This is a genomic window from Flavobacterium sp. UGB4466, assembly GCF_903469665.1.
GTDB lineage: Bacteria > Bacteroidota > Bacteroidia > Flavobacteriales > Flavobacteriaceae > Flavobacterium > Flavobacterium lipolyticum.
Map to the genome: position 1 here is coordinate 9,092 of NZ_CAGKLC010000015.1, position 57,671 is coordinate 66,762.

A 57,671-nucleotide genomic window follows, 5' to 3' on the forward strand; every position below is an offset into this window, starting at 1 on the left:
CATTGCTATAAATATGTCGTTCCTTCGGAACTCTTGAACGTGTTGTATGATTTTTTCAACGGATCGAAATCCGTTGCTATAAATATGTCGTTCCTTCGGAACTCTTGAACGTGTTGTATGATTTTTTCAACGGATCGAAATCCATTGCTGTAAATAGGTCGTTCCTTCGGAACTCTTAAACACAACTCGCAACTCATAACCCATAATTCATAACTCATAACTTCCTACTTATTATCCGTCTTTCAAAAGTAAATTCTGCTCCTTTCTTAACCTTTCAACTAATGAATTAAGATAGGTTTTTGTTTTTAGAGGAAGTAAATTCCAGGTTGAATCTTTTTTAAAACTTCTGCAATAATCCAGATCGCATTCTACGGCACGAATTGCATATTTTTTGTTTTGGTAGATCGTAATAATTTTAACGCGCCTTATCTCGTTGTATTCCGTTCTCGTACCGTAAACAATCACCGGATCGATAAGCCCATCTCCGTCAAGATCGGTGGTGCTGCAGTATTTTGTCCAAAAAGAGATAGTAGTTTCTTTAGGATCACTGTCTTCTAGTAAATCATTAATCCTCCATTTTTCAAGAAAACCGCCATGATCATTCAGCGTATAAATGGCCTGTATCTTCGTGTTTAAGGTGTCTTTTTTTGAAATCGTTTTTTGATTTTCGCAGAGAAGTAATTCATACACACCGCTTTTATCAGAACACTCGACTGCTTTGTAGATTGGAAATTCCGAAACACCGACAAGTTCTCTTTGAGCGATTTCTTTTTGGGTGAGTTTATGACTTTCTGTTTTTTGCGCAAAACCAAATGTGGTATAAAAAAAGATGCAGAATAAAATAGAGCTTTTCATAAATAGTGTGATGTTTTATAGAACCAAAGATATTTAAAAGCTTTTGAGATCAGATCAATTTATATTTTTTAAAAAGCATATTTTGTTGTATTTTTCGAATCTGAAAGTATTGGTAAATCGATTTAGTAGAGTGCCAAATGCTGTTTTTAAGTAAAAAGTAATGATTAAAAGAAAACTAATGAATAGAATAAATTGTAAAAATTTTGTTTTTGGATTATCCTTTTTAATATTCGGTTATACCGCTAATGCTCAGAAAAAAACAATTGAGAAACGAGATTTGATTCAGTATGTTGATCCTATGATTGGTACCGCCAAAATGGGCCATACCTATCCGGGAGCAACAGTTCCGTTTGGAAGTGTACAGTTAAGTCCTGAAACCGATACAATTGCCTACAGTACAAATGGAAAATACAATGGAGAGGTTTACAAGTATTGTGCCGGATATCAATACGAAGATAAAACGATCGTAGGTTTTAGTCATACGCATTTTAGCGGAACTGGACATTCTGATTTGGGCGACTTTTTAATTATGCCTACAACCGGAAAGCTACAGCTAAATCCCGGTGTTGCTTCAAAACCATTGTCCGGTTATCGATCGGCATTTTCTCATACTACCGAAAAAGCAGAGCCCGCTTACTACAGTGTACTTTTGGAAGATCATAAGATCAAAGCCGAACTTACGGCGACAACCCGCGTAGGAATGCATCAATATACCTTTCCAAAATCCGAGGATGCACATATCATTTTAGATTTGACTTCGGGAATTTACAATTACGATAAAAAGAATGTATGGACTTTTGTTCGGGTAGAAAACGATACTTTGATTACCGGATATCGTCAGACCAACGGCTGGGCACGAACCAGAACCGTATATTTTGCGATGAGTTTTAGTAAACCTATTAAAAATTACGGACAGGCTCCAGTGGAGAAAAGTGTGTACAGAGGCTTTTGGGGAAGATTTGATCAAACCAAAAACTTTCCTGAAATGGCGGGTCAGAATTTAAAATTGTTCTTTGATTTTGACACGGAAGAAGGAGAGAAAATTAAAATCAAAATGGCTCTGTCTCCTGTGAGTTCTGCCGGGGCAGTTGAGAACATGAAAAAAGAAGTTCCGGGTTGGGATTTCGAAAAAGTAAAAAAACAAAGCCAGGAAGTCTGGAATAACGAGTTGAACAAAATTCAGGTAGAAACCCTTCAGAAAGAAGATTTAGTGAATTTTTATACTGCCATGTACCATGCCTTTTTAGGTCCTACAGAATACATCGATTTAGACGGGAACTACAAAGGTTTGGATATGAACGTACATAAAGCCGAAAACTTTAAAAATTATACCAGTTACTCCTTATGGGATACTTATCGCGCTTTGCATCCATTATTCAATATAGTACAGCCTTCCCGAAATTCGGATATGATCAGTTCTATGTTGGCGCACTCCGATCAAAGTGTGCACAAGATGCTGCCAATTTGGTCGCATTATGCCAATGAAAACTGGTGCATGATCGGGTATCATTCCGTTTCTGTAATTGCCGATGCCATTGTAAAAGGCAATATCAATTTCGATCCTGAAAAAGCACTTGAAGCTTGTGTGAAAACCGCAAAAGTGCCTTATTATGACGGATTGGAATATTATATGACAAAAGGTTATGTTCCGGAAGATAAAAATGGTGCTTCGGTTTCAAAAACACTCGAATATGCTTATGATGACTGGGCGATTGCACAGGCTGCAAAGAAATTAGGTAAAACGGAAATCTATAATGAATTTATCTCAAGATCTAAAAATTATAAAAACGTTTACGATGCGCAAACGGGGTTCATGCGTCCGAAGTTAAATGACGGAACTTTCAAGAAAGAATTTGATCCGTTAGATACACATGGTCAGGGGTTCATTGAAGGAAATTCGTGGAATTACAGTTTGTATGTTCCGCAGGATCCTGCTGATATGATTCAAATGATGGGAGGAAATGAAAAATTTAAAGTTCGATTGGATTCCTTATTCAACATGCATTTGCCGGATAAATATTTTGAAAACACGGAAGACATCACCAGAGATGGAATCATTGGGAATTATGTTCATGGAAACGAACCTTCGCACCATGTCGTTTATTTATACAACTGGACCAATTCACCGTGGAAAGCTCAGGACAAAATTAGAATGATCCTTAAAAAAATGTACCGAAACGGAGCTGACGGTTTAGGAGGAAATGATGATTTTGGACAAATGAGTGCCTGGTATATTTTTAGCAGTTTAGGTTTTTACCCTGTAGCACCGGGTTCTGACGAATATGCATTAGGAAGCCCGTTAGTGAAAAAGGCTACTTTTAATTTGGAAAGCGGAAAGAAATTCGAAGTAGAAACCATCAATCAATCCGATAAAAATGTGTTTGTGAGCAAGGTAATTTTGAATGGAAAACAATTAGATAAGCCTTTTCTGAAACATGCTGATGTGGTAAACGGAGGCAAGATCACATTTTATATGAGCGCTAAACCGAATAAGAGTTATTAGTTATGAGTTATGAGTTGTATTGATTAACATTGTCTGGCTGAGCGAAGTCGAAGCCTGACTTACCAAAAAAAAGAACTTGAAAAAGTGTAAGGTTTAAATTTGAGAAAATTTGTGTAATTAATAGCGAAACAACAAAAAACTTCCCGAAATTTGCACTTTAAATAAAAGTAAACATGAAGATAAATCTAAAATCAGGAATTGAAAAATTGCTTTTCGGAATGAAGCAGAACGATGTTACAGCTGCTTTAGGAAAGCCTGATAAAAATTATAAAGATGAAGATGACAATGTGATTTTTGTATACAATGCACAAAAGATCAGATTGACGTTTTATCAGGAAGAAGACTTGAAATTAGGTTATTTAGTAGCTTCAAGCAGCGATTTGGAAGTTTTTGGATTCAAATTAATCGGAAGAAAAATTGCTGATGTAAAGAAAGATTTAGCAACAAAAGGAATTACAAAATACAATCAGGAAACTTTTGATACTTTCGAGAATTACTTTAATGAAGACAACTGGTTCATCCTTCAAACAGAATTTGACGAAGTAGTGAAGTTTGAAGTCGGTGCGATCATTAACGATAAAGATGAATTTGACTGGAAATTTCCAGTAAAGAAGAAGTAGTTAAAAAGATTTATAACCTAAAGGGTAAACAGGTGTCACACTGAGCGATGTTACCGTTTTAGTCTGTTAGATCAAATAATAATTATAAAAAAAACCGACAATCTCTTGTCGGTTTTTTTTGTGTTTGAGTCGAAAAGAACTATCCTTTCAACCATGCATTTTTTAGTTTTTCTTTGGAAGCGTCTGTTGCTTTAAAAGTCTCTTTTTCTTCAAACGGAATTTTTACAGTTCCTTTGATCGTTTGCTCAACACCGGCACGTTTTATTTTAATCGTAATTGGATCATTTTCCTTCCAGTTATCACTTTCACCAATCAAATCATAAATGTTGTCGAAATTGTATGCTTTATCGTTTACGGCAAGAATGATATCGCCTCCTTTAAGATTTAAATTAGTAAAAAACACATTCAAGTCGATATTAGAACGAATATTTATGGCTTTTGTAGCTTTGTCAACTCCAATATAAGGTGCTTGACCTTTAATGAAAACTGGTGCCGGAGCTTTTTCAGAAGCTTTGGCCACGCCAACTTTTGCTAAATAAAAGTCATATGGAATAGGAGTGGTTCCTGCCACATATTTGTTTAAGAATTCACCAACCTCAGGATAAGTCAATTCAGTTACTTTAGCAAAAAGTTCGTTATCGTTAAATGGTTTTTCAATACCATATTCATTCGATAATTTGTGCATTAAATCCAGAATTCCTCTTTCTCCATTGCTTTTTTCTCTGATGATGATGTCAATACACATTCCAATTAAAGCTCCTTTTTGATATACATTTAAGTATTGATCTTTATATGGCTGATCCAGTACATTTTTACTCATTACGGTAAATGACATGGTATCGTTTAAGCCTTTTGCGTGTTCGATTTTATCAGCAATACGGGTGTAAAATTCAGATTCGTTAATTAGGCCCTGATTGATTTGAAACAGGTTAGCAAAATATTCTGTTACTCCTTCGTACATCCATAAATGCTCCGACATTTTTGGGGCATTGTAATCAAAAAACTGAATTTCTTTAGAGTGAATGGTTAACGGAGTTACGATGTGAAAAAATTCATGCGAAACTACATCTTTCATTGATTCTACCAGTTTTTCTTTAGGCATAGATTCCGGTAAAACAACTGTTGTAGCGGTTGGATGTTCCAATGCTCCAAAACCGTGGGCATCATCCTTAGCCATACTTGACAGATACAAAAGAACAGTATACTTTTTGTTAGCATTTACTTTGCCTAAAAAGTTTTTCTGCGCTGTCATCATCGTCTTCATTTCAGGAGTGATGCTTTCGGCTGTAAACTTTCCGGTTGGAGAATAAACGGCGATTAAAATATCCATTCCATTTACGTTGAAAGTCGTATAATCAGGTTTAGAGTACATGATCGGATTTTCGACTAAAACAGCATAGCGGGAAGTGGTAAAAACGTCACTTGTTTTGCTTGCATCTTCGTCTGTCATTGAAGTGGCTCCCCAAAGTGTTTCAGGATGTGTTACTGTAACTTTATACGGAATTTCTAGTTTATCCTGAAAGTAACCTACAAAACCGTGTGTGTTAACTAAGAAATTAACGCCCGCATTGATATTTGTTCCGGCAGGAGAAAATACGTCATCATTTCCAAATCCCGTTCCTTTTTCAGTATCAAAAGTATCTCCTACCCAATAGGTTACTTTTTTTAATTTTTTTGCATCTGAAATAGACCAGGAGTTGTCATCAATTCTTTTTACCGTTAATTCATTTCCTTTGGCATCAAAGGCTTTAAAATCACCTGAAAATTTACCGTAATTATCTGTAGAATAAGTTCCCGGAACCGTTTTTGGGATGCTGTAAATTACTTCGTCAGTTTTTATTTGCGGAGGGGTTACCGTTACCAGAACTTTGTCGTCTTTTACATCAACAAGATTAATGTTTACGTCTACAACATTGTTTTTTGCGGTACTGGAGGAACTCCCGGTTTTACAGCTCCAAAGTGTAACTGCCAGAGCTAGGGTGTAAAGTATTTTTTTCATTTCTTCATATTTGGTTATTGCTATTTGACTCGCAAAAGGTAAAAAAGTTACATTTCGGTTAAAAATAAAAAAAAACTCCTGGATTTCAGGAGTTCTATCTTAATCTAGTTTGTTTTTTATATAATATTTGCCATCCAAATCTTCGTCAAAATCATCTATTTTAACTGGCTTTGGTTTTGGTTTATTTGCAATGGCCTTTTTTTTCCACATCTCAAATTTCTCAAGGGGCATTTTCTTCTTCATGATTTCCAGAATTTCTTTTTCTGCCAATCCAAATTCCTTTTTTATGATTTCAAATGGATTTTTTTCTTCTAAGGCTAACGAAACAATTTTTTCAGTTTGTTCCCAATTCAATTCTTTGCGGTTACTCTTTTTCATCACGTGAAAATTAATTCAAAATAGAGGTTAATGATTAATAGATTGATTTTCAATTTAAGTATCAATATTAATAAAAAAAATAATTAGTTGGTTCGATGAATGCTGTTTTTTTTAATGATTTTAACTGTTTTTTGCTGATCTCGATTTTTGAAACGGTATTTTTAATAGATTTTTCAAATTGTTGTTTTCTTCAACAGCCATGTGGGTATCTACGCCATAGATTATTTTGTCTTTGGGTAAAGTGGTGAAAGTACCAAACAGACGATCCCAAACCGAAAAAATGTTGCCATAATTACTGTCTGTATACGGCAGAACGTAATGATGATGTACTTTGTGCATATTGGGAGAAACGATAAAATAACTCAGTAAAGTGTCTAGTTTTTGAGGCAATGATATATTGGCATGAGTAAACTGCGTAGAAATAACAGACAAGGTTTGGTATAGAAAAACCATCCACATTGGGCTTCCGATGATTAAAACCCCAAGGGTTGTAAAGATAAATCGGATGATGCTTTCGCCGGGGTGATGCCGATTTGCAGATGTAGTGTCAATCCAGGTATCGGTGTGATGTACAAGATGAAAACGCCATAAAAATTTGAACCTGTGCTGTACATAATGAGGAGTATACGCACCAATTAAATCCAACAAGAGCAAACCGATGATGGTGTAAAGCCAAAGTGGTAAAGCAGGTAACCATTGCAGCAGTCCAAAGTGGTTTTCAACGGTCCAGTTTACAGTTTTAATTAAAATAAAAGCCAAAACAAAATTGACAATTATGGTAGTGAAAGTCAGGAAAAAATTGATTCCGGCATGCTGCCATTTTCGATAGTGCATCTGGAAAAGAGGAAAGGTATTTTCGATCATCCAAAAAAAGGTAATTCCTCCAACCAGAATTAAGCTTCTGTGTGAAGACGGAATTGTACTGAAATAGGCAATAATATCATTCATAAGGTTGTATTAGAGTGATACAAAATAAGGGGGATTCAGATTGTTGAAGCATACGAATAAATGTAAGTTCTTCCGAAAAAAGAAAAGAGAAAACCGAATAGAAGTATATTTGATTTTCTCTTTTATGATAGTTATAAGCAAAGATTTATGCTTTCTTGATTAAGCTGATAATGAACAGTAAAACCCAGGCTCCTCCAACAGCAATTATAATTTGCCAAAGAAGTCCGCCACCACCGATACCTAATTTACCGGCAATCCAGCCACCAATAATACCGCCAACAATTCCTACGACGATATTACCCAATAATCCAAAACCTGCACCTTTCCAGATCTGACCTGCAAGCCATCCTGATATGGCACCAATAAGTAAAAAATATAAAAATTCCATATGATAATTTTTTGAGGTTAAAGAGAGTTGATTAAGCTTCGGCGTGATTTTGCAGTAAGGTTTTATAAATGAAACCTGCTACAATAGCACCCAGAATCGGAGCTGCCCAAAACAGCCAGACTTGAGAAAGCGGCTCTCCACCAACAAAAATGGCCTGAGATAATGATCTTGCAGGATTTACAGAAGTATTGGTAATTGGAATACTGATTAGGTGTATTAAGGTTAGAGCAAAACCAATTGCAACACCCGCAAATCTTCCGTTGGCAAATTTATCTGTAGCTCCTAAAATTACTAATAAGAAAAACAATGTTAGTACAAACTCAGCGATAAAAGCAGATTGCAAGGAATATCCGTCAGGGGAGAAGGCTCCAAAACCATTAGAAGCAAAAGCTCCCGCTTTGGTATTATCAATGGCAAAACCTGCTTTTCCTGATGCAATGGTGAATAAAGTTCCTGCGGCTGCAAGAGCACCAACGCATTGTGCAACTATGTAAGGAATTAAGTCTTTTGCAGGAAATCTGCCGCCTGCCCATAAACCAAATGAAACAGCCGGATTAAAGTGGCCTCCTGAAATATGTCCTACGGCATAAGCCATTGTAAGTACGGTTAAACCAAAAGCCAGTGCAACACCTGCAAATCCGATTCCTAAGTCAGGAATTCCGGCTGCGAAAATTGCGCTTCCGCAACCTCCAAAAACCAGCCAAAAAGTTCCAAAAAACTCTGCAAATAATTTTTTCATAATAAATAGTTTTAATTAATAGTTGATTGTTAAAAAGTATATTGGTATGCCCAAAAAATCAAGACAATCTGAATGGGCAAGCGTAGAAACAAAATCCACTTGGGTAAACCAAAACTTGCTTTTTTATTCTGATACATATAAAGATTGGAAGGGAATACAGCAATTAAAGTAGCTATAATTCCCCATGCACCAAAATGAGAGGTAACAGGAATCAGGAGGAGTATGCCGAAGATAACTTCGGCAACACCACTTAAAATATTTATTAATTTAGGATTTGAAAAAAATGAAGGAATGATCTTTAAGTACATTCCCGGTTTTCTGAAATGATTTAATCCGGCAATAATATAGAGCGAAGCCATTAAATACAAATGCCAGGGTAAATTCATGATAAATAGGATTGTTTATCACGAATTTATAAAAAAATTAACAATTATTGCACTACAAGAGGCTTTTTTTTAGAGTGTTTCTAAATTAACTGTTCTTGCGTTTGAAATTTACATTCATAATAACAATGGCTAAAATGATTAGAATAATTCCAATCCATTGTGAAAGAATTACTTCTTCATTTAATAAAACGTAGGCCATGGTTACCGAAACTGGCAGTTCAAGGGCAGAAACAATACTTCCAAGACCAATTCCTGTTAATGGAAATCCAAGATTCATTAACATCGGAGGAATAATAGTTCCGAATAAAGCCAATACAATTCCCCATTTTGCAAAAATAGCAAGATTAAAAGGAGTAACCTGTGTCGCCAAGGCAAATGAAAATACGATAATGGCACCTCCAAACAGCATGTACAAACTACGTTGTGCCGACGAGATTTCTGTCGCAACGCGATTAGCGGTAAACATAGTAGTGGTAAAAGAAGCAGCGGCTAACATTCCCCAAACAAGTCCTCTCCAGTCCAGTTCGATTTCGTTGTGTAAAATATTAGTGGCTAAAACAGTACCTATAAGAACGATAAATACCGAAAAGACCTTTTGCTTGGAAGGTAATTTCTTTTCTAAGATCATTTCGAGTAAAACTCCTATCCAGACTGTTTGCATTAGTAAAACGATACCAATTGAAACAGGGATATATTTTACAGCCAAATAATAAAACAAACTCGTCATTCCTAATGAAGTACCGGCAAGCATTAAGCTGAATATGTTTTTTGGAGTTGCTTTCACAACATTGTTTTTATGTTTTAGTTTTTGGAACGTATTGATTAGTAAAATACCAATGATTCCTAATACAAATTGAGAGGTAGTTACTTCGGCAGTAGTATATCCTTCTGTGTAGGCCATTTTTACGAAAGTGGCTAACATTCCATAAGTTGTAGCTCCTAAGGCTACTAAAAATACTCCTTTTAATACATTGTTTTGTGACATCTTAATCTGTTTATTTTAAAAAATTTAAGCCGGCAAAGGTAAGCTATTTTGTTTAGGATTTAATAGAAAATATTCAGAAACGTTGTGATTGTGTTTATTTCGTTCTTTTCGTGAGGTTTAAAATTGAAGATTTGACAGGATGGTATAAAATAAAAAACCACCACAAAATATATCGTGGTGGTTGATTTTAAGTCCGGTAAGGTACTTTGAATTACTTTACTGGCTGCTCTTTATAAGTTTCGATTTCAAAGATTAAAGTGGCGTTTGGCGGAATTACACCTCCGGCACCTTTTTCTCCGTAAGCTAGATTAGAAGGAAGGAAGAATATAGCTTTTTCTCCATCTGTCATCATGTCTAAAGCTTCAATAAAACCAGGAATCATTCCGTCTTTTTTGCCTACAACAAAAGGGAATGCTTTGTATCCTTTTTGGGCATCACGGTTGGCATCGTATTTACCATAAGCTTTCGCTACGGTAGAGATACTACTGTCAAAAAGATTTCCATCTTCAAAATATCCTGCATAGTGAAAGTAAATGTTAGATCCGTCAGCTCCTTTAACGCCTGTTCCTTTTTGTGTAACGACATATTTTAAACCGGAAGCTGTTGCAGTAGCTTTCGCTTTTGTAGCGGCAAAATAAGCTGCTTTTTCAGTAATCACTTTTTGAGATTCTGCTTTTTTTACATCTTGTTTTTTTGCATCTTCCGCAAGTACTTTTACAGCATCAAATTTTTTGGCTGCAGCACCTTTGCGTGTAATGGTAATTTTAGTCATAATATCGTCCTGAACAATTTTATTAACATTGTCCATTCCCGAAACTACATGCCCAAAAATAGTATGTTTACCGTTTAACCACGGTGTATCTTTATGTGTGATGAAAAACTGACTTCCGTTTGTAGCAGGACCTGAATTCGCCATTGCTAAAACTCCGCCCTTTTCAAATTTCAATTCTGGTACAAATTCGTCTTTAAATGCATATCCGGGACCTCCTGTACCATTTCCGTCAGGATCTCCACCCTGAATCATGAAATCATTGATTACTCGGTGAAATTTCAATCCGTCGTAAAAGGGTTTACCTTTAAGTTTTTCCACTTTAACGTTTGGGTTCGTGCCTTCTGCCAACGAGATAAAGTTAGCCACAGTTACCGGTGTTTTTACATATTCTAAAGAAACTACAATATCTCCTTTTGTGGTGGCTATTGTAGCAAAAATGCCTTCGCCAGGATTGGTTTTAGGGGCTATTTTTGCTGCTGTAGCTGCTGTTTTTGGCTTTGGTTTGGCTACTGGTTTTTTGGTAGCCTGAGCCTGAATATTTACAACTGCCAGGCAAAATAAAAATAGAAATTTAAACTTCATGATGTTCCGAATTTAAGTCTATAATGTTTTTTAAAAATGAATTATTGAGGTTTTTCTAATAATTGAATTTCGAAAATAATATTAGCATTTGGAGGAATTACTCCGCCGGCACCGGTTGCTCCGTAAGCCAGATGTGCAGGAATAAAAAGTACTGCTTTGTCTCCAAAAGAAAGTTGCTCAATTCCTTCAATAAAACCGGGAATCATTCCGTCTTTACGGCCTGCCTGGAAAGGAATTGGCTGGTATCCGTGTGCTTCGGCTCTTGCAGCATCAAATTTTCCGAAAGCTTTATTAACTTCTTCTACGCTTGAATCAAATAAAGTACCGTCTTCTAAAAAGCCCGAATAATTGATGTACAACTGAGCTCCTGTAGCTGGTTTTTTACCTGTTCCTTTTTCAGTGATTACAAATTCTAGCCCTGAATTGGTTTTAGTCGCTTTAGGTTTAATAGAGGCTAAATACGCTACTTTTTCTTTTTGTACACCAGCGTATTTCCCTTTTTCCTTAGCAATTTCAGAGAAATAATCGTGAAATACTTTTATGGCATCAAACTTTTTGGCAGCTTCACCGTTTCGGATAATTTTTACCGAAACAATTTTGTCGTCTTGTTTGATCTGATTTACCACTTCCTGTCCTTTTTCAACCACATGACCAAAAATAGTGTGTTTTCCGTCTAACCATGGAGTCTCAACATGTGTGATGAAGAACTGACTGCTGTTTGTAGCCGGACCATTGTTTGCCATTGCTAAAACACCAGCTTTGTCAAATTTTAAATCGGTGATCTCATCTTTAAATCGGTATCCTGCATCACCAGAACCAGTTCCTTCAGGATCTCCGGTCTGAATCATAAAATTTTCAATAACTCTGTGAAATTTCAATCCGTCGTAAAAAGGTTTTCCTTTTAGGTAATCTTTAGTAACAAACTCGCTTTTACCTTCGGCTAAAGTTACAAAATTAGCTACTGTAACAGGTGCTTTTTTATAATCCAATTCAACAATAATGTGTCCTTTATTGGTTTCAATATCCGCATATAAACCATCAGGCAGGTTGCTGTGTTCGTCTTTACAAGAGAATAATGAACTAACGGCAAGTAATACTAGTAGAATACTTTTTTTCATTTTTAAAAGGTTGTTTTTATGGGTTTAAGGTATCTTTTTTAGCTTGGGTTACAGTTTTAGGAGCTGTTGTTTTAGGGGTTTGTGTAGCTGTAGTTGTTGGATTAGCAGCTGGATCCGGTACAAAGTTACGAAGTGTAACAGTACACATTAAGGATTGATTGGGGCCTATTTTTTTATTGTCTCCATGATATCCGTAGGCGATATGCGAAGGGAATAAGAAAGTCACGGTTTCGTTTTTATGCATCATTTTTATACCGTCACGCAATCCCATCATAATGTCTTGCTTGTCTACATAATAGGTTTGCGGACCCAGATCGGCTTCAGAATAGATTATTTTGCCATTGATATCTTTTATTTCCAGATTAAAATAAGCGATATCTCCTTTTTTAGGAGTCTGAAGATCAGTTTCATTTCGTTCGTCATAATACAGCCAGTATCCTTTTCGGGTGGCATAGTATTTTGTTTTCGGATTGCTTTTGATTATTTTTTTGATAACATCCTCTTCATTGGCTACTAATTTTTTATTTCGATCGGCTGATTTTTTCATAAAAGTACCGGAGGCCTGAGAAATAGGTCTTCTGGCATCTTCATGTTGTTTACAGCTAACCAATAAAACAGCAAAAAGTAGGGCGCAACTGCTTCGTTTTAAGTAGTTCATATTTGGGTTATATTTCTAGTTTGTTTACTAAATCTTCAAATTTTTTCAAAGTTTCTTCCATTGAGGTCTCTGATTTTCCTCCCGCTGCATTACTGTGTCCGCCGCCATTAAAATGATCTCTTGCAAACTGGTTTACATCAAATCCTCCTTGTGAACGGAAAGAGATTTTAATGATTTTTTCGTCTTTATTTTCGATAAAAATAGCAGTAAAAACAATACCTTTTATACTTAATCCGTAATTAACAATACCTTCTGTGTCGCCTTTTACATAATGGAATGCGTCCAGTTCGTCCTGAGTAAGCGAAGTATAAGAGGTTTTGTGTTCTTCCAGAACTTTCATGTTTTGTAACGCACGTCCTAACAATTGCAAACGGCTGTAAGAACTGTTGTCAAACAACAAAACGGGTATCTGAGTATTTTCGACACCTAAATCGATTAGTTCAGCAATGATACGGTGTGTATTTCCTGTTGTTCCCGGAAAGCGGAACGAGCCGGAATCCGTTAATATTCCTGTGTAGATACAAGTGGCGATGGTTTTGTCTAAATCTTCTTTTTTGCCTAAGAAAGAAATAAAATTATAGACCATTTCACAGGTAGATCCAAACGAAGTGTCAGAGTACGTATAAAGTGCATAATCATCCGGTTTCTGATGATGGTCAATCATAATAAACGGAGCGGTTAGCTTCACAAGAGTATGTTCCATCTCACCTGTACGATGAAAAGCATTAAAATCCAGTGTAAAAATAAGCTCAGCTTCTTCTAATATTTTGGTACAGTTTTCAGTATCTTTTTCAAATATTTTAACCGTTTCAGAACCTGGAAGCCAGGCTAAAAAGTTAGGAAAATCATTAGGAGCAATTACTGTTGGCTGATGATTGTTTTTTAACAAAAAATGGTATAACCCTAAGGTTGAACCCATAGCATCACCGTCAGGTCCTCTATGAGGAATGATGGCAATTTTCTTTGGGGTTGCGAGTAATAACTGTATCGCTTGAATGTCTTGTATTTTCATAGTGTGCGAATTTACATTTTTTTAATGTAATGCTGAAATCATTTTTTATAAGTTAATTGTGCTGAGTTCAAAGTCCAAAGTCCAAAGTCGAAAGCCTAAAGCTTATAGCTTATAGCGTACTAGAGGTTTTCCAGTTCTTTTCGCTGTAGTCTCTGATACAACTTATACTTAGCTCCTTTTATAATTTGTGATTTGTAAATTCCAACAGAACCGGAGGAGAAATAAGCTATAAGGCAGGCAATAGCGATGAATAATCCGGGTTGAACTCCAAAAAGTTCCATTCCCATGATGGTACAGGCAATAGGAGTGTGTGTGGCTCCTGAAAACACTGCTACAAATCCTAAACCCGCTAAAAAAGCAATGGGTAATGGAATCACCAGAGACAAAGCACTCCCTAAAGTAGCCCCTACAAAGAACAATGGAGTTACTTCGCCACCTTTAAATCCTGCTCCGAGAGTAAATCCGGTGAATAGAATTTTAAGCAGGAAATCGTACCACGGATTAGCATTTGTAAAAGAATCGACAATTACCGGAACTCCCAGTCCGGAGAATTTTGTGAGTCCGAAACCTGCAAGGACAATAGACAAAACAATTCCGCCAATAAAAGGACGTAAGGGGGGATATTTGATGTTTTTGGAGAAAAGCGAACCCCAGAAATGGGTGCTTCTCGAGAAAAGCAGAGCCGCAAAACCGGATAAGAGACCAATTAAAATTACATAACATAAAGTGGTTAGGCTAATTTCAGGAACAACCGGAATGTTGTAATGGGTATGTTTTACCTGCCAGAATTCAACGGTGAAATAAGCAGCATAGGCAACCAAAAAAGAGAGAAGGATGCTTTTGATATTAATTTGACTGAAATACAAAACCTCCAAGGCAAAAATGGCACCTGCAAGCGGAGTCCCAAAAACAGAAGCGAAACCGGCACTGATGCCGAGGATAATGAGGACTCTGCGTTCGGTATTATCTAAATTGAAAAGTTTAGTAAATTGATCGGCGATAGCACCGCCCATTTGTACTGCTGTGCCTTCACGTCCTGCAGAACCTCCAAATAAATGCGTCAGTAAGGTTCCTAAAAGCACGAGAGGAGCCATTTTAAAAGGAATGACTTTTTTTGGGGTTTCGTATTCTTCGAGTAATAAATTATTGCCTTTTACAACAGATTCTCCCCAATAATGATAACTAAATCCAACAAGTAATCCGCCAAGAGGTAAAAGCCAGATTAGCCAGTCGTGCTGAATTCTAAATTGCGTAACCCATTCCAGTGAAAGTAAGAAAAATGCAGAAGCAGATCCGGACAAAACACCTATTAGAACACAAATGAGAATCCATTTGAAAATAGTAAGCAGTGTTTTTTTTAGGTTTTGAAAAGCCATTAATAAACTAAGTTTTTTAGCCACGAATTCAAGAATAAAACGAATTTTAATTGAGACAAAAATAATCTTTTTTAATCCTTAATCTGTGGCTAAATAAAAATCGTGAATTCGGGACTAAAAAATTATTGTACAACAGCTGTAAATTCAATTTCAACTAGATATTCAGGAGCAACCAGTTTACTGATTTCATAGAACCCTGTTGTTGGTTTTACATCTTTAAAAAAGGAGGAATGCGCTCTTGCTACCTCTTCGAAAGTCGAAATATCAGTAGTAAAAATTCGCGTTCTGATCACATCTTTCATTCCAACATTTAAATCTTCTAAAACTTTTTCAACACGTTCCAGGATGTTGTAAGTTTGTGCATAAGCATCATTAGCTTTTATTTTTTCACCATCAACAATAGCTACAGTTCCTGAAACTTCAATGATGTTGCCAATTCTTACAGCACGGCAATATCCCATTTTGTCTTCCCAAGGAGATCCTGTTAAGATGTTTTCTCTTTTCATTTCTTTTGGTTTATTGAATTTACTTCTTTGTTTTTAAGGTAAATTCGGATTGGTTAATAGAGTCGCAATTTATAAAATATGCAATGAAAAAGAGTACGATTGAATTGAAATCATTTCGGAATTCCTTCTTTTTTGTGATATTTTAAAGCGTCAAATTGTTTTTTACTCGATTTGATGCTGTTCGTAAAGACGAAGTTTATTTTGGGTAGCAGTAAGGTTTTGCTGAAGCTCTTCTATTTTGCCTAATAGATTTGCAATGACATCCAAGCCTTCGAGATTAATTTTCAAATCATAATGTAGGCGTATCATTTTTTCAACAGTTGGCAATTGTTCCGGTTGGAAATATTCGTCCTCTTCAAGTAGTATAATTTTGACTAAACCGTAATTATGCAACTCCGTTATAAAGGTGTTCTCAATTTCGTGATACACACAAAATTGTTTGATATGGATTAAGTTTTTATTGCTCATGATTTCTTAGTTTAGCTAGTTCTTCAAATAATTCTTTTTCTTTGGCAGACAGTTGGGTTGGAATTTTTATAGTGTAGGTAATGTATAAATCACCAAACTGATTCTCTTTTTTGTATACCGGAAAGCCTTTGCCTTTTAATTTTACTTTAGTTCCGGGCTGAGTTTCGGCTGGGACTTTTATTTTTACTTTTCCGTCAAAAGTCTTTACAAAAATTTCTCCTCCTAAAATAGCGGTGTATAAATCCAGTTCAACATCGGCATATAAATTATGGCCTTCCCGCTTAAAATCGGAATCATTATCAATTAAGAAAGTGATGTATAAATCGCCATTTGGACCACCATTTGCACCGGGTGCACCATGATTTGGAATTTTGATAATCTGTCCGTTTTCGACTCCGGCCGGAATGGTGATTCGGATATTTTTTCCGTTAACACTTAGATTCTGTTTGTGAGTCGTGTAAGCGGATGCTAAATCTAACTGTAATTCGGCATTAAAATCCTGACCTCTGTATTTTGCCTGACCTCTGGAGCTTCTTCCTGAAGAACCGTACATAGAATTGAAGAAATCAGAGAAATCACTTTCGGAAAAGTTTTCGCCACCAAAATCAGTGTAGCCTTGATTGCCTTGTTGTTGTCGGGAATATTGCTGTTGGTTAGGATCGTAACCTGCTTTTTCAAATTCATCGGCATGTTTCCAGTCTTTCCCGTATTTGTCGTATTTTTTACGATTCTCGGGATTGCTTAAGACTTCGTTGGCCTCATTTATTTCTTTGAATTTTCTTTCCGCTTCCTTGTCATTGGGGTTTAAATCAGGATGGTATTTTCGTGCCAGTTTTCGATATGCCTTTTTGATTTCAGCTTCAGTTGCAGACTTTGTGATTTCTAATACTTTGTAATAATCAATATAATCCATGGATTGAAAATTTAATAAATTAGCTATTTTATCAGGTATTTATAAAGAGATAAGAGTATGTTTTATAAGTGTCATTGTTTTTAACACATAGAGACATAGATTTTCTTTCTGAAAAAAAGACGTTCCATTTTAAATAAAACGCAGAGCCCCATGGGAAAGAAATAGATTTCTCTCAGACATTTTTTCCTGCGCATAAAAAATTATGTTTTCATGTGTTGATTTTTTTTGCAGAAGGTGATCTTTAGTGCTGCTTTTAAAAAGATTGAAGTTAGGAATAAGTTGCTAATTATCAAAACGATGTTTTTCGAATATTAAAAAAATAACATTTACATAGTTTCAGAAGCCCTCGATTGATTTGGAATTTGAAGTTTTAAAATTGAAATTAATCTCATCAGATTTGCAGTTTTTGGCAGGTTTTTTGATTCCAAAAAAAGGCATAATATAGTGTTATAAAAGTCTTAAAGTTGTAGTGCTTAACTATATTATGCTATTTTTGTGATTCCAGATCCTGATTTTAAAGCAAATATAAAAGCCGATTCGATAATACTTTTTCAATGAAACACATTTTATTCTTCATATTATTTTTTACTGCTGTTACCGTATCGGCACAAAAGGAATTTGGAACTAAATTCAAGCCTATTGCGGCACCTAAATTTGGAGCAAAACCCAAAAAGACTCCAATTCCGGAAATAAAAGATCCTCAGGGTGAAAATCTGGATATGCCAGGAATTAAAACGCCTAATGTTTTTGATAATACCAGTATTACTCCAAAATCTCAATTTCAGATTGGGGCAGAGAAAAGTAAGTTCACCATGTCTACCGAAACTGATTTTGCCAATCCGGGAGATCGTTACGTGCCTAAAATGGAGAAAGATTTAGACAAAGCTTTAAGAGATGCGGGTTTGAAAGAAGGACGCGGAACGTTGATAAAAAGAAATATCTCTTTGGGAGATTTTAGAACAAAATCGCAATATTTCATCATAAAATTAAGAGACTTTGGAGCCATTGATGGCGATTTGGTCAAAGTTTCATCAAATGATGCCGTAATCGCCAGTCAGATACTACTGGGGCCCAATTTTAAAGAAGTAAAAATAAACCTCGCAGCAGGGTTTAATAAATTAGATTTTGAAGCTTTAAATATTGGTACATTGGGCGGAAACACTGCAGAAATCCAAGTCTATGATGATAAAGGACAATTAGTAACCAATGATTACTGGGATAACCTTGCCGCTGGATTTAAGGCTTCGATTGTTGTGACAAAAGAATAGCTTTTTAAGGTGCTAAGAGGCTGAGATGCTAAGGTTCTAAGTTTTTCAAAAAATGATAATTAGTGATCATTGGGATAACCTTGCAATAGTTTTTTTTAAGATACTAAGGGGCTGAGATGCTAAGGTTCTAAGTTTTTTAATATATGATAATTACATGAATATTGGGGTAACCTTACTACAGTTTTTTAAGATACTAAGGGGCTGAGATGCTAAGGTTCTAAGTTTTTTAATATATGATGACTACGTGATCATTGGGATAACCTTGCCGCTGGATTTAAGGCTTCGATTGTTGTGACGAAAGAGTGATTTTTTTAAGATACTAAGGGGCTGAGATGTTAAGGTTCTAAGTTTCCTAAAAAGTGGTAACTGCTTGATTATTGGGTGAGCATGTGATAGTTTTTTTGAGGTGTTAGGAGATCAAAAAAACAAAGGCTCTAAGTCTTTCGAAAAAAAACTTAGAACCTTAGTGTCTCATTATCTCACTTATCTCATTATCTCAGTATCTCAGTATCTCAGTATCTCAGAACCTTTCCTAGAACGGATCCGCAGTCACTCTAAACTTCATTTCTGCTTTTACGGTTACATCTTTAGTAAGTGTTTCTTTCAAAGTAACTTTTGTTCTGATTTTGTATTTATCTGCTTTAATGTACTGGTCCAGTCTTGCATCGGTACAAATCAAATCGATGCTGTTGGCAGAGGAATTGATGTTATCCTGATACGCAAGTTCGATTTCATCAGAATCTGTCGTAGAGATATACAAATGAACCGATTTTAAAAACGTAAAGGTTTTATCGGTTGGATTTGTGATCATTAGTTTAAGGGATTTCAGTTTAACATCTTTTACTAAACTGGCTTTGGTTTTGTTGTTCTCAAACTCGGCAGAAGAATTTGTAGTGACATCGGGAGTGATAATTTCCGAAGGCAGATTGATAGGAGAAGTACTCTTTATCTGAATAGAAGTTTCGTTTGAAATCGTAAAAGTCAATAAATTATCGACAGCATCACAAGAGCTTAAAAACAAAGACAAAAAGAGAGAAAGGGCAATTAATTTTGATTTCATAGTTAAATTTTAATTTGGGTTTTTCGTTACATACGAAATAAATTGGTTTTTGGATTTTTTGTGCTGAGATTCTAAGATACTAAGGTTCTGAGGTACTAAGTTGTAAAGATGTTGAGTTTTTATTTTTATGGTAAAAATGAGCCTTAGAATCTTAGTAACTCAGCACCTTAGAACCTTTAAAGAAAAAAAAATCAAAATTCCATTTTTCAAATTCGAATATAAAAAGTACTTTTGCGCATGCAACACAACGTACTTATTTTAGATTTCGGATCGCAATATACTCAGCTTATTGCGCGTAGAGTTCGCGAATTAAATATATTCTGCGAAATTTTTCCTTACAATCACTTTCCTAGTGATTTATCACCTTATAAAGCCGTAATTTTAGGAGGAAGTCCTTTTTCTGTTCGTGCAGAAGATGCTCCACATCCTGATTTATCTCAAATTCGAGGCAAGCTTCCAATGTTAGCAGTTTGTTACGGAGCACAATACTTAGCTCATTTTAGTGGAGGTGAAGTAGCAGCTTCGAACACCAGAGAATATGGAAGAGCTAATTTGTCTTATATTAAAGAGAATGAAGTTTTCTTCAACGGAGTTTCTGAAAACAGCCAGGTTTGGATGAGCCATAGTGATAGTATCAAAGCTTTACCAACTAATGCTGTAAAATTAGCAAGCACACATGATGTAGAATTTGCTGCTTATAAAATTGAAGGTGAAACTACTTATGCTATTCAGTACCATCCTGAAGTTTTTCATTCTACTGAAGGATCAAAAATGCTGAAAAACTTTTTAGTAGATATTGCTGATGTTCCTCAAAACTTTACACCAGGAGCTTTCGTAGAAGAAATGGTAGCGGAGTTAAAAGAGAAATTAGGAAATGATAAAGTGGTTTTAGGATTGTCAGGAGGAGTAGATTCTACTGTTGCGGCAGTGCTATTAAACAAAGCAATTGGACAAAATTTATATTGCGTTTTTGTTAATAATGGACTTTTGCGTAAAAACGAATTCGAAAATGTATTGGATCAATACAAAGGAATGGGATTGAACGTAAAAGGAGTAGATGCAGGCGATCGTTTTCTGTCAGAATTAGCAGGAATCAGTGATCCTGAAACCAAACGTAAAACAATTGGACGTGTATTTATCGAAGTTTTTGATGATGAATCACACCTAATCGAAGATGTAAAATGGCTGGCACAGGGAACTATTTATCCTGATGTAATTGAGTCAGTTTCGGTAAAAGGACCATCGGCAACGATCAAGTCGCACCATAACGTAGGTGGATTGCCGGATTATATGAAATTACAGATTGTAGAGCCGCTTCGAATGCTGTTCAAAGACGAAGTTCGAAGAGTAGGAGCTACTTTAGGAATAGATCCTGAGTTATTAGGAAGACACCCTTTCCCGGGACCAGGATTATCAATTAGAATTTTAGGAGACATTACTCCGGAAAAAGTTCAGATTTTACAAGATGTGGATGCCGTTTTTATTGACGGATTAAAATCTTGGGGATTGTATGATAAAGTTTGGCAGGCAGGAGCAATCTTGCTTCCGGTAAACAGTGTTGGTGTAATGGGCGATGAGCGTACTTACGAAAAAGTAGTAGCGCTTAGAGCTGTAGAATCAACAGATGGTATGACGGCAGACTGGGTTCATTTACCGTATGATTTCTTAATGAAAGTGTCTAACGATATTATCAATAAAGTAAAAGGCGTGAATCGTGTGGTTTACGATATCAGCTCAAAACCACCAGCAACAATTGAGTGGGAATAGTACTATTTTTTAAAATTAAGGCGTTACATTTGTAACGCCTTAATTTTTTAAACCTACTATTTATGAGAGAATTTTTAACGATTTCTCTTGTGTTTGTTTTGTCTTTTAACAAAATAACTGCGCAAGATTCAATTATTGAGCATCGGATTCAAAAGGGGGAAACTGCTTACTTTATTGCCCAAAAGTACAAGGTTTCGGTAGAAGAAATTTACAAACTCAACCCCGAATCACAAAACGGAATCAAGGACGATCAGCTGATCAAGATTCCTGTCCGTTCCTCTGAAAAACCAAATTCCAGTCAGCAGATTACTCATACTGTTGGCGCAAAAGAAACTCTTTTTGGTTTAGCAAAACAGTATAACATTTCGGTGGAAGTTCTTCAGAATGCCAATCAGGCGATTCTTTCCAACGGACTTCAGATTGGTCAGCAACTAATTATTCCGCAAGGTTCCGGAGACCTTTCTCAAAATGAAAGTACAATTTCTTCAAAAGTCAGCCATCAGGTTGTGGCAAAAGAATCCTTGTTTAGTATTGCGAGACAGTATAATGTTTCGGTTTTGGATTTGGAAAACGGGAATAAAAATATTCTTCAAAATGGATTACAAGTTGGACAGACTATTGCGATTCCGAATAAACGAAAAACTTTAGACGGACGAGTTCGTGTCATCAATCAGGAAACTGTTTTTCATGTGGTCGAGCCTAAAGAAACGAAGTTTTCGATCGCTAAAAAATATGGAATTTCGATTGATCAGCTGGAATCGCAGAATCCTGAAATCGTAAACGGACTGATTGTTGGAAATAAGCTGGCCATTAATACAAAAGGTGTAAAGCCAACAAATGAAAGCGAAGAACTGATGATTGCTCTGGCCGAAAAACAGGTAGTGGTGGAAAAAACAAAAGCCAAAACAGTGGAATTGGAAGATTTGAAAGACCGTTTGGTTGTTCAGAAAGAAATGAATCAGAAAATTATAAAAATTAATGATTTGAAAATCAATCTGAATGATATGAATGGCTCAAAAGAAAATTCAGTTGAAAAATTGCGATTGGTACTGGAAGCGAATAAAAATGTGCAGGATGTTTTAATGGCGAAACTGGATTCGCTGGTTCGTACTATGAATGATGATCTGGTCGATTTGAAAAGATTAGATATTTTAAATGTTGACGAATCAAAAAGACTGGAAAAACAGTCTTACGAAAGTATTGGAAAAACGAATGAATTATCGTCTCAGTTAAAAAAAGAGTTGGCAGAAAACCGAAAAGTATATGCCGGTTTAATGCATAAAGTCGAAAAAATCGCTGTAGCCGAAAACCAGGAGTACAAGAAAAAAATCCGCGAAAGCGAAAAAAATAATAATCCGGTTTCCTTACAGCAACGTCTTTCACTTGAAGAAATAAAGCAGTACAAAATAGAGCAGGAGCAGGGTGATGCAAAGAATCAGCTCTTGATTGCCAAAATTGACTCACTGGATAATCAGAAGAAGATCGAAGTGAAGAGACATATTAGTAAAGCATCTTACTATAGCATGGAAGCCCGAAATTTTGATGATAAAGTGGCCTTGCTGAAATTGAAAAAGTATCAGGATCAGGCGATTAAAAATCAGAAAAAAAACGGATTCATTGGCGATTCAAAAATGATCTCATCGGAAGAAATGAAACAGGAGTTAAAGGAAAATCCGCTTAAAAGGGACAAAACGATAAAGGTGGAAGTTTTTGATAATCTTCGCGGAGTTTCAAACGGCTATTACTTAGTTTTAGGTATATTTACAGACGCAACGCTAAGGGATAAGCTTATTATGAAACTCATTGATTCCGGCGATTTTAACGCCAGTTTCTTTTTTAATATTAATAGTCTTTCGTACTATGTGTACTCCGATAAGTACCAAAACATGGAAGAAGCACTATATCAATGCAAGAAAAAAGAGGAAGATGAGTTATATAAAGAGGTGAGTATTGCTAAGGTCGAGATTGATCTTAGAGAATAAGCAATGCAGAAAAACAAGTGGCAGGGATTTTGTTTTACAGAGAATTTTGTAACTTGTTTTTGAATTAGGAATTAAATTGTTTTAAGCTTTATTATGAAATATTATTCAACATTATTGTCTCTGATTTTTTTTGCAACCAGTTCCGCATTTTCACAAGAAAAGGTGGTGAAGTACACGGTTTCAAGCGGAGAAACTATTAACCAGATTGCTGTTAAATTTAAGGTTACGCCTTATGATATTTATTCTCTGAATCCGGATGCCAGAAATGGAGTTAAACCCAATACCGTTTTATTAATTCCGACAAGCGGTGCTAAAACAGCAGTTAAAAATGATGTTGCTCCGGTGAAAAGTTCAAATTCAGGAAAAACAATTACGCATGAAGTACAGCCAAAAGAAACTTTGTTTGGCATTGAGAAAAAATATAATGTTACGGATGAAGCTTTAAAAGCAGCTAATCCTTTTTTGGTGAAAGACGGTTTGCAGATTGGACAAACTCTTGAAATCCCGTCAAAAGGAAGTGCGGTGAAAACAACTGTTGCAACTTCAGCGAAACCGAAGTCGGCAGCACCGGAAAAGTATGTTTACCATGATGTGGTGGCAAAAGAAACTAAGTTTTCAATTGCAAAACAATATGGAATGACTGTTGACGAATTAGAAAAACGAAATCCTCCAATTGTTTCGAACTTACCGGTAGGGTATCGTCTGACAATAAAAGGAACTGCCCCTAAAGCAGAAACTTCTGCTCCGCCTGTGACTGCTGTTGTAAAACCGGCTGAAGCAAAAAAAGCAGTGGAAACTTCGAAAAAAGCAACTTCTTATATGGAGTATCAGGTGAAACCAAAAGAAACTTTTTATAGTTTAACGCATACTTTCCATATTACTCAGGAAGAATTAACGGCCTTAAATCCGGCACTTTCTGAAGGTGTAAAAGAGGGAATGGTTTTAAAAGTTCCGGCAGGATATGTGGCACCAACACCAATTATCGTACACCAACAGCCTGCTGAAAAAGAAGTTGAAAAAACGATTGAAAAGACCATTGAAAAGCCAATTGAAAAGCCAATTGAAAATACAGGAGGAATTAAAGTGGTAGATAAAGTGAAATCCGAAACTGTTTCCGCGAATCCGGAAGTGGTGGAACTGACTAAAAAAAGAGGGGAGAACGATCGTAAAAAACTGGTTTTATTATTGCCATTCAATTTAGCGAAAATGCAGGGGGATACGATCAGTGCTGCCAGTCGAATTAAGAGTGATAAATTTTTGAATATGACGCTTGATTTTTATTCGGGAGCTTTGATGGCAATCGATTCGGCAAGAACTTTAAAACTGCCAATTGATGTTGCCATTTATGATTCTCAGGAAACGAAAAATAGTTCCAATGTTTCAGGTTTAATGGCTCAAAATAAATTACAGGATGCCAATGCCGTAGTGGGACCTTTCTATCAAAGTAATGCCGAATCTACGGCCAATACATTGCGTTTGTATAATATTCCTGTGATTTCTCCATTATCAAAAGACAAAGCTAACCCAATTGATAATTTGTATCAAACGATCCCATCAAACGACGTGGTGCGAAATGCCGTTTTTGATTATATGAGAGGGAAGAATGGAAACATCGTTGCGGTGGTAGACAAAAAGAAAGAATCAGTGATCAGTTACATCAAACAAAACCAAAAAGGAATTGTGTTTGCTAATCTGACTGAAACCGGAGCTCTGGATGTGGCCAATTTAAAAAGTTTGTTATTGCCTAACAGAATGAACTATGTAGTTATGGAATCGGCCAATACAGCAATGGTTAGAACGACTATAAAAGCTTTGACAGATGCTCAAAAAACCTGTCAGATACAGTTGGTAGTTTTAGAGCCAAACAATACACTGGATTCGGATGAGATTAGTTTTGATAGTTTAATTAAGTTGAAATTGATGTATCCGTCGGTTACCCGTGATAGTGACGAAGCTTCTGTTTTGATTTTCGAAAAAGAGTACCGATTGAAAAATAAAGTAAATCCAAATACCTATGCTACAAGAGGATTTGATGTTACTTTTGATACTATGATGCGTTTGGTTCAGGGAAAAACCTATCAGGAAACAGCCGACTTAATGACAACAGAACAGGTTGATAATAAATTTCAATTTTACAAAAAAGAAGATGGAGGACACGCAAACAAAGGTGTTTACATCTTATATTACGATAATGATCTAACTTTAAAAGTAGCAAATTAATGACATCAAAAGTAACCTATTTAGGCGATTTAAGAACAAAATCAATCCATGTGCAATCCGGAAGTGAAATCATTTCGGATGCCCCGGTAGACAATAACGGAAAAGGAGAAGCTTTTTCTCCCACAGATACGGTTGCCAATGCTTTAGCAAGTTGTATGATGACGATTATGGGGATAAAAGCCCGTGATCTTAATGTAAATTTAGTTGATTCAACTGCCGAAGTAACGAAGATTATGAACGCAGAACCGAGACGTATAGGAGCGATTGAAATCGCTTTTGAAATGAAAGGGGATGCCGATGAGAAAAGCAAAACCATTCTGGAACGCGCTGCAATGACCTGTCCGGTTTTTTTAAGTCTGAACCCTGAAATTGAAAAGAAAATTACTTTTAACTGGAAGTAATCTGAAATTTAAAAGACCATTAATTACATTGCCCCCAAAAAAGTGAAACACTATTTGGGGGCATTTTTATGGTGTGAAAAGTAAAATAATCCCCCCTTTTTTATTGACTTAAATATAAATACCCGACTTGTTTCGTTGTAAAATTATCTTTAGCGACAGATAGAATATAAAAATAAGTTCCGTCAGGCAGTCTTTCATTTTTTAAGAAAACATTTTGGACATTAGCAAATCCATTAAAAACGTTTTCATTGGAGCCATATTCTCTTGTTCGGAATACTTTAATTCCTCTGTTATCGTATATTTCAAGTTCATTTTCAGTCCCGTCTAACCCCTCAATTCTTAGATAATCATTCAGTCCATCTTTATTTGGAGAAACGGCATTATACACTACAAAAGAATCTGTTTTTTTTACTTTAGCAGTAGTAAATATAACATTACCGGATACACTAACAGGAGAAGAGATTGTTTTGTCGTCTTTGTTTACTACCCCGCCTTCGTCAAGCCAGCTATTTTTAGCACTATCCCAACGCACAATACGGATCTCAGAAGGCGATTCAATAATACTTGCCGGAGTTACCGCTTCATCCCAGCTTAAAGTGAGGATAAGATCTGTAGTACTTCCCATTTTTTTAACGGTCCAGTATTCCTTATCATTTACAACCAGAATATTGCTTGTTTTATTCTTAAAAGGATACAAAATACCAGCATCTTTCTGAGAGTATTTTCCACTGAAAGCATCAGTATTCATTTTAAGAGCAGAAATCCCAACAGAATGGTATTTTAATTCATCTCCAACCGGAAAGTTAAAGTCATTATTTCCATTTTTCATTACTTCACCATTTACAAAACTTTTGTCACTAACATTTACGCAGCCTGAGCCATTTTCAAAAATAACCAAACCTCCAAAAGAATCATCGTCGATAATTCCTTCTTTGAAGTCGGCCATTCCGGAAATGCTTAAATAGTTAGAAACCTGAAAAGTTGCAGCATTACCATTACTATTGTTGTTAAATTCTACATCATAGAGTTCGATAGGGATATTTCCGGATATATTCTGATGCCCTGAGACTCCTCTCAATCGTGTTATACCTTTGGAATTACCAGAACTAAAACTGATCAAACCGTCATTGTTTATATGACTGTATAAAAATAATTCACCATCATTAATTAAAACAGCTTTAGATTTATTATCGAAGGCGTTTACAAAACTTACGGGAGTATTGGATGCCACAAAAAGCTCTCCTGTATTGATTATTTGCGAAGTGGCAAAACATGGAATCAATAAAAGGACCAGTCTGCTTTTTAAATTTAATATTCTCATCTTAAAAAAATTCGATTTTATTTTACTACTGCTCTATTTCTTTTTTTTAAATAAATTTCAAAGCTTATTCACTTGTATCTTTTTTACCCCTGATTTCTGGTCGGGTAGCACTAGCCGATGTCAGGATGTTACCAATTTCGTGCAATTTTTAATAAAGAGATGCCGTTCGAATTCCTAAACCTGTGTTTAATTCAAAATAGGATAAAAACATTATTGAAGGAATAGATTTTCGCTCATTACTAAACAACTATGGTAAAATTACAAGCAATATTACCTCATATTTTTAGCTTATATAAATGATAAGTAACTGATGGAGTATTTAGGGGTATTTTTGGATGCTAAAAGTAATAAGTGGAAAAACTCGTAAGATTTCCACCGGTTCAATTTATTCCCAAACTTAATTCATTCTTTGGGGGTAATTTGTTTTTACGTATATATAGGTTTTGTATTCCTAAAAAAAAGGCATTTCGCCTATTGGTTTTATTATAAACTCTCTCAAACTTTGGAGTACTATTTAAATCAATCTTTTTGTTCACAACATTTTGCATCCATTCTTATTGGTAGTATTCTAACGAAAGCTGTTGTGTTTGTTCTTACCTATCCGGGTACATCTCCGGTACAATCCATCTCCATTTTTTTGAGCTGACCCACTTATAACACTTCATAATGTTATATGGAGAGTATTAAATCATTTGTAAGCTGATATATTCCAGATATAACAGCAGATATACCATTTGTTTCTTCTTATTAAGTTTATGGTTTTCTTAGGATTAATATTGCAAAATAAATGAACGATTTTGTGGAACTGAAACATAAAAAAGAATAGAATGAGCTACAGATTACTATTTATTTCGATTTTACTCATGTTATATGGTGCCTCGTATAGTCAGGTAGGGATAGGGAATTCTAAACCGGATAATTCCGCGATGCTTGATATCGTTTCAACTAACAAAGGGGTTGTTATTCCCAGAATTGCATTAACAGGAAGTAATGACTTAACGACGATTTCAAATGGTAATGTTGAAAGTTTATTGATTTACAACACCGCCACCGTTTCAGATATCACACCCGGATATTATTATTGGTCAAAGAATAAATGGAATAAAATAGCGACCACGGATGACACTCTATCCCTAACAGCAGGTAACGGTCTGACATTTTCTAACGGTAAACTGCAATTGGGAGGTGCATTAGAAACACCCACTACCCTAACCACAACAGCGATAAATACATTGGCCATAAACGGATTGGAAGCGGGAGATCTCAAAACCGATGAAATTGTAGTCGTAGATAAAACGAATGGAACCCTGAAAAAAGTCCCAAAAGATTCATTTCTGCAGCAAAAACAGGAGTTGTATATCGCCAAAGAAGGTCAGGAAGAATTTACAACAGTATCTCCGATTAATGATCCGCAAAAAGTAAATGTATATAGAAACGGTATCAGAGTGGATTTTTCCATAGTAAAACCTGGTACTATAAAATTAGAGTCCGGTGCTATTTGTTACCAAAACGATGAAATACGGATCGTATTGGTTTACTAATACAAAAAACTTAAACCTAAATAAGTAAATAAGTAAATAAGTAAATAATTAAAACAGAAAAATGATGAAAACAAAATCTTTAAAATTTGCACTTTGTGCAACAGTTCTTTTGGGAGTTGCCGCAGCAAATGCGCAAGCGACTGCGGACGTCAATAAAGGGGCGAAAGCGGTAAAAGTGGTTGATAATAAAGGTACGATAAAGTACTTTCAATCCAATAACGGTATTACACAGATTGTAAATACAACTGCTGATGTCACCACAACCACATGGCAATTAGGAGGGCAACTGACCAATGATACTTATATAGATGCTAGCGGAAAAGTATTTGGTCTTGATGGTCTTGCTTTAGAAACAGGTGCCGCATCTACCAATGCAACAACAGCATCAGTCCATGGCGGAACGGGTACAGGCTGGACTTTGTTAGTAAGAGATGAAGCTACAGGTGCTACCAAAAAAATGAAAGCAGAAAGTTTAGTGAGCGGAATCAGAGTAGAGTACACACAAGTAGCCAATGCTGCTGCGAATGTAGATGTTCCCGTAGTTGGTTTACCAGCTTTGGCAGCCGGAACTACAGATGCTAAATTGTTTGTTTTTAGAAACGGTATTAAATTAAGAACAGGCACCGATTTTGTGGCGGCAGCAGATAAAGTTACCATTACCTATAGTGCGGCTAATTTACCAATGTATGCTGGTGATGTTATTGAAATTCAGTATATTAAATAATTTCTTCTAAAATCCCTTCTTATGTTTCTTAAAATCAATATTATGTTAGTTTTTTTTGCAGCTTGTAATTTGGGTTATGCACAAACGATTAAAGTGCTTGACAATAAAGGAACTTTGAGAAATATCGAACAGGGAATAGGAAATCTTGCTGAACTATATATTGGCAGTCCAGCGACTCCCCAAACGCTTGCAGGCACCTTTTCAGACATTAGTTTTGCTAGTAGCGGTATTGTTGATACTTCAGACTTTTCTGTAGATGGAAGTTCTATTACGATTAGTAAAAGTGGCCGATATGAAATAACCTATAGAATAAGTACAACTACTACTAATAATGAAATATCCGGAGGAGAGTTCTACCTGGAGGTTGGAGGTACAGAAGCACCGGGTACAAGAGCGTATACGTATACCAGAAACAGCCTTGTGGATAAAAATTCAGTTGCAGTGACTAAAATAATAGTAACAACAGCAGCTACCGTGATTAAGATAAAAGGGCGTACGTATGCTTCGACAGCGGCTGTTTTGTCACTAAGTATGACCAATAACGGGTCTTCATTAATTGTAAAAAGAATTAAATAGATTTTAGAAAAAAAATGAAGTTTAAAATTATCCTTTTAGTAGTACTGATCAGTAACATTAGCCGTGCTCAAATCCGTATTACTTCAGCACTAGCCCCCACGATTACCAATGCCGGACTGGGTAATTTATACAGAGCCTCTGACACAAATCGACTGTACATTGGCTTAAGCAATGGTACCCTTTTTTTATTAGGAAGAGAAAGTGGAAGTTGGAACTTAAATGGCAATTCAAATGCAGCAGCAACAAGTTTATTAGGAACGACGACTGATACAAAAGTAACTTTGGCATCTAATAATACTTCTATTTTGGAATTGGGAAAGCGTAGTACCTTGGGACTAACTTTGACTAAACCTGATTACAACAATGCAGATCAGTACATGGCTTACCTTAGAGGCAGAGGAGGAGTTTCGGCCTTGGAATTTGAAAAATCAACTTCTGCTTTATATGAATCTAGGTTTTATACGAATATAGATGGAAATCTTAGGTGGACAGGGACTACTGGTGCCAATGATTTTTTTGAAATTGGGGCTGGAGGTTACAATGATATGGGTTCTTTAGATATCATTATGGGAGATGGTGGTACTGGGCCTATTGTATTTAAAAAGAACAGTGTTGCCGATGGTACTACTGAGATGATGCGAATACAAGGTCGTCAGCGAAAAGAATATTTTGATCGTAACATAACGCCAAGAGATGCTAGAGTAGGTATATTTACAGGTGGAGCAGTTGCCAATTCTGTTTTGCAGGTTGGCGGTTCATTTTCTTTACCCATTAGGGCAGTAACGGCCAGTACAACTTTGACAGACACTGATTACACGGTTGTTTTAAAATCTGGAACTTATTCCGGCACAGAGGTCATATTACCTCCAGCAAGTAGCTGTAGAGGAAGGATTTATGTTATTAGGAATATTTCAGGAGCAGACAGAAATATATCTGCCTACATAAGCCGGACTGGAGTCAGTAGAACTACTTTAGCAAATAATAGAATCTATAGTTTTCAAAGTGATGCTACAGATTGGCAACTTACAAGTGATGATTATTAGGTTTTATGGAATTTCTCTTTTATAGACCTCAAAGCATTGCAATAATCCTTTGGATGTAAGGAACAAAAAATGATGTAGTACCTGGAAGTATAGATTTTAGTTGTAGAAAGAGAAAAAAAGAAATTTTTCTTTCTCATAGAAAAAGGATAGGTGTATTTAAATGAAGTGAAAGGTGTTTTTTATGGATACGGAACCTATGTTACGGTGTGTTAAATGAATTTACCCAACGGATTTACAGTAAATAAAATAACAACAACAGTGGCGTATCACTGTCATTAAAGCGAGTACATAAGTTTTTACAGCTTCTGCCTTATCGCGAACCACGATCAATAGTGGATCTTTGTTAATCGCGAAAAGAATTAAACAAATTTAAGAAAAGAATGAAGATTAAGTTTATATTTTTAGTAGTACTGCTGATCAGTAACATGAGTCGGTCTCAAATTACTACCACTTCGGCATTAGCTCCAACGTTTCTCGATGCCGGGCTAGGGGATTTATATTTAACCTCCGATACGAATCAATTGTATATCGGCTTGAGCGATGGTAGCCTTTCTTTAATAGGAAGTGGAAGTTGGCTCTTAAATGGTAATTCAAATGCGACGGCAAGAAGTTTGTTAGGAACTACTAATGATATAAAAGTAGCCCTAAAATCTAATAACAATTCTCTTCTTGAATTAGGAAGGAGCAGTACATTGGGACTAAAGTATAATAGCAGTAATACAAATCAATATATGGCTTACCTTAGAAGAGTCGGAGGAGTTTCACCCTCACTACAATTTGAAGTTCCCGCAGGTACTGAGTATAAACCTATATTTTTTATGAATACAGATGGAAATTTTAGGCTGAAAGGAGGTGCCGGCACTGGTTTTTTTGAAATTGGGTCTGTAGGTGCAGAGGACCCAAATGTTTCAGATGGTTCTTTAGATTTTATTATCGGAGACAAAGGTAATGAGCCAATTATATTTAAAAAGAATAGTGTTACTGATGGTACATCTGAGATGATGCGAATACAAGGTCAGGGAAGTGGCTCAACAAGTACTGTGAGAGTAGGTATATTTACAGGTGGAGTAGTTGCCAATTCTGTTCTGCAGGTTGGTGGTTCATTTTCTTTACCCATAAGGGCAGTAACAGCTAGTACAACTTTAACCGACACTGATTACACGGTTGTTTTAAAATCCGGAACTTATTCAGGTACCGGGGTTACGTTACCTACGGTGAGTACCTGTAAAGGAAGAATTTATGTTATTAAGAATTTTTCGGGTGCTGACATCACCATATCCGCATATATAAGCCGGACTGGAGTCAGTAGAACTACTTTAGCAAATAATAGAATCTATAGTTTTCAAAGTGATAATGTTGATTGGCAGCAAATTAAGTGATAGTTATTAGGTTTTATAGAATTTATCTCTTTATTATAGATTTTAGAGCATTACGTTTAACGCGTTGGGAGATAATTGACCAGAAAATAATGTAACAGATAGCAACATAGATTTTAGTTGTAAAAAAGAGAACTATTTCTTTCTCATAGAAGGGTAGGTGTATCAAATGAAATACCTTTTTTAGGGATACAAAACCTACGTTTTTATGTGTTAAATAAATTTACAATAATGAAATAACAATAACAGCCGACGCATCACTGTCATGTCATTAAAGGGGCATACATAGGGGCTTTAGCTTCTGTTTTATGGGGAACCACGGTCAATAATGAACCTTTTTTAATCGTAAAAAATAAATAAATTTAAAACAAGAATGAAGATTAAGTTTATATTTTTAGCAGTACTCATAAGTAATATTACTTTTTGCCAGATTAGTATCAATTCGGCATTAGTTCCAACGATTACCAATGCCGGGCAAGGTGATTTGTACCAAACCACCGATACCAATCAATTGTATATTGGCTTAAGTGATGGTACCCTTTTTTTAATAGGAATGGGAAGGGAAAGTCAAAGTGAAAGAAATTGGAACTTAAATGGTAATTCAAATGCAGTGGCAACAAATTTGTTGGGAACAACCACTGATACAAAAGTAACTTTGGCATCTAATAATACTCCTATTTTGGAATTGGGAAAGCGTGGTACATTAGGACTAACTTTGACTAAACCAGATTACAATAATGCAGATCAATATATGGCTTATCTTAGAGGCACCGGAGGAGTTTCGGCCTTGCAATTTGAAGTTCCCGTAAGTACTGATTATAAACCTATATTTTTTACGAACACTGATGGAAATTTTAGAATGAAAGGATGTGCTGGCGGCGGCAGTGATTTTTTTGAAATAGGATCTGCAGGTACCAATAATGCTTCCTTAGAATTTATTATCGGAGACAATGGTAATGAGCCAATTTTATTTCAAAATTACTTTTATTATTGGGGCAATTACTCTGAGATGATGCGTATACAAGGACAGGGAACAGGTGCAACCAGTACCGTTAGAGTTGGAGTGTTTACAAATGGAGTTGCCAATTCTGTTTTACAGGTTGGCGGGTCATTTTCTTTACCCATAAGAGCAGTAACGGCTAGTACAACTTTAATCGACAATGATTACACGGTTGTTTTAAAATCCGGAACGTATTCGGGTACAGCAGTAACATTGCCTGCAGCGAGTATTTGTAAGGGAAGGACTTATGTCATTAAGAATATTTCGGGTACGGATATTACCATATCTGCCTATTTGGATAAAAATGGGACCAGTAGTACTACTTTAGCTGGTAATAGAATCATTAATCTTCAAAGTGATGCTACAGATTGGTTATTAATAGGTGATGGTTTTTAGATTTGAAGAGTGTTTTTTTTGTGGTTTAACTTTTGATGGAATTTCTCTTTAGATAGATCTCAAAGTAATTTTTAAGTTGAACCAGTGAAATCGAAAAGAAAATTATTTTTAACCGAAAGTAGTTTGAAATAAGCAATTCTAAAACAGGATAATAGCTTTACATTAATAATTTACATTCACCAGTCAGGTTTTGCTGACTGTTTTTTTTACGTGTAAAGCTTGGTGTTTTATCCATAAACTTAAATGAGGTCTTTTTTTAGGTGTATGTATAATGATTGATCCGTTTTTTTAATCTAGCCTAATCCTTGAATTTATAAATGGACAGCCCAATTTTTTACGAGGTTTTTTTTTATGATCTAATTTTTTATCACCACTTTTAAGTAGTGATATTCTTTCTTTTTAGATTTGTTTTTGCAAAGTAAAAGCTCTATTTGGTTCTGAATAAGTGATGGTCAATTAGAGTAGCTTGATATTATTTGATTAAAAATAATGCAAAGTTTGAAATTTTACTATGACTCCGCTGCAATATGTCTTTTAGGAATGTGATTAGACAAGATGATGTTTCATTTTAATTGAGTAAGATTGTGACATTTTTTTTTTTATAGTAGTGTATGGTCTTTCCGGCTGTATATGGTCAGCTAAGTGGAAACACAGGAAATGTTACTTATCCGGGGGGCTGATGTAAAGGTAGTAGGGGAGAAGGTTTTTTGGTCGGTAAATCCAAGAACAGACGAGAGCAGCCACAATGATTTATGGTCTATTTATTATTACAATCAGGGAAGTCTACTAAAATATAAAATTTCTTCGGATGATATAAAAACTATGGGAGCCAAATATGTTAATGCCCTGTGTACAGGATTATATATCCTTAAAATAAAAAATAGGATCAAGCGTTTTATTAAAGAATAGTACTTTCTGTATCGGTTTTCTAAAATAGATGATGTGCTTTTTTAATAAATTGAAAGCGAAAAAATAAATTAAGAAGTAATTCTCTTTATATTAAAAAATAAAAAAATGACCTTTTTGATATTCAAAATGGGTCATTTTTTTTACATTTTTTTCAGCCACTAGTTTCAGTTGATTCTCTAAAAAAAAGCAGTTTTAAAAGGATTTGTTGTTTAAAGAAAATAGTGAGCGAGTGACTTTTCAGGAACCCTCTGGCTTACTAGTCATTTTCGGGTTTTAAATCCTCTAAAATCGGAGTGCTAACTGTTTTTACCTCCTTCTGAATTTTTCCGTTTTTCTGTTCAAAGATCAGTATGGTGTTTTTACCTTTTTTAAGCCAACAGCCCGGAACATACAATGTTTGCTGAGGACCAACACTCCAGTAGCGTCCAATATTGATTCCGTTTACAAAAACAATTCCTTTACCCCAGTCGCGCATGTCCAGGAAGGTATCTCCGGTTTTACTTAGGTTAAAGGTTCCCTGGTATACCGTAGGGCGATCTGTTTTTCCTGAGTTTTGGTAAGCCGTTATATCCGGTTCCTGAGCCATTGGTAATGGGTACATTTTCCAGTTTCCGGTAATGGTTTCGCCATTGATTATTACAGGGCTAATAATTCCTTTATTGTTGGCATTAATTTGAGAACCGTAATTGATACGTCCCATATTCTCCACCAGAATATCTAGTGTTGCATTAAAGGGAACTTCAATTTCACAATCGTATTTTTTGTAATAGCGGTTTAGCTCTGCTACTTTTTTTCCGTTGACATATACTATGGCGTAATCACGTAGTCCGTTTAATTCTAGTTTCCCACTAATAGGCTGTGTAAATCTTTTGCTGTACCAAACATAACCGTCTCCCTGATTGAGCTGTTCAAAGGTTAAAGGATGGTCTGCCGTTACAGGAGGGATTTTAGACTTTAAATCGGCTAAATCAATGGCTTTTGTTAAGGTAATGTTCGGAATAGTGATCACAGGCATTTTTGCCGGAACAGCCGGAGTTACATTGGTTTTAAGCAGGGCTCTTAACGCATTGTATTTTGGGGTTGCCCAACCTGCTTCGCTAATTGGAGCGTCGTAATCGTAAGAAGTCATGTCAGGCTGAATGTCATGTTCTTTGTCGTAATTGGCTCCGGAAGTAAAACCGAAATTAGTCCCACCATGCACCATATAGTAGTTGAATGAAACCTTATTGTCTAAATATTTTTGTGTTTGGCTTGCAGTTTCCTCGGGAGTTTGTGTCGGGAAAGGTTCTGCCCAATGATCCAGCCAACCCGGATAAAATTCGGCCACCATGTACGGACCTTGTCCGTTGTTGAATTGGTTGACCACATTTTTTAGTTTTGTAATATCACTTTCGCCATTTGCCGTTGGGAGAGCACCCGGTAACGCTCCGCCTTCAAATAACCAGCTTCCGTCTGAAGTAAAGAAAGGAACTTCGAAACCAATATCTTTCAATTGCTGAAAAACGGCTGCACTGTATTTTTTATGTTCTTCAAGTGGGATGTCTTTGCGTTGTGCTACATAGGATCCAAATTCATTTTCGCCCTGAACCATAATAATCGGGCCTCCTTTGGTGATTTGTAAATTCTTAACCTGATGGTACAATTCGGTAAAATAAGCTTTTGTAGCCCCCAGATAGGCCGCATTATTTCCGCGAATGACCATGTTAGGAACATTTTGTAAAAACCACGGATAACCTCCAAATTCCCATTCGGCACAAACATAAGGTCCCGGACGTAAGATCACAAATAAACCTTCTTCCTGAGCCGTTTTAATGTACTCGGCCAGATTTTTATTTCCGGTTTTAAAGTCCCAGATTCCGGGTGCCGTTTCATGATAGTTCCAAAATACATAGGTGGCCACAGCATTTAAACCCATGGCTTTCATCATCTTTAAACGATGGCGCCAATAAGGCTGCGGAATGCGGGAATAGTGCATTTCTCCGGAGTGAATTTGTATGGGTTTTCCGTTCAACAGGAAATTTCCATTGGCAATAGCAAAACTTTGCTTCTCTTGTCCTGCCGCAGAAAGGGTGAGAGAAAGAAACAGAAAGGTAAGGTATATTTTTTTCATCTTTAATTGTAATTAGTGTTGACTATAATGAACAAGAGAGCACTATAAATCGCGCCCTCTTGTTTCTACTAACTAACCAATAAATTTTTATTCTGAAAATTCTAATTTTTTCAACTTGTTCCATCCGCCACGTGTAAAATCAGGAATTTCTACAGGAGCTGAACCGTTGTCAAGAGAAATCTCTGTTAAAGGCCCTAAACAAGACCATTCGGCTAAATCGTAAACGTCCATGTCTAACGGAAGTCCTTTTTGCAGACAGTAAATCAAACGGTAATCCATTACGAAATCCATTCCTCCGTGACCGCCGACTTTTTTAGCCTGCTCTTCGATATTTTTTACAATCGGGTGTTTGTATTTTTCCATTAATGCTTTTTTCACCTCTGCAGGAACAAAAGAGTGTGCGCTTAATTTTTCGTGATTTGGTTTTACGTCGTCACCTAGTTCTTTGCCGTCTAAAGCATATCCTTCTAATGGGTATTTGTTGGCAAAACCTTTTGTGCCGCTTAATTGGTACATTCTGCTGTACGGACGTGGAGAGGTAACATCGTGCTGAATCTGGATTGTTTTTCCGTTTTCGGTGCGAATCATGGTCATGGTGTGATCTCCATTTCTAAAATCTTTGATTTCTTTTCCAGATTTTTCTTTGATGTAGGCCGGATTTCCAACTGCTTTAGTGTCCATAGAAACTAAAAAGTTCATTTTGTCACCACGGTGAATGTTCAAAGCCTGACAAGCCGGTCCCATACCGTGCGTAGCATAAATATCGCCACGGTGTTTGATGTTGTAATCCATTCTCCAGTTGTTCCAGTATTCTCCCCAGAAAGGCTGAAGTCCGTGAATGTAAGATCCTTCGGCATGTAGAATTTCTCCAAACACACCTTGCTGCGCCATGTTTAAGGTAGTAAGTTCGAAGAAGTCGTACACACAGTTTTCAAGTTGCATACAGTGTTTACGGGTTTTTTCGGAAGTATCAATAAGTTGCCAGATTTCTTCCATTGTCATTGCACCCGGAACTTCTATGGCTACGTGTTTACCGTCTTTCATGGCCTGAACACCAATAATTGCGTGATGTTTCCAGTCGGTAGCGATATATACTAAATCCACATTAGGTAAAGCAGTTACTTTTCTCCAGGCATTTTCGTCACCGTAAAATTCCTGAGCTTTAGGAAATCCGGCTTTGGTTAAGGTTTCGTTTGCTTTAGAAGTGTTTTCCTGTGTCATATCGCATAAAGCGACAATTTCTACACCCGGAATATGTGTCATGCGCTCAACTGCTCCGGGACCACGCATCCCAAGACCTATAAAGGCAACACGAACAGTAGGTATTGGTGCTGTTGCCAAACGCAAAACATCGGTCTGGCCTTTTGCGCGGGCAGGTGTTTTGGTTTTAATCATTTGTGCCGATGCGTTTGTTCCTCCAAACAGAATACAGGCGGCTAACATGAATTTTAAAATACTAGTTTTCATAATGTATTATTTTGATTTGAAATGATTGATAATCTAAAATCCGATTATCGGGGATTATTGTTGTGTTGTATTTTTAGTAAACCGTTGGGTGAAATGCATAACGAGAATGTTTTTTGCCACTGATTAGAAAGATTCACATAGATTTTACACGCAATTAGTAAAGAAATCTGTGCGGATCTTTCTAATCTGTGGCTAATTTTATCATTTTAGCATTGCCATGGTTGTTCATCATAATTTTATGGTAATGTATTGAAATTTATTTCGGGTTTTTTATTCGTTAATGGTTTTGTAAAAATAGTTTTTGGAGTGGTATAGTCATTAAAAAAACCTCCGTTTTTTAGATAAAAGAAACCCTCTTCCGTTCCTCCTGCAAAATCCATTCGGTATTCTTTTGCCCCAGTGTTGTCGTTTGTAAAGCGTGCTGAATTAATTTCGAACCAGTTGCCTTTTTCATCACAAACCCATTGATTATTGAACAGGACTTTGCGTGACAGATCTCCCTGTTCCGGGATGAAATTTTCCAGAAAGGAGTGAAATCGTTTCAAATAGGTATTGGTTTGAGGACGATTGAAACTGGCAATCAATAACCATTTATTCAGTTCGGGAGCATAAAAGTAAGCGGTATAGTTGGTGGTGTTATTACCGGCAGGCAATCCACGAAGTAAAAACTTGTAGGTGTTTCCAGCTTTCCAATTGTATTTTAAATAACTCTGTCCACCTGAACCTTCGTTGCCAAATTCGCCTGTGTGTACATTTTCACCTTTTTTCAGCAGTTTAATTTTATGAGTTTCCGGAATACTGTTAGGATCGTCAGTGGTAAACGGGCTCCAAACCGAGAATAAAATTCTTCTTTCGGTGGCTGAGTTTACCTGAATTCCAAAGTAACCTTCGCCAAAACCATTTGCCATAAAATAAGATCCAATTTTATCCTCGTTTTGAGGAACGGTAATTTCGTTGTAATACCACTCGGTGTTGGTGTTTTCTGGAGTCTGATAGTTTAAATGAACAGAAGGTCCACGACGTCCCCAGTGATAGAAATCACCTTCATTGTTGGGTACATACGAGATTTTACCGTCAAAATCAGCACTTGCAATCGTTAAACGACTAATAGACGGGAAACGATCGCCGGTTTTACTGATTCCTTTTATTTTAACAGCAATATATCCTTCTTTTTTAAGGTTCCAGGTTCCTGCAATAACAGCCTTTTTTGAGGTGGTGAAGTTTACTTTTTTAGTTTCGTTATTGATCGAAAATTCCAGTTCAGATTTCCCATAAACTTCAACAGATCCTTCTACGGTAATTTGAAAGGTTCCGGGTTTAGAAATTCTGAAATAGGCGGTGAAAAACTCGTTGGAATCTGTCCAGTTTTCGATACCATTATCTGTAATGGTATTTTTTCCGTCTAAATGTTTAGAACTATACGCATTTCCTCCAAGGGGCAGAGAAATTGTTGTTTTTGGATTTTCTATGGTTTCATTTTCCGATGGTACATCATCATTGCTGCCAACACAGGAAACCGAAACTAGAAAAGAAGCAAAAAACAGGTATACTATTTTTTTCATTTTTTGAGATTAAGTTATTATAAATGTATTCTTCTTTTTTAAATTAACCTCTCTAACTCTTTTAATTAGAGAGGTATAAACAAATAAATATTTAAAATGATTATTTACCACAACTAATACATTTTAAAGCATCTTTCAGGTTTAGGGCTCCACATTTGCTACAAATAGCATGCATCGAGTTTGATGAACCATCTACTGCTTTTTGTTCACTATATCCTTGAGCTGTTAAGTCAATATCACCTTCCGCATTTAAAGAGGTATCATTATTTATTGAAAGTAAAGAAAGCTTTGCATTAGCGTATTGATTTGGGCCTGAAAATTTGACAGTAACCGAGAATGTATTAATTCCGGGAAGCAATTGTGTAGTTATTGTTCGATTAGAAGGCCCGAAGGCAGAAGTTATTAATGGAACACCAGGCATTCTAACTTCATATTTAGTAGGTACATTTCCGTGGTATCCAAATTGAAACTTAGCCTCAACAGCTTGAGAACAATATATTTCTCCAACAATTACTGCTTCAGTTCCTGAATTAAATTCTTGTGTGATCTGAAAAAGGGAGTATTGTATACTACTTGATTTTGCAGTTAAGGCAGTAGATTTTTTAGCGCCTGATTGTGAAGTCGAAGCTTGATTTGATGATAGCGGTTGTTCTGAAATTTCTTCATTGACACAACTGAAAATAAGAAGGGATAAGGAAAGTAAGCATAGGAGTTTTTTCATATAATAAGGTTTAATAGGTTAAAAGGATTATTATAAATAACCTCTCTAATGGACCAAATTAGAGAGGTTTCAAAACAAACAATAAATAAAAAACTATGGGTTTTGTGTTAAAGTTCCCGGATAAGCATTGACTTCAGATTGTGGGATGTATTGTACCACACGAGGGCTTGTTGCCGGAACATCATTCATTGGTAAATGAGGACCAGGGTAACGGCGTGTCATGGTTTGTCCGTTTCTGTAGACGTCATAACCACGATGTGCTTCAAAAGCCAATTCTAACTGACGTTCTTCATCAATGCGCTGTGAAGCATTTGTACTGCTAAGAGAGGTGTAGCCTCCACCAACAATTGCTCTTTCGCGAATAATGTTCAGGTTAGTCAAAGCATTAGAGTAATCTCCTTTTTTTGCATAAGCTTCTGCCATGTTCAAATACATTTCGGCCAATCTCGAGATGATAGGGGAGTGCAGGTGCGAATCATTATTTTGCAAAGAACATTTTGTGATGTAAAACATTGGATACACACGGTTTAAAAGCATCATGTAATCCTTTTCTCCGGTATAGGTTTTTCCCTGATAAGAGATGGAGTATTGATTTTCGGCTGCATTTACTACTGTAAGGTTGTAATCTGTTGTTCCAATTGTGATAAAATAGGATCCGTCAGCTTTTGTTTTTAATGGTTGTTGCACATAATTGTATCCGGTTTGTGTACCGCCGGCATTGAAAACATCCGTTATAAAGCGGAAAGCCTCTGTTTTATTTCCACTGGCATCTTTGGTATATTGCGGATCAATAAAAGCCCAACGCGCATCTTTTTTGAGTCCGGATTTTCTCAACAAGTCAAGGTATTCTCCACTGGCATACATTTCTCCCCATCCTTGTCCCTGAATATTGGCATACATTCCTCCAATTCCATAATAATGATCAAATCCTGAATATTCTGAAGCTACTCTTTTTATTGCAAAAATAGTTTCTGTTTGTTCAGCAGCATCCGGCGCAAAAGTATTGTATTTCATAAAGTTTGCACGGCTTAATAAGTTGTATCTGCCACTCATGATTACTTTTTTGGCATAATCAATAGAAAGTGAGGCATACTCCTGATTTGGCGTTTCATAGGTACCACTCATATACAAATACACTCTTGAAAGCATGGCTTGTGCCGCTTCTTTAGTAGCATAAGCAGCAGATTTTCCAACAGACATTAGAGCTTCCGCTTTTTTCAAGTCGTTAATCGCTTGGTCATAGGTTGCTTTTACAGTAGAACGGTCCGGAAGTTTTAGATTATAAAGATCCGCTGGCAGGCCGTTTACAATTGGCACACCTAAATTGGTCTCAGGCGATTGTGCGTAAGGTCTTCCATACGTACGGCATAAGTAAAAATAAATCATGCCTCTTAAGTAATAAGCTTCTCCTAATTGCTGATCGATAGCCGGGCTTTCTCCTTCTTTAATGGATGTTATCAAATCACTTGATTGTGAAATGATTTTGTAACCATTGTTCCAAAAAGTAGATAATCTGTTATTGTCAGGAACATGCTGATAGGAAATAAAAGAGTAAAAGTGATCCGTAGAAGTTCCTCTAATCATGATATTGTCTCCCGGATATTCACCAACGCGGTGCATCACATCTGACCAGGTTTTTAATTGGGCATAACAGCCGTTTAGTAATACTTCTACCGAAGCTTCTTTATCTTGTTGTATTTTATCTTTTGTATAGGAAGAAAATGGTTCTCTGTCTAACTCACATGAGCTCAGAACACTAATTGCAATACCTAATAGTAATATCTTTTTCATGATTTTATTTTATAACGTTAAGTTGAGACCTAGTGTAATTTTACGTGTTTGCGGGTACATGTCTCTGGCGACACCAGAAATTACATACTCTTCAGTTGAGGCATCCCAATTTGGTGACAACTCAGGTGATACACCAGAAAAATGGGAGATGGTAAATAAGTTTTCTCCGGTTATAAATAATCTTAAGTTGGTAATGTGTAAGTGTTGTAACGGTATGTTATACCCCAAAGAAAGACTTCTCATTTTTAAATAAGTTCCGGTTTCTAAGAAACGGGAAGATGATTTTTGAGAGTTACTAGGATTGTTATAAATGGCTTGTGGATGTGTCGCGATATCACCCGGTTTTTCCCAACGACTCCACCCGTTATTTAGATTCATTTGGTTTCTGTCAGAATATGCACCATCCGAGTCAAATTCTGATCTCGCATAGTTATAGATTTCACCTCCAACAGAATAGCTAAAAACTGCTGCAAAATCAAAGTTTTTATAGTTTAAACTGGTAGAGAACCCTCCGAAGAAGTCAGGAGTATAAGAGCCAACTACTTTTTGATATTTAGACGCCTCACCATAACTATAAGTTTTTACACGTTCTCCCGAAGCATTGGTAGTAAACCATTGCGGTTTCCCATTATCAGGATCAACACCAGCCCATTCGGTTAAGAACCAGCTGTCTACATCGTATCCCGGTTTTAGTAATTTTTTAGCAGCACCTTCTACACCGCTTCGATCGGAAACAATTATTTCCTGTTTGTCACCATAAAGACCAGTTACTTTATTTTTGTTAAACCCAATATTGGCGTCAAAGGACCAAACCAAATCTTTAGTTTTGATGATGTCTACATTAACAGAAGCCTCAAATCCTCTGTTGTTTACAGCTCCAACGTTTCTCCAAATACGAGTTACTCCGATAACACCCGGAAGTGGAACCTGGTACAATAAATCAGAAGTATCTTTATCGTAATAATCTAAAGTAATATTTACTCTGTTGAAGAGGCTTATATCCAGACCGACACCGGTAGTAAATGTTTTTTCCCAGCTTAGATCGGGATTTGCTAATTGTGAAATTAAGGCACCTGGGTTTTCATCATAGCTATAATCAAAAGTATATAATGGCAAGTGGCCGTATAAACTGTTTGGGCGATTTCCTACCGAACCATAGCTAGCTCTTAATTTTAAGTTGTTTACCCAATCTGCTTTAAAGAAAGCTTCTTTATGGATATTCCATCCACCACTAATAGAGAAGAAATTACCGTATTGAGCATTTTTACCAAAATTCGATGCTCCATCACGTCTAAAAGAAAATTGTGCCAAATATCTATTATCATAAGAATAGTTGATATTTGATAGTAAAGATTGCACGGCCCATTGTCTCTTGTTTCCGTTTACAGCTTCAGGTTTGGCAGCCGGGTCTGTTACACTAATTCCGGGAGGAATACCTGTTGCAATTGCCTGTGTTTTTTTGAAATTATATTCGTTCCATTCATAACCGGCTACCGCATTCACATTATGTACACCAAACGATTTGTTAAACCTTAACAGTTGATTGGTGTATAGCTTGTTATAAGTTTCAAATTGATCTTCAATTCTACCTTTTACAGCTAAGGCTGAAGACGATCTAGGATCCGAATAAGATGTTGAATTGTAATTGTCAAATATGTAATTGTTTACAGAGGAATACGTCAGCCAGCTTGTTAATTTTGCATCGAAATCCATATTGGCACGAACAGTATATTTTTCTGATTCAGAATAATTCCATTGTAAATCATACAAATAGTTAGATCCGGTCGTATTTACCCAAGTTGGGTTTGGTGCATTTCCTACTAATGATCCATCCGGTAAATAAGGACTGTCCCAAGGCAGGTTACGATACATTGCTCCAACATCATGTTGCTGGTTGTATACTTTTTCTCGCGTTAGATTGATCTGTGGTTTTATGGTAAGCCATGAAATTGGTTTGTATTCAAATTTCATCAAACCGTTATACCTTTTATAATCGTAGCCCTTTATAGCTCCGGTTTCATCATAAACTCCTAAGGAAACATAACTTTTAAAGTTTTCTCCACCACCACTAATCGATAAGTTGTAATCCTGAGCAATCCCTGTTTTAGTACCATTTTTCCACCAGTCGTAGTTTTTGTTTCTTAATTCAGGAGTCCACCACCAAACATTTTGAAAATCTTGTTTGTTGGCGAAAGAATTGTAATAATCATACAGCTCAGATCCGTTCATCATTTTGAGATTTCCATTGTTTATGGTAGACAGTGCTGTTCTTGAAGAGAAATTAATGATTGATTTCCCGGCTTTCCCGCTTTTTGTAGTAACTACAATTACCCCATTGGCTCCTTGTGAACCGTAGACGGCCGTAGAAGCAGCATCTTTAAGAACCGTTAAATTTTCGATATCAGAAGGATTCATAGGAGGAGAACTGTTTCCAACGATCACACCGTCTACTACCCAAAGCGGGTCAGTGCTTCCGTTTACGGTAGTTTTACCTCTAATAATCACTTTTGAGGCACCACCAGGCTCACCTCCACTGGTACTGACAAAAACTCCACTTGCTTTTCCAGCCAGTAAGTTTTCAACAGTTGGAGTAGTAACATCCAATAACTTTTTGTTGTCTAAAGTTTGTAACGATCCGGTTAAACTCTCTTTTTTTACTTTGCTGTACCCCACGATAACAACTTCATCCATCTGCTGTCCGGCTTCTTTCATTGTCACTTTAATAGTGCCGTTTCCAACAGGAATTTCCTGATCCTGCATTCCTAAAAAGGTGAATACTAAAATCGTATTAGCATTGGGTACTTCAATGGCAAAGCTTCCATCGATATCGGTCTGAACCCCCGTTTTGGATCCTTTTATAATAACATTTACACCTGGAATCGGAATTCCTTTGTCGTCTACAACTTTACCCTTCACTATTTTTTGGAAGGCCAGTAAACTGGTTTTGTTTAAAGAAATCTCTTTTGAGGGAGCAGCAGTTGTAATTTGAAAAGTTACGGACAACAAGGTACACAATGTTGTTTTTAAACTTTTATCAAGTACTGTCTGCAACTTTAAAATCTTAGGATTTTTTGAAAGTGCTTCTTTCATACTTCTGTTTGGTTTTTGGTTAATGATTGTTTTTTGCGGTTATTTTTTGTTGTAATTATGATGTTGATTTTTTATTCTTTTTTAACCTAAAAAAGCTTTTTTAAGAAGGAAAAATCTGATAGGTAGTTTTAACTACCTGACGAAACTATTGATTATATTTTTATTAACCAAGAAAAAACACAAAAAATGTGCTCGAACACACAAAATTTGTGTTCTCGAGCACATTTTTTTGCAGAATAGCCTAAATTTGACCCTAAAAATAGATGAGCTGCGTAGGGAGCAAAAAATAAAGACTGAACTAAAAAGTGAGAATTTTATGGGTAATTGTAATTGTTCTTTGTAAAAAGAATTAATTCGTTTAAAAACAGGTCTTATTTATGTAAATAATGTTTTTTTGGATTACTTTGTTATGAAGTAAAAAAACTATAAAATCCCTATTTTTTTAGCTGATTTAGGGCAGCGAAACTGGGTTTTTCGGAACAGAGAATTTTGGAAGGTTTAAAAGAGCTTTTGATTGTAAAAAAAAGATGCAATGAAAGTCTTCTAATAATATTTTAATTTAAAGAGCATATTTTTTCTTCTGGATAAAAAAAAGCCTCTCTAATCAAATTAGAGAGGCTATAGAAACAATATTTTTAAGTACTAATTATAAAACCTTGTTTCTTTGTTATTTTAAGTAAGGCCGACTATTCAGCTATTGGATGCTTACTTTTGATTGTTAAATTCTGTAAGCAAAGGCGTTATGTGATTTCTGGTATCTTCGTCTAAAGCTGCTTTTATTTTATCAGCCTCTTCCGGGGAATATTTCGACAATCCTAAGATTCCTGCTGCGGCTACATTGTAAGATTGGTTTTTAGTACTTTCAATCATTAAATTTTTGTAAGCAGCATCACCCGTTCCGGCAAGTTTGATAATGGCTGAAGCTCTCGCATAAGTTTTTTTATCATTTTGGGCAATGTTCAATAAGGTTTTAAGTGCAGCTTCTTTTATAGTATTGTCTGCCAAATCAATGGCACGGATACTGCGGGTTCTTAAATCGTCTCTCTGGTCTTGTAGGCCAGCTAAAAGAATCAGCTGTGCCTCATGACTTTTGTCTTTTGCCGCAAATTTTATCGCTTCAACTCGGTTGTAGTAGGTAGGAACGTTTTTGTATTGATATAGATAATCGGATATTTTTTTATTGTCAATGACCTTACCCACTAAAATTTTGTCCGGATCAAGATCTATGAAATCGGGTTTTGAAGGCAGGTCAAAACTAAAATCCTGCTCTCTTTTGTCCATTAAAATATCTTTTCTGACTTTGGTTCCATTAACATAAAAATCTACTTTTAACGGTAAGGTAAAGGTTTGTACGGAACTTTCCTGGACTTGTTTTACTGCCATTGTTGCTTTACCATCGGCATAACCGTATTCAATATTTAAAATAGGATTTCCGCCCTGAAAGTACCATTGGTTAAAATAAGGACTCCAGTCTTTTCCGGTTACTTCTTCCATTGCTAAACGCAATTGATGACTTTCTCCTGTTTTGAAGGCATTGGTGGTAAGATACTTATTTAAAGATTTAAAGAAGGCTGCGTCACCCATTTGATTTTTTAAAGCATACAGGATGATAGAACCTTTGGAATAGCTAATGTTGTCAAACATATCTTCTTTGTTTCCATAATGAAAACGTGCCAATGGCGGACTAACTCCATCTTTGGAAGAACGCAGGCAGTTTTGTAGTTTTTCATAACGAGAACGGTCTTCGGCATCCTGTCCTTCATCATACCCGTGCCAAAGGACTTCACCAAAAGTAGCAAAAGATTCGTTCATGGTTAAGTTCGACCAGGATTCGGCAGTTACATAATCTCCAAACCATTGGTGAAAAAGTTCGTGTGCAATAGTACTTTCCTGATTATCGTCTAATAATTCTCTTTCGGTTTTTTGTACGTGCTCACCATGTAAGGTTGCCGAAGTATTTTCCATGGCACCCGAAACATAGTCTCTTGCTACAATCTGAGCATATTTTCCCCATGGATATTCTACCCCAAGCATTTTGCCGTAAAACTTCATCATATCCGGAGTTTTCCCAAAAATTTGTTTGGCGTAGGGCGCATATTTTGGTTCCAGATAATAACTTACTTCTTGTCCGTTATAAGAATCTTTGTAAATTTTAAAATCACCTACAGCCATCATAAAGAGGTAGGGTGAATGCGGCAGTTCCATTTTCCAGGTATCGGTACGTGTACCATTTTTATTCACTTTTTGGGAGATTAGTTTTCCGTTTGAAAGTGAAGTGTATTTGGCATCAACCGTCATCGCAATTTCAGAAGTTGTTTTCTGATTGGGTTTATCAATGGTTGGGAACCATGCCGATGAGGCTTCTGTTTCACCCTGTGTCCAGATTTGAATCGGTTTGTCGTCTTTTCCGTCAGGGTTTATAAAATACAAACCTTTCGCATCCGTTATGGCAGCACTTCCTTTGACTTTTAGTTCGTCCGGTTTTGCGGTATAATCGATGAAAATGATGTATTTTTCGGTGCTTTTATATTTTCTGTTTAAGGTGATCAAAAGCTGTTCATTGTCGTAGGTATACTTTAACGGAATTGTCTTTTTTCCATCAACCATAGCAATAGTTTTGAAATCCATTCCTTTGGCATCCAGTCTAAGAGAATCGGTATCATAAAAATGAGGTTTTAAAGTCAGCCATCCTTTTCCGTATAAATAACGTTTTCCATAATCAAAAGATACGTCTAGTTTGGTGTGCACAAGGTCATTTACTTTTAGCGGGGTAACCTGATAAACAGATAATGGGTTTTTGGTCTGATCACTGTTTTGGGCCATCGTATTTTGCCCGGCAACAAGGAAAAGACTAAAAAGAGAATACTTTAAAAATTGTTTGTTCATTTTTTGGTTTTTAGAATGATTATTTTGATTGATTATTGTTTTAAACTATTATTCTCTGTTGGGTGTAATTCATTTTAACACATAGTAACATAAGTGCTGCACGCATAAAAAAGACGTTTCACTTCATCTAAATACACATAATCTTCTATTTGAAAGAAATTTATTTCTTTTCTGTTCTCTTTTTACACATATCCCGATGCATCGGGACTATCTGTTTAATCTTTTTTATATCCGACGAGTTGCTATTATTAAAGCGGTTGAAATATAATTCTTAAGGTTTCAAAAAAGTATTTACTTGCCATAAAACTCGTATTTTTATTTCGAAAAATACAATTTTAACCGAAGTATTTTTATAGTTTTTCTATAATTCGAACTTCACCATCTTTCTCCTCTTCGGTTAAAATATTGGATTGTTTTTTACTATACGTTTCAAAAGTCCATTGTACAATTTTGTTGTCAGGGTATAACCTGGCTTGTTTTTGCAACCATTCCTCTGCTTTTTGTGCCGAAGCATTTTTTTCGATTGCCCAGGCCGTAATGAGTTGGTTTGCCGGAAGAAAATTCATAACCGTATTGTCAACTTTGGGGTTAAAAGCAATAATGTTTTGTAAAGCATTTTTGGCTTTGTCGGTATCGCCCAAGCTCGTGTAACATTGATAATTGAGCCAATTTTCGAGCCTTTCGTCAATATCTTCGGCATAAGGTTTTCCTACTCCTAAATTTTTAGGCCATAGTTTAGCATCCGAAATCAATTGTAATGCTTTTTTGTATTGCTTGTTTTTCATTTCGGTCAAAGCCTGCATCAGTTTTGCTTCATGATACAATTGACGTCCTGCAGTAGCGCCTTCAAAGGGAAGGATTTCCAGTTGGGTCAGGAAAGCATCGGCGGCAGCGTATTTTTTGTTCAGGAGCAGTGTTTTGGCATACAGCATTCCTATTAAATAATTTTGAGGATGTTTTTTATAGAAAGGTGCTGCGGTTGCCAGTGCTTTATCAAATTGTTTTTGGGCAATGTAGTATTCAGTTAAAAGTTTAGGATATCTCCAGCTTTGACCGTCTATTTTAATCGCTTGCTGCAGACTGGATAGAACCAATTGGGTCTCATTTTTAAATAACGAAGCTTTGGCCCCATAAAAAGCCGGATCAGCAGGCAGATTGGCACATTGCAAAAACAATTCTTTTGCTTTTGATACATTATCGCGATTCCATTCGATTAGAGCCAAATGATATTTCAATTGCCACTGGCTGTTCGTTTTGATTAGTTTTTCCAGAATTTGTGCTGTTTCTTCACGGAAAGGGAAACTATTGTCGGGTTGGAGTTTGCTTAAATCAACAGTTTTGTTTTCTAAATAAGCTTTCCAATATACAATTTCAGCATTTGGAAGGGCAAGTGAAAGTACTTTTAAAGCTTCTTCTTTACGGCCTAATTGTGTATACCATATTCCTAACTCCAGATACGTTTGCTGTGGCATTTCGTTTTGAATCAAAGCCGTAAAATGCTGTTTTGATGCCTCTGACGAATCCCAAAGATATTTCTCAAAACCAACAAAATGATTAAGAGGATCAACGTTATTTATGGTATTGAGAATTTCGACTGCTTTACTTTTATTATTTTGCAGACGAGATAATACGGCAAGTAATTGCAGACTTTCTAAATTATCCTGATTGTTCCGTAAACTTTTTTCGGCATATTCAGCTGCTTTTGCAAGATTGTTTTCCCTAAAGTAAATTTTGCTTAAAGCAGTATAGGCAGAGCTTCGGAATTCAACGCTTGCTGCTGCGATATCAAAACCGTCCTTGGCATCGGTAGTATTGCCTAAATGCAGGTTGGCTAATCCGTAATAATAATTGGCAGCGGGATGATAGGTATCGATGGATAAAGCTTTAGCTGCCGAATTTACAGCTTCCTGGTATTGAAATTTACGAATTTGTAAAATCGCTAAATCAGCCAAAGCAGGAGCGTAGTTGGGATCTTTTTGAAGACAGGCCGTTAGTTTTTCTTCCGCTTTTACGTAATCTTTAAAACTAAGGTAATTTTTTCCCTGCAGGTACAATCCGTACACGGAGTTGTGGTCAAAATCTTTTGGAGTTTCTAACGGACGATTCAGATTTCCATCTTCCGGTGCCGAATTCCACACGAGTTTATTTTCGCCAATTGTTAGTTTTAGTTGGTTTGGATCAACAACAATCTGAATAGAATCTTTGAAGGATTGCAATGTATTTACCGAAATATCTTTGGAATAGATTTTTTTGCCATTGTCAAAGACTTCCAGTTTTTCGTTTAGTTTTTGAAGTGGAGAAAAATAGATTTTCAACCAGCCGTTTTCGTTTTTAACGTTTACGGCTCCATAGTTATTTGCTTTTACAAATCCTTTGGTTTGTTTTACCGGAAACCAGTATTCTGTCCATAAATCCGTTTGATAAGGGGTGAAAGAGCGCTGTTTAAAAGGAGTTAAACTGCTGTTTTCACTCGCCTGATTGAACAGTCTTCCACTTTGAACTTCTACATATTGACCGTCGGTATCGGTTAATAATTTTTCCCAGATCATTCCTTGCTGAGACAATCCCCAGATCCATATTTTCTTGCCGGGTTTGTCGTCGTGATTGCCATATCTTCCCATTCCGAAATCTTCATCATGGTAATATCCGCCAAAGAAATCGTCGTATTTGCCAAAAACATGATACGATTTGTAACCGCCAAAATCATTGTTTTTGTAGAAGGAAAGGTCTTTGCCATTTTCTTTATCAATGGGCCATGAATTGTGCTCACCATTGTGACCAATATAACTTTGTCCCGGGTAAATAAACTGTAGACTTTCAGCAGCTTTTATACCGGTATTCATCCAGGTATAGTAAGGCTGCTCGGTTTCGGTGGAATTGAACCAGAAGGAATTGGTAGTAAAATACGCTTTGTCTTTGGGTAAATTAATGTCCAGTTTCCAGGACGTTCGTGTGAGCAGATCCAATACGCCAATTACACAGCTTACACTTCCGTCTCCACGAGTAAGGGTGATAAAATCCACAGGGGTAGCACAGTTAGGAGTGTGTCCGATGATGCCATAGTTGCCCTCGACACCACCGCTTGTCCAGGGGCCGCGCATGGCGATATCCCGGAACTTAATCACATGATTGTTGTAAATAAAGTCCTTTCCTGTTGATTTCTCAATGGCCGACCACACTTTTCCACCAATTTCCGGAAGAATCATGAGTTTGATGTAATCATTTTCAAGTTCGATTACTTTCCATTCTTTTTGCACAGGTTTATCCGTAAAACCGTCAAAACGAAAATAAGGATAGACTTTTGTGTCTGGTTTCGGAATGGGATCAGGGTCTGAAAACGGATAAGTGGTGAATACTTTTTTGTATTCTTTTATGGTGGGTTTATTTTGTGCGTTGACAAACAGGCTTCCAAAAAGTAAAACGGATAAAAAGGGTTTAATTTTCATGTGGAGAGCTATTTATGGTTTATGGTTTATAGTTTATGGTTTGTTGTTTATGGTTTGTTGTTTATGGTTTGTTGTTTGTGCAATGTTGTCATTCCGAGGAACGAGGAATCGCACAGGAAATTCCGTACAGAATGTCGCCAATCTTTGTCGAATTACTACTGTGATTCCTCGTTCCTCGGAATGACAAACAAGGTGTGTAATCGTTATAAAATGAAAATTATTTAACAATCAACAACCAGCCTTTTCCTTTTGATACCGGTATTTCGTCTTTTGCGGTGAAGGTTTGTGCCGGTTGGAAATTTAGCACTTCAGGAGCCGTAATAGTAGCTTTTGCCGGATTGATTCCTAATTTTTTCCAGTCGATATTAAGTTTCACTTTTACATCCGTATCGGCCCAGCTTGCAATAGAAATTAAAGCAGTTCCGTTTTTTTTGTAAACTGTTGCCAGTACTTTGTCGTTTGATGTTTTTACCGGACAGTTTTCACTCCAGTATCCAATCATTTCAGAACCTTTAATTCCAAAAGTATCCCATAATTTCCATACCGGTCTTGGGTCGGCATTGTGGCTCCATGGCATTCTGTTGGTCATTCCATAAACCATTCCTCTCCAAGGGTTTCCTCCGTCCTGTAGCATTTCACCCATTAACCCGAAAGGAATTCCGCTTACTTCGGTCAGGAAAAAGTCAGGATTGTTTTTTTCGTAATCAAAATACTCTCCAAACCATAGTTTGTTGATGTATGGAAAGTGCTCCATATACAAATTGGCACTGTTGTTAAATCCGTCACTTTTGTTGTATTGATTGGCACTGTGGAGATCAATAATTCCAGGATGTCTGTCTTTGGTAAGCACTCTTTTGATTCGTTTCATGGTAATTCGGTCAAAAGCAACATCATCAAGATAAACGCCATCGATACCCACATTTTGTGTCAGCCAGTTCATTCCTTCTACATAATAGTTGTGCCAACGGTTCATGCCGCTGTTTACAATGGCAGCGTCTTTAATTTCGGGTACAAACCAGGCCGCAATATAATCGTCTCCCACATGTTCCTGTAGCCAGGAGAATCCGCCTCCTTTACCCGGAGAGTAAATTTCATGTCCTAAACTTCTTAAAGCAAAAGTTTCATAAGCTTTGTTTGAAACCTCTCTGACGGTATTGTAGATTTTTACTTTTAATCCTTTTTCATGAGCCTCATCGATATAACTTTTCATTTTTTTAAATTCAATGAAAGGATAATTGATATACGGATTAATGGCGTTGGCATGATGAATATTGATTACTGTTGCCCCGGTTTTGGCAATCGTATCGATATCGCTGTATTTGTGATAAAACTTAGTGTCCCACTGAAAATCGGTATTAATGGTGTGGAAAGGGGTAATTAGTAAATTGAAATTATAATACAAAACATCTCCTTTTTTCATGTTTCGGGCGCCGCTGTACGCATTGACCAAAACCGATTTTGAATTAGGAGTGATGGTAATTCCTCCTTTATTTTCGTTCCCCCAGGAAGTTGGAAGCAATAAAGGCTTTTGCAGGTAAAAATTGGTGTTTAACGGACGACTGTATTTCTCGTCGCGTAAAGAAAATTGCAATCCTGAATTTACATTTCCAATCCAGGCCCCATCCTGATTTTTGTGCGCAACATCCCATTTCCAGTCAAAATTGGCAGGACGATCGCCTCCTTTTTGACCTAATCCCATCATGTATTTTGCAGAAGAGGGCTGAATTGGCATTTGGAAATTGATATCATTAAATACAGCATCTTCAAGTGCCGTGATTTTTACGGTGTACGTTAAAAAACCATCAAATTCTAAGGAAGCATGTACATCCATCTGAAGTGATTTTGCTGTAGAAATACTTTCCCAGGAAACCGTTCCGCTTTCTTTTTTCAGAAATTTAAGGCCTGTGTTCTTCCATTGTAACGCTTCTTTACCAGAGGCATCCAAAAAATGAAAAGCTAACGGTGCACTTAAAATGTCATTGGCTTTTGAACCAACTGTTGTCATTTCGGGTGTGAAATAAGTTTGAATTTGTGTTGGAAAACCATTGGAACCCAAAACTACTTTTCTGCCCAATAAGGAGATTTCGGTATCTTTTACAGTCAATGGAGTGTAAGGAGCAATAACCGTATTTTCCTGTGCCAGAGTAGAATTCAGCCATTTCAAACGTGTCATTTTCTCAGGAGAATCGATACCGCCGTTTTTAGTAATTTCATTGGTTACTTTTATCTGAAGCACAATGTCTTTTGATTTTCCATCAGCAATTACGGTTGCTTTACCGCTGTAGGTTCCTGTCGCCGCAGTTTCCGGGACATTGATGCCACACCATAGGGCTTGTACTTTTCCTTTTGAAACCGAAACGGTATTGGTAAAAATAGCTCCATCGTATTTTGTTCCGTCAGTATTGATACAGTTAATGTCTTTCGATTCGATGATAGCTCCGGTAGAACTGATTAAATTCGAAAAGGTAACTTTTACGTTGTCAAGATTCTGCAAGGCATAAACGCCTAACTGAAAGGCAAGATATTCGCCTCTTAGCGCCGTGTCCGAAAAGGTATTTTGAACGCCTTTTTGAATCCATCTTTGTGGCAAATCATTTTTCATTCTAATGGAATACAAGCGGTCTTCCGGGAATACCAAAAAGGAACTGCCGCTGTTTTTGGCGATAAGATCTTTAGTTTCGGCCGCAGTTGCGATTACTTCCATCGGATAAAAACTGTTGAACGCATTTACACTCTGAATTTCGGTAACCGTACAATTGTCAGTTAAATTGGATTTGATTTTAGCAAGCCATTGCGCGTCTGCTTTATCTTCAGGTTTAGCGTAAACTCCTTTTGGATAGTTAGCGTCACCTTCGTCAAGGTATGGCATATAATACACATAATACGTTCCTTTTCCTGAAATTGGTTCAAAGAAAATAGTACCCTTTTCTCTGTTGATGTCAGCCGTTTTTATGTTTGAAATGGTTTTGCCTGAAGCATCCTGAACAATGATCTTTTTCAGTTCGGGTTTTTCGTCTCTTCTGCGCCATTCGATCGTAGTTTTGGCAACATCTCCGGTACCGGTAAAGCTTACTGCAACTCTGTGATTCCCTAATAAGTTAGGGTTCCAACTGTCGTTACCGTCTGAGTATTTTATTTGCGCGGTTAACGGAATGCTGAAAACGAATAGGCACAGCATCAATAATCTATTCAAAATAGGTTTGTTTTTTAGGTTTGTTTTCATTGTTTTATTATGTGAGTTGTGAGTTGTGAGTTATGAGTTGTGAGTTGTGAGTTATGAGTTATGAGTTATTAGTTACTAGTTATGGGTTTCGGACAATAAACCAAAACAAATAAACGATTAAACAAATAAACAGTTAAACATATAACCATACTAATATACCGCTTTCCATCCATTTTTTTTCCAATAGGCAATTATGGGTTTGTAGGGGCCGTATTTGTGTTGTTCTTCTGAGAAGTTATCACTGAAAGGACTGTGTGCATAGTCAATAGGTTTCCCCATTTTATTAGGGTAATCAAATGTTTTGGGGTTAGGTCTGTCGTGTACGGAATCATCATTTACATAGGCTGCAATATCGAGTGCCTGTAAGTCGGTGAGATATGGTTTTCCCAGGCTGACTTTATCGTATGGCATATTGCTTTTTAGCCATTGTGCCTGTTTGATTACTCTGTGCATGCTTGAACCGGGCTGATAGCCGTATTGTCCCCAAAGCGGCGGGTAGGTGTAGCCTGATTGGTCGGCATTGTACCGACCTTCACCGTTGTTTCCGTGGCAGCGGGCACAATTTTCGATAAACAGGGCTTTTCCTCGTTCAGGGCTTGCGGCTACATCCGGAAATTCAATTTCCAGATTTTTGGCGCCTTTGAAACCTCCATCTTTCGGAACAAATTTGCTGATCCATTTAAAGTAGGATAAAAAAGCGATCATTTCTTTACTGTCGAGCGGGAGCGGTTTCCCGGAATGTGGACGCATGATACAATTGTTAACCCTTTCGGCCAGAGTAAGGACCTTATTTTCACGTCCGCGATACTGTGGATAATTGTCGTGTGATGCCATTAAATTAAAGGCATAAGGTTTTGTTCCTGCATCTTGGTGGCAGTTGGTACAATTCATCTTGTTGCCTAAATATTTTCCTTTGATGCCGTTTGGACCAATATAATAAGCGGTTTTTAGCATTAACTCTCTACCGTAACGAACGGATTCTCCAAATGGATCGTCCGGAATTTTTGAGGTGTCAATGGTAATATACGAATCATCATCAGCAGTTTTGTTTGCTAATGTCTGCGAGTTGGTAGTATTGCACAAATTGAAAACAACAATCGGCAATGCTGCAAACAGACCAATAAGGATTATTTTTTTCATGTTTTTTATTTTTTAAAGACTGCCTTTAATTCAACAGAAACGGTTTTAAGTTTTCTTCAGGAATGAATTGCACCCGATAAGGCGGAATTTCAGATTCTAATGCCCATAATAAAACTCCTTTTTTATTGGTTAAAACCGTAATATGTCTTTTGGAACAACAAGCCAAAATGAGTTCTTTATTGATCATATAAGCACTTCCCATTCTGTCGTTGTAAACGTCTTTTGGCAATAGGATGTGGAAATCCAGTTTTACGGTTTTACCTTTTTCATCTACTTTTAGTGCAAAAACAGAAGATTGTTTTTTGTCGACTCCGTTGTCAAAAAACATCAGACTGCCTTCGGGATTGATGTGGGCGGCGTGTGCCTGAGAGAAATCGCTGTCTTGCGACATTTTAAGATTTCCTCCTCTCCCTAATTTCCAGAGTACTTTTCCAGTTCTGGCATCTATTTTCCAGATTTGACCGTTGTTGTAAAACGAGATCAGGAAATTACCGTCTTTATCATAGTTTAAACTGTTGGCATGCATCCAGTCTTTTTTGGTTTTGAGTAGTTTTTTGTCTTTCATGGGATCTAAATCGTCAAAAACGCTCCATTTCCAAAGCTGTTTTCCTTTTTTGTCCAAAATCAGAATCCCGTCGCCATTAATCGTGTCTTTTTGTTTTCCGCCAATAGAACTTAGATCGGTTATTCTTTGATCGACAAATAAAGTGACAATTTCGTTAGCCGATTTTTTGATGATTTCGTGATGAATTACCTGTTTTAAATCGCCTTGTCCCTTTTTGATATGGGTTAGGGTATCGCCTTGTAAGTTGATTTCAAGTATCTCACTTCCATAACTTGTGGGTTCGTCATTTTTTCCCAGAATGGCAATGATACTTTGTTCTTTGGTAAAATGAGTTACTTTAAACCCTGTTCCTTCAACGGTATGATACCATCTTAAGTTACCTTTATAATCTACAATATAAGCAACGCCCGGTGTTTCTCTTTTGGCCAAAAGCATAAAACCTTTTTTGAAATTTTCCGGCACCAGTTCCGGTTTCGGACAGTTTGCTTTGAATTGTTTTTGTAACCATTCCGGTAATTTTCTAGATTTGAAGGTATATATTTTACTACTGTCTTTTTCCTGCCCATTGCTCGTAATTAACTGAAAATGATATTGAGTTTCAGGAGTAATGTTGCAAAGGACCAAAGAATGAGACAGACCAGCTTTTGAAACTGGAGAGCTTATTCTATTTTTTGTGTCTTTTTGAGCAGGCCAATACTCGGCATAGACCTGAACATTTTCGTTCGTAGTCACATCGATCTGAATTTTCAATTCGTTGTTGCCATGAATGCCAATATTGATGTTCGTTACAGGAGTTCCCTGTTTTTTAGAACAGCTTACCAAAATAAGCAGGATCCAAATAAATACTCCTTTTGCTATTACATTTTTAATCATCTGAAAG

43 protein-coding genes are annotated in these 57,671 nt (G+C 36.6%); 14 read left to right on the top strand and 29 right to left on the bottom strand.

The window, feature by feature from the left end:
* Nucleotides 1-231: 231 nt before the first annotated feature.
* Entirely contained in the window at nt 232-855 is a 624-nt protein-coding gene (locus tag JO950_RS06285) for a M949_RS01915 family surface polysaccharide biosynthesis protein (protein ID WP_202701870.1), read from the bottom strand.
* A gap of 178 nt (nt 856-1,033) precedes the next feature.
* On the opposite strand from JO950_RS06285, the gene JO950_RS06290 reads away from it, so the two are divergent.
* Both JO950_RS06290 and JO950_RS06295 read left to right on the top strand, forming a co-directional pair.
* Nucleotides 1,034-3,358, top strand: a complete 2,325-nt coding sequence (locus tag JO950_RS06290; protein ID WP_202701871.1) for a GH92 family glycosyl hydrolase — start codon at nt 1,034-1,036, stop codon at nt 3,356-3,358.
* A gap of 173 nt (nt 3,359-3,531) precedes the next feature.
* Nucleotides 3,532-3,978: a hypothetical protein gene (locus JO950_RS06295; protein ID WP_202701872.1), complete on the top strand. Its 447-nt coding sequence runs from the start codon at nt 3,532-3,534 to the stop codon at nt 3,976-3,978.
* A 139-nt stretch (nt 3,979-4,117) separates the two neighbouring features.
* Here JO950_RS06295 and JO950_RS06300 read toward each other — a convergent pair whose 3' ends face one another.
* From JO950_RS06300 to JO950_RS06370, 15 genes are all read right to left on the bottom strand, one after another.
* A complete protein-coding gene (locus tag JO950_RS06300; RefSeq protein WP_202701873.1) occupies nt 4,118-5,977 on the bottom strand; it encodes a peptidase M61 in 1,860 nt (619 codons plus the stop codon).
* Nucleotides 5,978-6,076: 99 nt separating this feature from the next.
* On the bottom strand, nt 6,077-6,355 hold the full coding sequence (locus JO950_RS06305) for a DUF2805 domain-containing protein (RefSeq protein WP_017497301.1): 279 nt from the start codon (nt 6,353-6,355) through the stop codon (nt 6,077-6,079).
* 120 nt (nt 6,356-6,475) lie between these two features.
* Complete coding sequence (locus tag JO950_RS06310; RefSeq protein ID WP_202701874.1) at nt 6,476-7,303, bottom strand: sterol desaturase family protein; 828 nt, start codon at nt 7,301-7,303, stop codon at nt 6,476-6,478.
* A 145-nt stretch (nt 7,304-7,448) separates the two neighbouring features.
* On the bottom strand, nt 7,449-7,691 hold the full coding sequence (locus JO950_RS06315) for a GlsB/YeaQ/YmgE family stress response membrane protein (RefSeq protein WP_017497303.1): 243 nt from the start codon (nt 7,689-7,691) through the stop codon (nt 7,449-7,451).
* A gap of 31 nt (nt 7,692-7,722) precedes the next feature.
* On the bottom strand, nt 7,723-8,430 hold the full coding sequence (gene aqpZ / locus JO950_RS06320) for an aquaporin Z (protein ID WP_070906880.1): 708 nt from the start codon (nt 8,428-8,430) through the stop codon (nt 7,723-7,725).
* A gap of 29 nt (nt 8,431-8,459) precedes the next feature.
* Nucleotides 8,460-8,816 carry a DoxX family membrane protein gene (locus tag JO950_RS06325; RefSeq protein ID WP_202701875.1) on the bottom strand — a complete coding sequence of 119 codons (357 nt, stop codon included), beginning with the start codon at nt 8,814-8,816 and terminating at the stop codon, nt 8,460-8,462.
* A gap of 85 nt (nt 8,817-8,901) precedes the next feature.
* The gene (locus JO950_RS06330; RefSeq protein WP_202701876.1) at nt 8,902-9,801 is read right to left on the bottom strand and encodes a DMT family transporter; all 900 of its coding nucleotides are present in this window, start codon (nt 9,799-9,801) and stop codon (nt 8,902-8,904) included.
* Nucleotides 9,802-10,012: 211 nt separating this feature from the next.
* Nucleotides 10,013-11,155 carry a peptidylprolyl isomerase gene (locus JO950_RS06335; RefSeq protein ID WP_202701877.1) on the bottom strand — a complete coding sequence of 381 codons (1,143 nt, stop codon included), beginning with the start codon at nt 11,153-11,155 and terminating at the stop codon, nt 10,013-10,015.
* A 41-nt stretch (nt 11,156-11,196) separates the two neighbouring features.
* A complete protein-coding gene (locus JO950_RS06340; protein WP_017497308.1) occupies nt 11,197-12,273 on the bottom strand; it encodes a peptidylprolyl isomerase in 1,077 nt (358 codons plus the stop codon).
* A 16-nt stretch (nt 12,274-12,289) separates the two neighbouring features.
* The gene (gene gldI, locus JO950_RS06345; RefSeq protein ID WP_202701878.1) at nt 12,290-12,931 is read right to left on the bottom strand and encodes a gliding motility-associated peptidyl-prolyl isomerase GldI; all 642 of its coding nucleotides are present in this window, start codon (nt 12,929-12,931) and stop codon (nt 12,290-12,292) included.
* Between the two features lie 7 nt (nt 12,932-12,938).
* Nucleotides 12,939-13,943, bottom strand: coding sequence for a bifunctional oligoribonuclease/PAP phosphatase NrnA (locus JO950_RS06350; protein WP_202701879.1), 1,005 nt, complete (start codon nt 13,941-13,943; stop codon nt 12,939-12,941).
* Nucleotides 13,944-14,062: 119 nt separating this feature from the next.
* Nucleotides 14,063-15,319, bottom strand: coding sequence for a voltage-gated chloride channel family protein (locus JO950_RS06355; RefSeq protein WP_202701880.1), 1,257 nt, complete (start codon nt 15,317-15,319; stop codon nt 14,063-14,065).
* Between the two features lie 122 nt (nt 15,320-15,441).
* Nucleotides 15,442-15,825: a RidA family protein gene (locus JO950_RS06360; protein WP_202701881.1), complete on the bottom strand. Its 384-nt coding sequence runs from the start codon at nt 15,823-15,825 to the stop codon at nt 15,442-15,444.
* A gap of 162 nt (nt 15,826-15,987) precedes the next feature.
* Nucleotides 15,988-16,293 (bottom strand): chaperone modulator CbpM, encoded by a 306-nt coding sequence (locus JO950_RS06365; RefSeq protein WP_202701882.1) that lies wholly within the window; start codon nt 16,291-16,293, stop codon nt 15,988-15,990.
* Nucleotides 16,283-17,206, bottom strand: coding sequence for a DnaJ C-terminal domain-containing protein (locus tag JO950_RS06370; RefSeq protein WP_202701883.1), 924 nt, complete (start codon nt 17,204-17,206; stop codon nt 16,283-16,285). Before JO950_RS06370 ends, JO950_RS06365 begins: the two co-directional genes overlap by 11 nt.
* A 554-nt stretch (nt 17,207-17,760) precedes the next feature.
* Here JO950_RS06370 and JO950_RS06375 point away from each other — a divergent pair.
* A complete protein-coding gene (locus tag JO950_RS06375; RefSeq protein WP_202701884.1) occupies nt 17,761-18,474 on the top strand; it encodes a hypothetical protein in 714 nt (237 codons plus the stop codon).
* Nucleotides 18,475-19,006: 532 nt separating this feature from the next.
* Here the strand turns inward: JO950_RS06375 and JO950_RS06380 are convergent.
* Nucleotides 19,007-19,534: a hypothetical protein gene (locus tag JO950_RS06380; protein ID WP_202701885.1), complete on the bottom strand. Its 528-nt coding sequence runs from the start codon at nt 19,532-19,534 to the stop codon at nt 19,007-19,009.
* Between the two features lie 237 nt (nt 19,535-19,771).
* Here JO950_RS06380 and guaA point away from each other — a divergent pair, with 237 nt between their 5' ends.
* From guaA to JO950_RS06400, 4 genes are all read left to right on the top strand, one after another.
* A complete protein-coding gene (gene guaA, locus JO950_RS06385; RefSeq protein ID WP_202701886.1) occupies nt 19,772-21,301 on the top strand; it encodes a glutamine-hydrolyzing GMP synthase in 1,530 nt (509 codons plus the stop codon).
* 62 nt (nt 21,302-21,363) lie between these two features.
* Nucleotides 21,364-23,283, top strand: a complete 1,920-nt coding sequence (locus tag JO950_RS06390) for a LysM peptidoglycan-binding domain-containing protein (RefSeq protein WP_202701887.1) — start codon at nt 21,364-21,366, stop codon at nt 23,281-23,283.
* A 93-nt stretch (nt 23,284-23,376) separates the two neighbouring features.
* Nucleotides 23,377-25,503, top strand: coding sequence for a LysM peptidoglycan-binding domain-containing protein (locus JO950_RS06395; protein WP_202701888.1), 2,127 nt, complete (start codon nt 23,377-23,379; stop codon nt 25,501-25,503).
* The gene (locus JO950_RS06400; RefSeq protein WP_017497321.1) at nt 25,503-25,904 is read left to right on the top strand and encodes an OsmC family protein; all 402 of its coding nucleotides are present in this window, start codon (nt 25,503-25,505) and stop codon (nt 25,902-25,904) included. Before JO950_RS06395 ends, JO950_RS06400 begins: the two co-directional genes overlap by 1 nt.
* A gap of 100 nt (nt 25,905-26,004) precedes the next feature.
* Here JO950_RS06400 and JO950_RS06405 read toward each other — a convergent pair whose 3' ends face one another.
* Nucleotides 26,005-27,225, bottom strand: a complete 1,221-nt coding sequence (locus tag JO950_RS06405) for a gliding motility-associated C-terminal domain-containing protein (protein WP_202701889.1) — start codon at nt 27,223-27,225, stop codon at nt 26,005-26,007.
* An 827-nt stretch (nt 27,226-28,052) separates the two neighbouring features.
* Between JO950_RS06405 and JO950_RS06410 the strand changes: the two genes are divergently transcribed.
* The 7 genes from JO950_RS06410 (at nt 28,053) to JO950_RS06440 (ending at nt 34,790) form a co-directional block, all read left to right on the top strand.
* Nucleotides 28,053-28,766: a hypothetical protein gene (locus JO950_RS06410; protein ID WP_202701890.1), complete on the top strand. Its 714-nt coding sequence runs from the start codon at nt 28,053-28,055 to the stop codon at nt 28,764-28,766.
* Nucleotides 28,767-28,827: 61 nt separating this feature from the next.
* Complete coding sequence (locus JO950_RS06415) at nt 28,828-29,490, top strand: hypothetical protein (protein ID WP_202701891.1); 663 nt, start codon at nt 28,828-28,830, stop codon at nt 29,488-29,490.
* Between the two features lie 42 nt (nt 29,491-29,532).
* The gene (locus JO950_RS06420) at nt 29,533-30,066 is read left to right on the top strand and encodes a hypothetical protein (RefSeq protein WP_202701892.1); all 534 of its coding nucleotides are present in this window, start codon (nt 29,533-29,535) and stop codon (nt 30,064-30,066) included.
* A 14-nt stretch (nt 30,067-30,080) separates the two neighbouring features.
* The gene (locus JO950_RS06425; RefSeq protein ID WP_202701893.1) at nt 30,081-31,109 is read left to right on the top strand and encodes a hypothetical protein; all 1,029 of its coding nucleotides are present in this window, start codon (nt 30,081-30,083) and stop codon (nt 31,107-31,109) included.
* 380 nt (nt 31,110-31,489) lie between these two features.
* Nucleotides 31,490-32,488: a hypothetical protein gene (locus JO950_RS06430; RefSeq protein WP_202701894.1), complete on the top strand. Its 999-nt coding sequence runs from the start codon at nt 31,490-31,492 to the stop codon at nt 32,486-32,488.
* Nucleotides 32,489-32,858: 370 nt separating this feature from the next.
* Nucleotides 32,859-33,881 (top strand): hypothetical protein, encoded by a 1,023-nt coding sequence (locus JO950_RS06435; RefSeq protein ID WP_202701895.1) that lies wholly within the window; start codon nt 32,859-32,861, stop codon nt 33,879-33,881.
* Between the two features lie 657 nt (nt 33,882-34,538).
* Nucleotides 34,539-34,790, top strand: a complete 252-nt coding sequence (locus JO950_RS06440) for a hypothetical protein (RefSeq protein WP_202701896.1) — start codon at nt 34,539-34,541, stop codon at nt 34,788-34,790.
* A 256-nt stretch (nt 34,791-35,046) separates the two neighbouring features.
* Here the strand turns inward: JO950_RS06440 and JO950_RS06445 are convergent, their stop codons facing one another.
* From JO950_RS06445 to JO950_RS06495, 11 genes are all read right to left on the bottom strand, one after another.
* Entirely contained in the window at nt 35,047-36,900 is a 1,854-nt protein-coding gene (locus JO950_RS06445) for a beta-galactosidase family protein (protein ID WP_202701897.1), read from the bottom strand.
* An 87-nt stretch (nt 36,901-36,987) separates the two neighbouring features.
* Nucleotides 36,988-38,343 (bottom strand): Gfo/Idh/MocA family protein, encoded by a 1,356-nt coding sequence (locus tag JO950_RS06450; protein ID WP_230000595.1) that lies wholly within the window; start codon nt 38,341-38,343, stop codon nt 36,988-36,990.
* A 260-nt stretch (nt 38,344-38,603) separates the two neighbouring features.
* A complete protein-coding gene (locus JO950_RS06455) occupies nt 38,604-39,929 on the bottom strand; it encodes a DUF3472 domain-containing protein (RefSeq protein WP_202701899.1) in 1,326 nt (441 codons plus the stop codon).
* 100 nt (nt 39,930-40,029) lie between these two features.
* Nucleotides 40,030-40,650 carry a hypothetical protein gene (locus tag JO950_RS06460; protein WP_202701900.1) on the bottom strand — a complete coding sequence of 207 codons (621 nt, stop codon included), beginning with the start codon at nt 40,648-40,650 and terminating at the stop codon, nt 40,030-40,032.
* A 93-nt stretch (nt 40,651-40,743) separates the two neighbouring features.
* The gene (locus JO950_RS06465; protein ID WP_202701901.1) at nt 40,744-42,441 is read right to left on the bottom strand and encodes a RagB/SusD family nutrient uptake outer membrane protein; all 1,698 of its coding nucleotides are present in this window, start codon (nt 42,439-42,441) and stop codon (nt 40,744-40,746) included.
* Nucleotides 42,442-42,450: 9 nt separating this feature from the next.
* Entirely contained in the window at nt 42,451-45,531 is a 3,081-nt protein-coding gene (locus JO950_RS06470; RefSeq protein ID WP_202701902.1) for a TonB-dependent receptor, read from the bottom strand.
* Nucleotides 45,532-46,236: 705 nt separating this feature from the next.
* Complete coding sequence (locus JO950_RS06475) at nt 46,237-48,417, bottom strand: M1 family metallopeptidase (RefSeq protein WP_202701903.1); 2,181 nt, start codon at nt 48,415-48,417, stop codon at nt 46,237-46,239.
* Nucleotides 48,418-48,767: 350 nt separating this feature from the next.
* A complete protein-coding gene (locus JO950_RS06480; RefSeq protein ID WP_202701904.1) occupies nt 48,768-51,863 on the bottom strand; it encodes a DUF5107 domain-containing protein in 3,096 nt (1,031 codons plus the stop codon).
* Nucleotides 51,864-52,080: 217 nt separating this feature from the next.
* Nucleotides 52,081-55,086: a glycoside hydrolase domain-containing protein gene (locus JO950_RS06485; protein WP_237732298.1), complete on the bottom strand. Its 3,006-nt coding sequence runs from the start codon at nt 55,084-55,086 to the stop codon at nt 52,081-52,083.
* Nucleotides 55,087-55,236: 150 nt separating this feature from the next.
* Nucleotides 55,237-56,226 carry a c-type cytochrome gene (locus JO950_RS06490; RefSeq protein ID WP_202701905.1) on the bottom strand — a complete coding sequence of 330 codons (990 nt, stop codon included), beginning with the start codon at nt 56,224-56,226 and terminating at the stop codon, nt 55,237-55,239.
* 25 nt (nt 56,227-56,251) lie between these two features.
* A complete protein-coding gene (locus JO950_RS06495) occupies nt 56,252-57,664 on the bottom strand; it encodes an aryl-sulfate sulfotransferase (protein WP_202701906.1) in 1,413 nt (470 codons plus the stop codon).
* Nucleotides 57,665-57,671: the final 7 nt, after the last annotated feature.

What these genes read in the sequence shown, in the direction of transcription:
- JO950_RS06405 (WP_202701889.1), bottom strand. Translation starts at nt 27,225, where the DNA reads ATGAGAATATTAAATTTAAAAAGCAGACTGGTCCTTTTATTGATTCCA.
- JO950_RS06450 (WP_230000595.1), bottom strand. Translation starts at nt 38,343, where the DNA reads ATGTTAGCCGCCTGTATTCTGTTTGGAGGAACAAACGCATCGGCACAA.
- JO950_RS06285 (WP_202701870.1), bottom strand. Translation starts at nt 855, where the DNA reads ATGAAAAGCTCTATTTTATTCTGCATCTTTTTTTATACCACATTTGGT.
- JO950_RS06480 (WP_202701904.1), bottom strand. Translation starts at nt 51,863, where the DNA reads ATGAAAATTAAACCCTTTTTATCCGTTTTACTTTTTGGAAGCCTGTTT.
- JO950_RS06490 (WP_202701905.1), bottom strand. Translation starts at nt 56,226, where the DNA reads ATGAAAAAAATAATCCTTATTGGTCTGTTTGCAGCATTGCCGATTGTT.
- JO950_RS06295 (WP_202701872.1), top strand. Translation starts at nt 3,532, where the DNA reads ATGAAGATAAATCTAAAATCAGGAATTGAAAAATTGCTTTTCGGAATG.
- JO950_RS06430 (WP_202701894.1), top strand. Translation starts at nt 31,490, where the DNA reads ATGAAGATTAAGTTTATATTTTTAGTAGTACTGCTGATCAGTAACATG.
- JO950_RS06360 (WP_202701881.1), bottom strand. Translation starts at nt 15,825, where the DNA reads ATGAAAAGAGAAAACATCTTAACAGGATCTCCTTGGGAAGACAAAATG.
- JO950_RS06460 (WP_202701900.1), bottom strand. Translation starts at nt 40,650, where the DNA reads ATGAAAAAACTCCTATGCTTACTTTCCTTATCCCTTCTTATTTTCAGT.
- gldI (WP_202701878.1), bottom strand. Translation starts at nt 12,931, where the DNA reads ATGAACTACTTAAAACGAAGCAGTTGCGCCCTACTTTTTGCTGTTTTA.
- JO950_RS06420 (WP_202701892.1), top strand. Translation starts at nt 29,533, where the DNA reads ATGTTAGTTTTTTTTGCAGCTTGTAATTTGGGTTATGCACAAACGATT.
- JO950_RS06290 (WP_202701871.1), top strand. Translation starts at nt 1,034, where the DNA reads ATGAATAGAATAAATTGTAAAAATTTTGTTTTTGGATTATCCTTTTTA.
- JO950_RS06330 (WP_202701876.1), bottom strand. Translation starts at nt 9,801, where the DNA reads ATGTCACAAAACAATGTATTAAAAGGAGTATTTTTAGTAGCCTTAGGA.
- JO950_RS06465 (WP_202701901.1), bottom strand. Translation starts at nt 42,441, where the DNA reads ATGAAAAAGATATTACTATTAGGTATTGCAATTAGTGTTCTGAGCTCA.
- JO950_RS06380 (WP_202701885.1), bottom strand. Translation starts at nt 19,534, where the DNA reads ATGAAATCAAAATTAATTGCCCTTTCTCTCTTTTTGTCTTTGTTTTTA.
- JO950_RS06390 (WP_202701887.1), top strand. Translation starts at nt 21,364, where the DNA reads ATGAGAGAATTTTTAACGATTTCTCTTGTGTTTGTTTTGTCTTTTAAC.
- JO950_RS06455 (WP_202701899.1), bottom strand. Translation starts at nt 39,929, where the DNA reads ATGAAAAAAATAGTATACCTGTTTTTTGCTTCTTTTCTAGTTTCGGTT.
- JO950_RS06335 (WP_202701877.1), bottom strand. Translation starts at nt 11,155, where the DNA reads ATGAAGTTTAAATTTCTATTTTTATTTTGCCTGGCAGTTGTAAATATT.
- JO950_RS06440 (WP_202701896.1), top strand. Translation starts at nt 34,539, where the DNA reads ATGTTACTTATCCGGGGGGCTGATGTAAAGGTAGTAGGGGAGAAGGTT.
- JO950_RS06340 (WP_017497308.1), bottom strand. Translation starts at nt 12,273, where the DNA reads ATGAAAAAAAGTATTCTACTAGTATTACTTGCCGTTAGTTCATTATTC.
- JO950_RS06350 (WP_202701879.1), bottom strand. Translation starts at nt 13,943, where the DNA reads ATGAAAATACAAGACATTCAAGCGATACAGTTATTACTCGCAACCCCA.
- JO950_RS06370 (WP_202701883.1), bottom strand. Translation starts at nt 17,206, where the DNA reads ATGGATTATATTGATTATTACAAAGTATTAGAAATCACAAAGTCTGCA.
- JO950_RS06475 (WP_202701903.1), bottom strand. Translation starts at nt 48,417, where the DNA reads ATGAACAAACAATTTTTAAAGTATTCTCTTTTTAGTCTTTTCCTTGTT.
- JO950_RS06315 (WP_017497303.1), bottom strand. Translation starts at nt 7,691, where the DNA reads ATGGAATTTTTATATTTTTTACTTATTGGTGCCATATCAGGATGGCTT.
- JO950_RS06435 (WP_202701895.1), top strand. Translation starts at nt 32,859, where the DNA reads ATGAAGATTAAGTTTATATTTTTAGCAGTACTCATAAGTAATATTACT.
- JO950_RS06395 (WP_202701888.1), top strand. Translation starts at nt 23,377, where the DNA reads ATGAAATATTATTCAACATTATTGTCTCTGATTTTTTTTGCAACCAGT.
- JO950_RS06365 (WP_202701882.1), bottom strand. Translation starts at nt 16,293, where the DNA reads ATGAGCAATAAAAACTTAATCCATATCAAACAATTTTGTGTGTATCAC.
- JO950_RS06355 (WP_202701880.1), bottom strand. Translation starts at nt 15,319, where the DNA reads ATGGCTTTTCAAAACCTAAAAAAAACACTGCTTACTATTTTCAAATGG.
- JO950_RS06305 (WP_017497301.1), bottom strand. Translation starts at nt 6,355, where the DNA reads ATGAAAAAGAGTAACCGCAAAGAATTGAATTGGGAACAAACTGAAAAA.
- JO950_RS06485 (WP_237732298.1), bottom strand. Translation starts at nt 55,086, where the DNA reads ATGAAAACAAACCTAAAAAACAAACCTATTTTGAATAGATTATTGATG.
- JO950_RS06470 (WP_202701902.1), bottom strand. Translation starts at nt 45,531, where the DNA reads ATGAAAGAAGCACTTTCAAAAAATCCTAAGATTTTAAAGTTGCAGACA.
- JO950_RS06300 (WP_202701873.1), bottom strand. Translation starts at nt 5,977, where the DNA reads ATGAAAAAAATACTTTACACCCTAGCTCTGGCAGTTACACTTTGGAGC.
- JO950_RS06310 (WP_202701874.1), bottom strand. Translation starts at nt 7,303, where the DNA reads ATGAATGATATTATTGCCTATTTCAGTACAATTCCGTCTTCACACAGA.
- aqpZ (WP_070906880.1), bottom strand. Translation starts at nt 8,430, where the DNA reads ATGAAAAAATTATTTGCAGAGTTTTTTGGAACTTTTTGGCTGGTTTTT.
- JO950_RS06415 (WP_202701891.1), top strand. Translation starts at nt 28,828, where the DNA reads ATGATGAAAACAAAATCTTTAAAATTTGCACTTTGTGCAACAGTTCTT.
- JO950_RS06325 (WP_202701875.1), bottom strand. Translation starts at nt 8,816, where the DNA reads ATGAATTTACCCTGGCATTTGTATTTAATGGCTTCGCTCTATATTATT.
- JO950_RS06400 (WP_017497321.1), top strand. Translation starts at nt 25,503, where the DNA reads ATGACATCAAAAGTAACCTATTTAGGCGATTTAAGAACAAAATCAATC.
- JO950_RS06410 (WP_202701890.1), top strand. Translation starts at nt 28,053, where the DNA reads ATGAGCTACAGATTACTATTTATTTCGATTTTACTCATGTTATATGGT.
- JO950_RS06375 (WP_202701884.1), top strand. Translation starts at nt 17,761, where the DNA reads ATGAAACACATTTTATTCTTCATATTATTTTTTACTGCTGTTACCGTA.
- JO950_RS06425 (WP_202701893.1), top strand. Translation starts at nt 30,081, where the DNA reads ATGAAGTTTAAAATTATCCTTTTAGTAGTACTGATCAGTAACATTAGC.
- JO950_RS06495 (WP_202701906.1), bottom strand. Translation starts at nt 57,664, where the DNA reads ATGATTAAAAATGTAATAGCAAAAGGAGTATTTATTTGGATCCTGCTT.
- guaA (WP_202701886.1), top strand. Translation starts at nt 19,772, where the DNA reads ATGCAACACAACGTACTTATTTTAGATTTCGGATCGCAATATACTCAG.
- JO950_RS06445 (WP_202701897.1), bottom strand. Translation starts at nt 36,900, where the DNA reads ATGAAAAAAATATACCTTACCTTTCTGTTTCTTTCTCTCACCCTTTCT.